This window comes from Pseudomonas shiyinii (assembly GCF_056725765.1).
This window is the reverse complement of record NZ_CM161522.1, coordinates 3,977,794-4,033,419: the sequence shown is the minus strand read 5'-3', so window position 1 is coordinate 4,033,419 and position 55,626 is coordinate 3,977,794. Positions and strand designations below refer to the sequence as shown.

The 55,626-nt window shown below is 64.1% G+C and carries 51 protein-coding genes and 1 tRNA gene (2 of these 52 cut by a window edge); 29 read left to right on the top strand and 23 right to left on the bottom strand.

Annotation, left to right across the window (positions count from 1 at the left end; all coding sequences use genetic code 11):
• The 4 genes from ypfJ to ACXHGZ_RS18220 all read right to left on the bottom strand — a co-directional run.
• A protein-coding gene (ypfJ, locus tag ACXHGZ_RS18235) for a KPN_02809 family neutral zinc metallopeptidase (protein ID WP_480460826.1) crosses the window boundary here: on the bottom strand, positions 1-733 show its 5' portion. It extends 158 nt beyond the left edge of the window; 733 of the gene's 891 nt are visible here — the first part of the coding sequence; the start codon lies at positions 731-733; its stop codon lies beyond the left edge, outside the window.
• Between the two features lie 125 nt (positions 734-858).
• Positions 859-1,944: a tRNA (uridine(54)-C5)-methyltransferase TrmA gene (gene trmA / locus ACXHGZ_RS18230; protein ID WP_480460824.1), complete on the bottom strand. Its 1,086-nt coding sequence runs from the start codon at positions 1,942-1,944 to the stop codon at positions 859-861.
• A complete protein-coding gene (locus ACXHGZ_RS18225) occupies positions 1,941-3,236 on the bottom strand; it encodes an NCS2 family permease (protein WP_196143789.1) in 1,296 nt (431 codons plus the stop codon). Before ACXHGZ_RS18225 ends, trmA begins: the two co-directional genes overlap by 4 nt.
• 268 nt (positions 3,237-3,504) lie before the next feature.
• Positions 3,505-4,725: an MFS transporter gene (locus ACXHGZ_RS18220; RefSeq protein ID WP_480460821.1), complete on the bottom strand. Its 1,221-nt coding sequence runs from the start codon at positions 4,723-4,725 to the stop codon at positions 3,505-3,507.
• 342 nt (positions 4,726-5,067) lie between these two features.
• Here ACXHGZ_RS18220 and ACXHGZ_RS18215 point away from each other — a divergent pair, with 342 nt between their 5' ends.
• From ACXHGZ_RS18215 to ACXHGZ_RS18205, 3 genes are read left to right on the top strand one after another with little or no spacing between them, the layout of a single operon-like run.
• Complete coding sequence (locus ACXHGZ_RS18215) at positions 5,068-6,504, top strand: cytochrome ubiquinol oxidase subunit I (protein WP_480460819.1); 1,437 nt, start codon at positions 5,068-5,070, stop codon at positions 6,502-6,504.
• A 3-nt stretch (positions 6,505-6,507) separates the two neighbouring features.
• Positions 6,508-7,515 carry a cytochrome d ubiquinol oxidase subunit II gene (gene cydB, locus ACXHGZ_RS18210; protein ID WP_480460816.1) on the top strand — a complete coding sequence of 336 codons (1,008 nt, stop codon included), beginning with the start codon at positions 6,508-6,510 and terminating at the stop codon, positions 7,513-7,515.
• A gap of 12 nt (positions 7,516-7,527) precedes the next feature.
• Positions 7,528-7,668, top strand: coding sequence for a DUF2474 domain-containing protein (locus ACXHGZ_RS18205; RefSeq protein WP_480460814.1), 141 nt, complete (start codon positions 7,528-7,530; stop codon positions 7,666-7,668).
• A gap of 117 nt (positions 7,669-7,785) precedes the next feature.
• Here ACXHGZ_RS18205 and ACXHGZ_RS18200 read toward each other — a convergent pair whose 3' ends face one another.
• Positions 7,786-8,910 carry a methyltransferase gene (locus ACXHGZ_RS18200; protein WP_480464092.1) on the bottom strand — a complete coding sequence of 375 codons (1,125 nt, stop codon included), beginning with the start codon at positions 8,908-8,910 and terminating at the stop codon, positions 7,786-7,788.
• A gap of 167 nt (positions 8,911-9,077) precedes the next feature.
• Between ACXHGZ_RS18200 and ACXHGZ_RS18195 the strand changes: the two genes are divergently transcribed.
• Positions 9,078-9,854 (top strand): ferredoxin--NADP reductase, encoded by a 777-nt coding sequence (locus ACXHGZ_RS18195; protein ID WP_084858454.1) that lies wholly within the window; start codon positions 9,078-9,080, stop codon positions 9,852-9,854.
• Between the two features lie 95 nt (positions 9,855-9,949).
• Here ACXHGZ_RS18195 and mscL read toward each other — a convergent pair whose 3' ends face one another.
• Entirely contained in the window at positions 9,950-10,360 is a 411-nt protein-coding gene (gene mscL / locus ACXHGZ_RS18190) for a large-conductance mechanosensitive channel protein MscL (protein WP_084858453.1), read from the bottom strand.
• A gap of 174 nt (positions 10,361-10,534) precedes the next feature.
• Between mscL and radA the strand changes: the two genes are divergently transcribed.
• Positions 10,535-11,902 carry a DNA repair protein RadA gene (gene radA, locus ACXHGZ_RS18185; protein ID WP_224456958.1) on the top strand — a complete coding sequence of 456 codons (1,368 nt, stop codon included), beginning with the start codon at positions 10,535-10,537 and terminating at the stop codon, positions 11,900-11,902.
• Positions 11,903-12,084: 182 nt separating this feature from the next.
• Here the strand turns inward: radA and ACXHGZ_RS18180 are convergent, their stop codons facing one another.
• Entirely contained in the window at positions 12,085-13,602 is a 1,518-nt protein-coding gene (locus tag ACXHGZ_RS18180; RefSeq protein ID WP_084858451.1) for a nucleobase:cation symporter-2 family protein, read from the bottom strand.
• Between the two features lie 261 nt (positions 13,603-13,863).
• A complete protein-coding gene (locus tag ACXHGZ_RS18175; RefSeq protein WP_084858450.1) occupies positions 13,864-14,229 on the bottom strand; it encodes a PilZ domain-containing protein in 366 nt (121 codons plus the stop codon).
• A 168-nt stretch (positions 14,230-14,397) separates the two neighbouring features.
• Here ACXHGZ_RS18175 and ACXHGZ_RS18170 point away from each other — a divergent pair, with 168 nt between their 5' ends.
• From ACXHGZ_RS18170 to yjiA, 3 genes are all read left to right on the top strand, one after another.
• Positions 14,398-16,464 carry a carbon starvation CstA family protein gene (locus ACXHGZ_RS18170; protein WP_084858449.1) on the top strand — a complete coding sequence of 689 codons (2,067 nt, stop codon included), beginning with the start codon at positions 14,398-14,400 and terminating at the stop codon, positions 16,462-16,464.
• 18 nt (positions 16,465-16,482) lie between these two features.
• Entirely contained in the window at positions 16,483-16,680 is a 198-nt protein-coding gene (locus ACXHGZ_RS18165) for a YbdD/YjiX family protein (protein ID WP_027918412.1), read from the top strand.
• A 133-nt stretch (positions 16,681-16,813) separates the two neighbouring features.
• Positions 16,814-17,779: a GTPase gene (gene yjiA / locus ACXHGZ_RS18160; protein ID WP_480460809.1), complete on the top strand. Its 966-nt coding sequence runs from the start codon at positions 16,814-16,816 to the stop codon at positions 17,777-17,779.
• A 43-nt stretch (positions 17,780-17,822) separates the two neighbouring features.
• On the opposite strand, the gene glyA is transcribed toward yjiA, so the two are convergent.
• The 3 genes from glyA to ACXHGZ_RS18145 form a co-directional block, all read right to left on the bottom strand.
• Positions 17,823-19,076 (bottom strand): serine hydroxymethyltransferase, encoded by a 1,254-nt coding sequence (gene glyA / locus ACXHGZ_RS18155; protein ID WP_084858448.1) that lies wholly within the window; start codon positions 19,074-19,076, stop codon positions 17,823-17,825.
• Positions 19,077-19,268: 192 nt separating this feature from the next.
• Positions 19,269-20,240, bottom strand: a complete 972-nt coding sequence (locus ACXHGZ_RS18150; RefSeq protein WP_480460242.1) for an IS110 family RNA-guided transposase — start codon at positions 20,238-20,240, stop codon at positions 19,269-19,271.
• A gap of 369 nt (positions 20,241-20,609) precedes the next feature.
• Entirely contained in the window at positions 20,610-24,437 is a 3,828-nt protein-coding gene (locus ACXHGZ_RS18145; RefSeq protein WP_480460806.1) for a sensor domain-containing protein, read from the bottom strand.
• 248 nt (positions 24,438-24,685) lie between these two features.
• On the opposite strand from ACXHGZ_RS18145, the gene ACXHGZ_RS18140 reads away from it, so the two are divergent.
• The 3 genes from ACXHGZ_RS18140 to gdhA all read left to right on the top strand — a co-directional run bounded on the left by ACXHGZ_RS18140 (position 24,686) and on the right by gdhA (position 28,658).
• Positions 24,686-25,075 (top strand): hypothetical protein, encoded by a 390-nt coding sequence (locus ACXHGZ_RS18140; RefSeq protein WP_224456953.1) that lies wholly within the window; start codon positions 24,686-24,688, stop codon positions 25,073-25,075.
• Positions 25,076-25,310: 235 nt separating this feature from the next.
• Complete coding sequence (gene ettA / locus ACXHGZ_RS18135) at positions 25,311-26,978, top strand: energy-dependent translational throttle protein EttA (RefSeq protein WP_084858638.1); 1,668 nt, start codon at positions 25,311-25,313, stop codon at positions 26,976-26,978.
• Between the two features lie 339 nt (positions 26,979-27,317).
• The gene (gene gdhA / locus ACXHGZ_RS18130; protein ID WP_480460803.1) at positions 27,318-28,658 is read left to right on the top strand and encodes an NADP-specific glutamate dehydrogenase; all 1,341 of its coding nucleotides are present in this window, start codon (positions 27,318-27,320) and stop codon (positions 28,656-28,658) included.
• 122 nt (positions 28,659-28,780) lie between these two features.
• Here gdhA and ACXHGZ_RS18125 read toward each other — a convergent pair whose 3' ends face one another.
• The 4 genes from ACXHGZ_RS18125 to ACXHGZ_RS18110 form a co-directional block, all read right to left on the bottom strand.
• The gene (locus ACXHGZ_RS18125) at positions 28,781-29,278 is read right to left on the bottom strand and encodes a GreA/GreB family elongation factor (protein ID WP_084858632.1); all 498 of its coding nucleotides are present in this window, start codon (positions 29,276-29,278) and stop codon (positions 28,781-28,783) included.
• Positions 29,279-29,345: 67 nt separating this feature from the next.
• Positions 29,346-29,702 carry a hypothetical protein gene (locus ACXHGZ_RS18120; protein WP_084858631.1) on the bottom strand — a complete coding sequence of 119 codons (357 nt, stop codon included), beginning with the start codon at positions 29,700-29,702 and terminating at the stop codon, positions 29,346-29,348.
• 125 nt (positions 29,703-29,827) lie between these two features.
• Positions 29,828-31,681, bottom strand: coding sequence for an Lnb N-terminal periplasmic domain-containing protein (locus ACXHGZ_RS18115; protein WP_480460800.1), 1,854 nt, complete (start codon positions 31,679-31,681; stop codon positions 29,828-29,830).
• A gap of 79 nt (positions 31,682-31,760) precedes the next feature.
• Positions 31,761-32,249, bottom strand: coding sequence for a DUF3015 domain-containing protein (locus ACXHGZ_RS18110; protein ID WP_084858629.1), 489 nt, complete (start codon positions 32,247-32,249; stop codon positions 31,761-31,763).
• Between the two features lie 254 nt (positions 32,250-32,503).
• Here ACXHGZ_RS18110 and ACXHGZ_RS18105 point away from each other — a divergent pair, with 254 nt between their 5' ends.
• The 5 genes from ACXHGZ_RS18105 to bamJ all read left to right on the top strand — a co-directional run bounded on the left by ACXHGZ_RS18105 (position 32,504) and on the right by bamJ (position 37,342).
• Complete coding sequence (locus tag ACXHGZ_RS18105) at positions 32,504-34,942, top strand: Lon protease family protein (RefSeq protein ID WP_084858628.1); 2,439 nt, start codon at positions 32,504-32,506, stop codon at positions 34,940-34,942.
• A 162-nt stretch (positions 34,943-35,104) separates the two neighbouring features.
• The gene (locus ACXHGZ_RS18100) at positions 35,105-35,443 is read left to right on the top strand and encodes a PA4575 family protein (protein ID WP_084858627.1); all 339 of its coding nucleotides are present in this window, start codon (positions 35,105-35,107) and stop codon (positions 35,441-35,443) included.
• 259 nt (positions 35,444-35,702) lie between these two features.
• Entirely contained in the window at positions 35,703-36,191 is a 489-nt protein-coding gene (locus ACXHGZ_RS18095; protein ID WP_084858626.1) for a TIGR00645 family protein, read from the top strand.
• 135 nt (positions 36,192-36,326) lie between these two features.
• Positions 36,327-36,632, top strand: a complete 306-nt coding sequence (locus ACXHGZ_RS18090; protein WP_480460798.1) for a DUF6482 family protein — start codon at positions 36,327-36,329, stop codon at positions 36,630-36,632.
• 92 nt (positions 36,633-36,724) lie between these two features.
• Entirely contained in the window at positions 36,725-37,342 is a 618-nt protein-coding gene (bamJ, locus tag ACXHGZ_RS18085; RefSeq protein WP_084858624.1) for a BamJ family beta-barrel-assembly machinery protein, read from the top strand.
• Between the two features lie 101 nt (positions 37,343-37,443).
• Here bamJ and ACXHGZ_RS18080 read toward each other — a convergent pair whose 3' ends face one another.
• The 3 genes from ACXHGZ_RS18080 to ACXHGZ_RS18070 form a co-directional block, all read right to left on the bottom strand.
• Positions 37,444-37,689 (bottom strand): PA4570 family protein, encoded by a 246-nt coding sequence (locus ACXHGZ_RS18080; protein WP_084858623.1) that lies wholly within the window; start codon positions 37,687-37,689, stop codon positions 37,444-37,446.
• Between the two features lie 151 nt (positions 37,690-37,840).
• Positions 37,841-38,182, bottom strand: a complete 342-nt coding sequence (locus tag ACXHGZ_RS18075) for a zinc ribbon domain-containing protein YjdM (protein WP_196143766.1) — start codon at positions 38,180-38,182, stop codon at positions 37,841-37,843.
• A gap of 164 nt (positions 38,183-38,346) precedes the next feature.
• A complete protein-coding gene (locus ACXHGZ_RS18070) occupies positions 38,347-39,315 on the bottom strand; it encodes a polyprenyl synthetase family protein (protein WP_480460795.1) in 969 nt (322 codons plus the stop codon).
• A gap of 244 nt (positions 39,316-39,559) precedes the next feature.
• Here ACXHGZ_RS18070 and rplU point away from each other — a divergent pair, with 244 nt between their 5' ends.
• The 5 genes from rplU (at position 39,560) to ACXHGZ_RS18045 (ending at position 43,384) form a co-directional block, all read left to right on the top strand.
• The gene (gene rplU / locus ACXHGZ_RS18065; RefSeq protein ID WP_011532169.1) at positions 39,560-39,874 is read left to right on the top strand and encodes a 50S ribosomal protein L21; all 315 of its coding nucleotides are present in this window, start codon (positions 39,560-39,562) and stop codon (positions 39,872-39,874) included.
• A gap of 38 nt (positions 39,875-39,912) precedes the next feature.
• Complete coding sequence (gene rpmA, locus ACXHGZ_RS18060) at positions 39,913-40,170, top strand: 50S ribosomal protein L27 (RefSeq protein ID WP_070092741.1); 258 nt, start codon at positions 39,913-39,915, stop codon at positions 40,168-40,170.
• A gap of 188 nt (positions 40,171-40,358) precedes the next feature.
• Positions 40,359-41,582 carry an Obg family GTPase CgtA gene (gene cgtA / locus ACXHGZ_RS18055; protein WP_084858620.1) on the top strand — a complete coding sequence of 408 codons (1,224 nt, stop codon included), beginning with the start codon at positions 40,359-40,361 and terminating at the stop codon, positions 41,580-41,582.
• Between the two features lie 217 nt (positions 41,583-41,799).
• Positions 41,800-42,918, top strand: a complete 1,119-nt coding sequence (gene proB / locus ACXHGZ_RS18050) for a glutamate 5-kinase (protein ID WP_480460793.1) — start codon at positions 41,800-41,802, stop codon at positions 42,916-42,918.
• A 22-nt stretch (positions 42,919-42,940) separates the two neighbouring features.
• Positions 42,941-43,384: a CreA family protein gene (locus ACXHGZ_RS18045; RefSeq protein ID WP_172403060.1), complete on the top strand. Its 444-nt coding sequence runs from the start codon at positions 42,941-42,943 to the stop codon at positions 43,382-43,384.
• 125 nt (positions 43,385-43,509) lie between these two features.
• Here the strand turns inward: ACXHGZ_RS18045 and mksF are convergent, their stop codons facing one another.
• The 3 genes from mksF to mksB are packed head-to-tail and all read right to left on the bottom strand — an operon-like array spanning position 43,510 to position 48,324.
• Positions 43,510-46,341: an Mks condensin complex protein MksF gene (mksF, locus tag ACXHGZ_RS18040; protein WP_480460791.1), complete on the bottom strand. Its 2,832-nt coding sequence runs from the start codon at positions 46,339-46,341 to the stop codon at positions 43,510-43,512.
• Positions 46,338-47,045, bottom strand: a complete 708-nt coding sequence (gene mksE / locus ACXHGZ_RS18035; RefSeq protein WP_480460790.1) for an Mks condensin complex protein MksE — start codon at positions 47,043-47,045, stop codon at positions 46,338-46,340. The genes mksF and mksE overlap by 4 nt, the downstream gene beginning before the upstream one ends.
• The gene (mksB, locus tag ACXHGZ_RS18030; protein ID WP_084858615.1) at positions 47,035-48,324 is read right to left on the bottom strand and encodes an Mks condensin complex protein MksB; all 1,290 of its coding nucleotides are present in this window, start codon (positions 48,322-48,324) and stop codon (positions 47,035-47,037) included. The genes mksE and mksB overlap by 11 nt, the downstream gene beginning before the upstream one ends.
• A 224-nt stretch (positions 48,325-48,548) precedes the next feature.
• Between mksB and ACXHGZ_RS18025 the strand changes: the two genes are divergently transcribed.
• The 4 genes from ACXHGZ_RS18025 (at position 48,549) to ACXHGZ_RS18010 (ending at position 51,282) form a co-directional block, all read left to right on the top strand.
• Positions 48,549-49,337, top strand: a complete 789-nt coding sequence (locus tag ACXHGZ_RS18025) for an energy transducer TonB (RefSeq protein ID WP_480460788.1) — start codon at positions 48,549-48,551, stop codon at positions 49,335-49,337.
• Positions 49,334-49,789: a ribosomal protein S18-alanine N-acetyltransferase gene (gene rimI, locus ACXHGZ_RS18020; RefSeq protein WP_084858613.1), complete on the top strand. Its 456-nt coding sequence runs from the start codon at positions 49,334-49,336 to the stop codon at positions 49,787-49,789. The genes ACXHGZ_RS18025 and rimI overlap by 4 nt, the downstream gene beginning before the upstream one ends.
• 52 nt (positions 49,790-49,841) lie before the next feature.
• Entirely contained in the window at positions 49,842-50,480 is a 639-nt protein-coding gene (can, locus tag ACXHGZ_RS18015) for a carbonate dehydratase (protein ID WP_084858612.1), read from the top strand.
• A gap of 229 nt (positions 50,481-50,709) precedes the next feature.
• A complete protein-coding gene (locus ACXHGZ_RS18010) occupies positions 50,710-51,282 on the top strand; it encodes a D-Ala-D-Ala carboxypeptidase family metallohydrolase (RefSeq protein WP_084858636.1) in 573 nt (190 codons plus the stop codon).
• Here ACXHGZ_RS18010 and ACXHGZ_RS18005 read toward each other — a convergent pair.
• Complete coding sequence (locus ACXHGZ_RS18005; protein WP_480460786.1) at positions 51,222-52,139, bottom strand: LysR substrate-binding domain-containing protein; 918 nt, start codon at positions 52,137-52,139, stop codon at positions 51,222-51,224. The genes ACXHGZ_RS18010 and ACXHGZ_RS18005 overlap by 61 nt on opposite strands.
• A gap of 240 nt (positions 52,140-52,379) precedes the next feature.
• Between ACXHGZ_RS18005 and ACXHGZ_RS18000 the strand changes: the two genes are divergently transcribed.
• Positions 52,380-52,997, top strand: coding sequence for a LysE family translocator (locus ACXHGZ_RS18000; protein ID WP_084858610.1), 618 nt, complete (start codon positions 52,380-52,382; stop codon positions 52,995-52,997).
• Between the two features lie 56 nt (positions 52,998-53,053).
• Here the strand turns inward: ACXHGZ_RS18000 and ACXHGZ_RS17995 are convergent.
• Positions 53,054-53,130, bottom strand: a tRNA-Met gene (locus tag ACXHGZ_RS17995).
• A 238-nt stretch (positions 53,131-53,368) separates the two neighbouring features.
• Between ACXHGZ_RS17995 and ACXHGZ_RS17990 the strand changes: the two genes are divergently transcribed.
• From ACXHGZ_RS17990 to ACXHGZ_RS17980, 3 genes are all read left to right on the top strand, one after another.
• Positions 53,369-54,583 carry an MFS transporter gene (locus ACXHGZ_RS17990; RefSeq protein ID WP_084858609.1) on the top strand — a complete coding sequence of 405 codons (1,215 nt, stop codon included), beginning with the start codon at positions 53,369-53,371 and terminating at the stop codon, positions 54,581-54,583.
• Between the two features lie 116 nt (positions 54,584-54,699).
• Positions 54,700-54,843, top strand: a complete 144-nt coding sequence (locus ACXHGZ_RS17985) for a hypothetical protein (RefSeq protein ID WP_172403057.1) — start codon at positions 54,700-54,702, stop codon at positions 54,841-54,843.
• A 123-nt stretch (positions 54,844-54,966) separates the two neighbouring features.
• Positions 54,967-55,626, top strand: partial view of an MFS transporter gene (locus tag ACXHGZ_RS17980; RefSeq protein ID WP_480460784.1) — the 5' portion only. The gene runs 498 nt beyond the window's last position; 660 of the gene's 1,158 nt are visible here — the first part of the coding sequence; it begins with the start codon at positions 54,967-54,969; the stop codon falls past the right edge of the window.

The following is a 55,626-nucleotide window of genomic DNA, read 5'->3' as shown; positions in this document are numbered from 1 at the left end:
CGTTGGCGGCGTTGAGGGCTTCTTCCACGTCGCCCGGCTCCAGCCAGTTCAGGCGCTTCTGCGCCTGGTAGGCCCATACGCCCGCCAGGCAGTCGGCCTGCAGCTCCTGGCGCACCAGCAGGCCGTTGTCGCCTTCCATGCGCTGGCCGCTGCGCCGTGCGGCGTCGACCTTGGCCGAGACGCCGAGCAGGGTTTGCACGTGGTGGCCGATCTCGTGAGCGATCACATAGGCCTGGGCGAAGTCGCCGGCGGCGGCGAAGCGGGTTTCCATTTCGCGGAAGAAGGTCATGTCCAGGTATACCCGTTGGTCGGCCGGGCAGTAGAAGGGGCCGACCGCCGAGGAGGCGAAGCCGCAGGCGGAGTTCACCTGGCCGCTGAACAGCACCAGCTTGGGGTCGCGGTACTGCTTGCCGCCCTGGGCGAACAAGGCCTTCCAGGTGTCCTCGGTATCGCCGAGGATCGAGGCGACGAATTCGGCCTGTTCGTCGTTGGCGGGCGGGGCCTTGCTGCCCGCGCTGGTTGGCGCCTGTTGCTGTTGTTGCTCCATCTGCCCGGTGAGCTGGCCGAGGATCTGCAACGGGTCTTGCCCGGTGATCCAGCCGATGCCGACGATCAGCAGGATGGCGCCGAGCCCCAGGCCCTTGCCACCACCGAAGCGCATGCCGCCAGGGCCACCACCGCCGCCTCGGGCATCGACCACATTGTCGCTACGTCGGCCTTTTCGCCATTCCATGTACTGTTCTCCGAGGGCTTGTAACGTGAGGAGCAAGAGTAGCCAGTGACGCGGCAACTGTCAGGCGGCTTGGGGCCGCTTTGCGGCCCTTTCGCGGCACGAGGCCGCTCCAACAGGGGCCAAGTTCAACGCCGAACCAGCAGCACGCCGCTTTCCATGTGGTGGGTATACGGGAACTGGTCGAACAACGCGCACCGCTCGATGCGATGGGTGTCGTGCAACTGGGCGATGTTCGCCGCCAGCGTCTCGGGGTTGCAGGAAATGTACAGGATCCGCTCGAACCTGCGGGTCAGCTCGCAAGTGTCCGGGTCCATCCCGGCACGTGGCGGGTCGACGAACACCGTGCCGAAGTCGTAGCTTTTCAGGTCGATCCCTTCCAGGCGGCGGAACGGGCGCACTTCGTTCAGCGCCTGGGTCAGCTCTTCGGCCGACAGGCGCACCAGGCGCACGTTGCTCACGTCGTTCTCGTCGAGGTTGCTCAGCGCGGCATTGACCGAGGTCTTGCTGATTTCGGTCGCCAGCACTTGGCGTACCCGGGTGGCCAGGGGCAGGGTGAAATTGCCGTTGCCGCAGTACAGCTCCAGCAGGTCATCGTCGCGCTGGCCGATGGCATCGAAAGCCCAGGTCAGCATCTTCTGGTTCACCGCACCGTTGGGCTGGGTGAACGCGCCCTCGGGTTGGCGGTAGCTGAACACGCGGCCTGCGACGTCGAGCTTCTCCACTGCATAGTCACGGCCGATCACCAGGCGCTTGCCCTTGGAGCGGCCGATCAGGCTCACGCCCAGGTCGGCGGCCAGCTGGCGTGCGGCCGCTTCCCAGGCGTCGTCCAGCGGGCGGTGGTAGCACAGGGTGACCATGGCATCGCCGGCCAGGGTGGTGAGGAACTCTACCTGGAAGAGGCGGTTGCTCAGTGCTTCGCTGGCCTGCCAGGCGGCCTTCAGGCGGGGCATCAGCGCGTTGATGCGCTGGCTGGCAATGGGGAAGTCGTCGATCAGGATCGCCTTGTGCTTCTCGCCCGGGGCGAACATCGCGTAGTGGCGCTGCCCATCCTCACGCCACAGGCGGAATTCGGCGCGCAGGCGATAGTGCTCGCGGGGCGAGTCGAACACCGCCGGCTCTGGCGCGCCGAAGGGCGCCAGCAATTCGCGCAGGCGCTCGACCTTGGCTTCGAGCTGCGGGGTGTAGGCGGAAAGGTCGAAGACAGCACTCATGCGTTGAACCAGCCCAGCTTGATGACGAACAGGATGGAAAGGATCACCAGCGCCGGGTTCAGGTCGCCGCGGCGGCCGGAAATCAGCTTGATGGCGGTCCAGGTGATGAAGCCGAAGGCGATACCGTTGGCGATCGAATAGGTCAGCGGCATGGCCAGCGCGGTGACGACCACCGGCGCGGCCTCGGTGACGTCGTCCCAGTTTATTTCCGCCAGGCCCGAGGCCATCAGCACCGCGACGAACAGCAGCGCCGGGGCGGTGGCGAAGGCCGGCACGCTACCGGCCAATGGGGCGAAGAACAGCGCCAGCAGGAACAGGATCGCCACCACGATGGCGGTCAGGCCTGTGCGGCCGCCGGCGCTTACGCCTGCGGCGGATTCGATGTAGCTGGTGGTGGTGGACGTGCCCAGCAGCGAACCGGCCATGGCTGCGGTGCTGTCGGCGATCAGGGCACGGCCCATCTTCGGCATGTGGCCGTCCTTGCCCATCAGGCCGGCGCGCTTGGCTACGCCGATCAGGGTGCCGGAATTGTCGAACAGGTCGACGAACAGGAAGGCGAAGATCACGCTGATCAGGCCTACGTCCAGGGCGCCGGCGATGTCCAGTTGCAGGAAGGTCGGGGCCAGCGAAGGTGGCATCGACACCACCCCGGCGAACGGCGTGACGCCCATCAGGATCGACGCCAGGGTCACGGCGAGGATACCGATCAGCACGGCGCCACGAACCTTCATCGCTTCCAGGGCCACGATCAGGAAGAAGCCCAGGGTGGCGAGGATCGGTGCCGGTTGCTTGAGGTCGCCCAGGCCCACCAGGGTGGCCGGGTTGTCGACGACGATGCCGGCGTTATGCAGGGCGATCAGTGCCAGGAACAGGCCGATACCCGCAGCGATGGCCGAGCGCAGCGGCAGGGGGATGCTGTTCACGATCCATTCGCGGATACGGAAGATCGACAACAGGAAGAACAGCACTGCCGAAAGGAAGACCGCGCCCAGGGCCACCTGCCAGGTGTGGCCCATGTGCAGCACCACGGTGTAGGTGAAGAAGGCGTTCAGGCCCATGCCCGGCGCCAGGGCGATCGGGTAGTTGGCGATCACGCCCATGGTCACCGAGCCGATGGCCGCGGCCAGGCAGGTGGCGACGAAGATCGCGCCTTTGTCCATGCCAGTCTCGCCGAGGATGCTCGGGTTGACGAACAGGATGTAGGCCATGGCCAGGAAGGTGGTGACGCCCGCGAGAATCTCGGTGCGCACGTTGGTGTTGTGTGCTCTTAGTTGAAACAGCCTGTCCAGCATGCCCGCTCCCCAAGGCGCCCCCGGCGCCGTGAATGTATCGACCCCAATCAGCAAAGCACAGACCGTACCGGTTGCCGTGGTTTTCTGCGGGGCGGAAAAAAGCCGCGCATCATACCAGCATGGATGGCGAGGGCCTATGGCTACGGGACAGGGCGGGATATGCGGTTGTCTGTGCGGGCCCAATCGCGGGACAAGCCCACACAGGTACAACGCCGTCTTCAAGACAGCGGTAGACCTGTGGGCTTGCCCCGCGATTGCGTCGGTATGGTCAGCCGCCGTGCAGCCGGTCGCGCTGGGCCAGGGTCGGGAACAACCTCATCCACGCCCCGGTCACCACCAGCGTACCCACGCCCCCCAGCACCACCGCCGGCACCGTGCCGAACCAGTGCGCCGTCAACCCCGATTCGAACTCGCCCAACTGGTTGGAGGCGCCGATGAACAAGCCGTTCACCGCGCTGACCCGACCACGCATCTCGTCCGGCGTCTCCAGCTGCACGAAGGCACCGCGGATGACCATGCTGATCATGTCCGCCGCACCTAGCACCACCAGCACCGCCAACGAGAACCAGAACGAAGTGGACAGGCCGAAGGCGATGGTCGCCATGCCGAACACGCCGACGGCGGTGAACATGGTCAGGCCAACCTTGCGTTCCACCGGGAAACGCGCCAGCCATAGCGACATCAGCAGCGCGCCCACCGCCGGTGCCGAGCGCAACAGCCCCAGGCCCCAGGCGCCGGTGAGCAGGATGTCCTTGGCGAATACCGGTAGCAACGCAGTGGCACCGCCCAGCAGTACAGCGAACAAGTCCAGGGATATCGCTCCGAAGATGTCCGGGCGGCTGCGGATGAAGCGGATCCCGGCCAGCAACGACTCCAGGCTGGCGCGCCCGCGCTGGGCCACCTGCTGGCGGGCATCGAGGCTCAGGGTGAGCAGACACGCGATCACGTACAGCGCCACGGTCGGGCCATACACCCAGATACTGCCGAAGGCATAGAGCAAGCCGCCCACCGCCGGAGCGACGATGGTCGCCGCCTGGGTAGCCGAGGCCGAGGCCGCCACTGCCCGCGGGAACAACCCGGTCGGCACCACGTTGGGCAGCAGCGCCTGGGTGGCCGGCATTTCGAAGGACCGTGTGGCACCGAGCAGGAAGGCGAGGGCGAAGATCAGCTCGCGGCTGACGTTATCGGTGGCGCTGCCCACTGCCAGGGCCAGGGCGATCAGCGCTTGCAGGCTCTGGCACAAGGCGGCGACGCGGCGCCGGTCATAGCGGTCGGCGACATGGCCGGTGTGCAACATGAACAGCACGCGCGGGGCGAATTCCACGAGCCCCACCAGGCCCAGGTCCAGCACGTTGCCGGTCAGCTGGTAGAGGTGCCAGCCGATGGCTACCGTGAGCATCTGGAAGCCACTGGCGGTGAACACCCGGGCCAGCCAGAAGGCCAGGAAAGGGCGGTGGTGACGCAGCAGCTGCACAGCGGAATCGGACATCGGTAAGCCTTGACTTCGGCGCGGTAGAGGGGTTGCAGGGTATCACCTGTTTGTAACAAATGGTTGCTGTTTGCCGGGTTCGACACTTTTCACCGCGCCCTGCAAGGCGGTGGGACAACTGGTCACGCGGCAATCAACCACACGGCTCGCCTGGCCATTCGGGTCTATGCTTCCCAACATTCGTTGACCTGGGTCAATCGTTCCAGATGCAACGATCCGGCCGTTGGCCGCAATCCCTGCGATCGAACAGAACAATTCCATAACGCCGCACTCGATAACCGTGGGGGCAGTGGGCGTCAGGGCCACGAGCCCGGACGCTGGATTACCTGAAGAGGAAGCACTATGTTCGGTTTAGAGGCCTTGGAGCTCGCCCGAATCCAGTTTGCGTTTACCGTGTCCTTTCACATCCTGTTCCCGGCCATCACCATTGGCCTGGCGAGCTACCTGGCAGTCCTCGAAGGCCTCTGGCTGAGGACGCACAACAACGTCTACCGTGACCTCTACCACTTCTGGTCGAAGATCTTCGCCGTCAACTTCGGCATGGGCGTGGTCTCGGGCCTGGTCATGGCCTACCAGTTCGGCACCAACTGGAGCCGCTTTTCCGACTTCGCCGGCGCGATCACCGGCCCCTTGCTGACGTATGAAGTCCTCACCGCCTTCTTCCTCGAAGCCGGTTTCCTGGGCGTGATGCTGTTCGGCTGGAACCGCGTGGGCCGAGGGCTGCATTTCTTCGCCACGGTCATGGTGGCGCTCGGCACCCTGGTCTCGACCTTCTGGATCCTGGCGTCGAACAGCTGGATGCAGACCCCCCAGGGCCACGAGATCATCGATGGCCGGGTGGTACCGGTGGACTGGCTGGCGGTGATCTTCAACCCGTCCTTCCCCTTCCGCCTGATGCACATGGCCACCGCCGCGTTCGTGTCCACGGCCTTCTTCGTCGGTGCTTCTGCGGCCTGGCACCTGCTGCGCGGACGTGATAACCCGGCGGTGCGCAAGATGCTGTCCATGGCGATGTGGATGGCCCTGATCGTGGCGCCGATCCAGGCGGTGATCGGCGACTTCCATGGCCTGAACACCCTCAAGCACCAGCCGGTGAAGATCGCGGCCATCGAAGGGCACTGGGAGAACAAGCCCGGTGAAGCGACCCCGTTGATCCTGTTCGGCCTCCCCGACATGGAAGCCGAGACCACCCGCTTCAAGATCGAAATCCCGGCGCTGGGCAGCCTGATCCTCACCCACAGCCTGGACAAGCAGGTACCGGCGATGAAGGAGTTCCCGCCAGAGGATCGCCCCAACTCGACCATCGTGTTCTGGTCGTTCCGGGTCATGGTCGGCCTGGGCCTGCTGATGATCGCCGCCGGTTTCTGGAGCCTGTGGCTGCGCAAGCGCGGCACCTTGTACAGTTCGCGGCCGTTCTTGCACTTCGTGCTATGGATGGGCCCTTCGGGCTTGATCGCCCTGCTGGCCGGCTGGTTCACCACCGAGATCGGGCGCCAGCCGTGGGTGGTCTATGGCCTGATGCGCACCGCCGATGGTGTGTCCAACCACAGCTACGGCCAGCTCGGCCTGACCTTGGTGATTTTCGTGGTGGTCTACTTCGCCCTGTTCGGTACGGGCCTTGGCTACATGATGCGCCTGGTGCGCAAGGGGCCGAAGACCGGCGAGGGCGACGAGCACAACCCTGGTGGCCCTGGCCAGAAACGTACGCCGGCGCGGCCGTTGTCCGCCGCCGATGAAGGCCATGAGGCCGACTCTGCCAGCTTGAGCAAGGGGAACTGAGCCATGGGTATCGACCTTCCGTTGATCTGGGCCGTGATCATCATCTTCGGCGTCATGATGTACGTGGTGATGGACGGCTTCGACTTGGGCATCGGCATGCTCTTCCCCTTCGTCAAGGGCGAGCGTGACCGTGATGTGATGATGAACACTGTCGCCCCCGTGTGGGACGGCAACGAGACCTGGCTGGTGCTGGGCGGGGCCGGGCTGTTCGGCGCCTTCCCGATGGCCTATTCGGTGGTCCTCGAGGCGTTGTACCTGCCGTTGATCCTGATGCTGGTGGGGCTGATCTTCCGCGGCGTGGCCTTCGAGTTCCGCTTCAAGGCCACGGCCGAGAAGCGCCATATCTGGGACAAGGCGTTCATCTGGGGCTCGCTGGTGGCGACCTTCTTCCAGGGCGTGGCCCTGGGTGCCTTCATCGAGGGCTTCAAGGTGGTGGACCGGCACTATGCCGGCGGCACCCTGGACTGGCTGACGCCCTTCAGCCTGTTCTCCGGCGTGGGCCTGATCGTCGCCTACACCCTGCTGGGCTGCACCTGGCTGATCATGAAGACCGAAGGGCCGTTGCAACAGCAGATGCACGACCTGGGCAAGCCCCTGGCGCTGGTGCTGTTGGCGGTCATCGGCATTGTCAGCCTGTGGACGCCGCTGGCCTACCCGCAGATCGCCGACCGTTGGTTCAGCATGCCGAACCTGATCTGGTTCATGCCGGTGCCGATCCTGGTGTTGGTGACCTTCTACGGGTTGCTGCGGGCGGTGGCACGCAATGCACACTACACGCCGTTCCTGCTGACGCTGGTATTGATCTTCCTGGGCTACAGCGGCCTCGGGATCAGCCTGTGGCCGAACATCATCCCGCCATCGATCTCCATCTGGGACGCTGCGGCACCACCGCAGAGCCAGGGCTTCATGCTGGTGGGGACGTTGTTCATCCTGCCGTTCATCCTCGGGTACACCTTCTGGAGCTACTACGTGTTCCGTGGCAAGGTCACCCATGAGCACGGCTATCACTAGGGAGGCCCGGTGATGATGGTTGAAGAGAAGAAGCCGTTCTGGCAGCGCCTGGGCTGGCTGGTGCTGATCTGGGCGGGGAGTGTGGCAGCACTGGGCATCGTGGCCTGGCTGATGCGGATGTTCATGAGTGCGGCGGGGTTGAGTACCCACTGAAGTCATCGCTGGCCCAATCGCCGGCAAGCCGGCTCCTACAGGTCTGGCGGTGTCTCTGAGAACAGCGCAGGACAGGTGGGAGCCGGCTTGCCGGCGATTGGCCTTTGCGGGCTCAGGCTATTTGCGGGCCTTGAGGATCACGAACTTCGGTGTCGCCGCCACCTGCTCCACCCCCCGGAACAACCGCCCCAGCTTGCTGTGATAGCCCAGGTGGCGGTTGCCTACGATATAAAGCGCCCCACCTACCACCAGTGCTTCGCGGGCCTGCTGGAACATGCGCCAGGCAAGGAAATCCCCGACCACCTGCTGCTGGTGGAACGGCGGGTTGCAGAGCACCACGTCCAGCGACTGTTTTTCCTGCCCGGCCAGACCATCGGCAGGGTGGATCTCCACGTCTCGATCCCCGAGCGCGGCGCGCCAGTTCTCCTGGGCCGACTGCACCGCCATGTACGACTCGTCCACCAGGGTGTAGTGCGCATCGGGGTTGGCCAGGGCGCTGGCGATCGCCAGCACGCCATTGCCGCAGCCAAGGTCGGCCACACGTGCCTGGCCCAGGTCGCGGGGCAGGTGGGGCAGGAAGGCACGGGTGCCGATGTCCAGCCCTTCGCGGCAGAACACGTTGGCATGGTTGACCAGTTCCAGGGGCGGCGTGTCCAGGCGATAGCGGCTGGGGTAGGGCGAGCGCGCGGCAGGACGTTCGGCGACGGTCGCGGTGAGCAGGCGCGCCTTCTTCTGCGCCAGCGAAGCCTGCACCGGGCCGATGTACTTCTCCATCAGATCGCCTGCGGCGCGGGGCAGGTGCTTGATCATGGCGCCGGCGATCACTTGGGCGCCTGGGGCCAGGTGGCCTTGCAGACGGATCAGTTGCTCCTCGAGCAGGGCCAAGGTCTTTGGCACGCGTACCAGCACACGGTCGAACGCCCCCTGCCAGGCCTCGCTGGCCGGCACGAAGGGTACGGCGTCGAACGGCTTGCCGTTGCGTACGAGGTTCTTTTGCAGCGCCAGGTGGCCCAGGTGCGAGTCGCCGCTGCTGGTCACCGCTACGTGGCCGACCAGGCTGGCGGCCAGGGCACCGAAGCTGTCGTTGAGCACCAGCACCCGGCAATCGGCGGCAGGCGCCTGGCTGGCCAGGTGCGCCAGCAGGTACTCGTCGGCTGCGTCGAAGGCTTGCAGGGGATCGTTGGCCTGGTCCGGCTGGCGGATCAGGTCAAGTTCGGCGAAGGGGCTGGTCAGCAGGGGCATGGCGTAGGGCTCGGTGCGGATCTGCTCGGCGCGGACCACGACGAGCTTCAGGGGCGCGATTCTACAGGGCTTTACCGCCGACTTGTACGACGAGGCCCTACAAACCGTCGGTGTTCATCCCTGACGCTTTGCGCGACACTGGGCGCACCTGCACGATGGAGTCCGTCATGACCGCCAGCGCCGACAAGTTCACCCGCCAGACCCTGCTCGACGTCCAGCCGTTGACCCCCAGCCTGTTCACCTTGCGTGTCACCCGCGACGCAGGGTTTCGCTTTCGCGCCGGGCAGTTTGCCCGGCTGGGCGTGACCAAGGCCGATGGCAGCGTGGTATGGCGGGCCTATTCGATGGTCAGTGCCCCCCATGACGAGTTCCTCGACTTCTTCTCCATCGTCGTGCCGGGCGGTGAGTTCACCAGCGAGCTGAGCCGCCTGGGCGAGGGCGACAGCCTGCTGATCGACCGCCAGGCCTTCGGTTACCTGACCCTTGACCGCTTCGTCGGTGGCCGCGACCTGTGGCTGCTGGCCACCGGTACCGGCATCGCGCCGTTCATGTCGATCCTGCAAGACTTCGAGGCCTGGGAGCGGTTCGACAACATCAAGCTGGTGTACTCGGTGCGCGAAGCGAAGGAGCTGGCCTACCTGGACCTGATCGCAGGGCTCGAGCAGCGCGACTACCTGGCGGAGTTCGCGGGCAAGCTGCAGTTCATCCCGGTGGTCACTCGCGAGCAGCACCCGGGGGCATTGAACGCGCGGATCACCACGTTGATCGAAAACGGCGAGCTGGAAAGGGCGGCGGGGCTGGCGCTGTCGCCGGAGCATTCGCGGATCATGCTGTGCGGCAACCCGGACATGATCGACGACACACGCAAGGTGCTGAAGGCGCGCGACCTGCAATTGAGCCTGAGCAAGCGGCCGGGGCAGGTGGCGGTGGAGAACTACTGGTAACGCGGTGCTGAATTCATCGCGGGACACGCCCGCTCCCACATGAGGCACATAGGGGCTTCTGTGGGAGCGGGCTTGTCCCGCGATGAAGGTATCGCTTACTGCCGGTTCTGCGCCTTGAGCAGGTCGCGAATCTCGGTCAGCAGGGTTTCCTCGGCGCTCGGTACGGGCGGGGCGCTCGGGGCCACGGCTTCCTCGCGTTTGAGGCGGTTGATCGCCTTCACACCCATGAAGATGGCGAATGCCACGATCAAGAAGTCGATCACGGTCTGGATGAACTTGCCATAGGCCAGCACCACCGCTGGCACATCACCCTCGGCTGCCTTGAGCGTGATCGCCAGGTCGCTGAAGTCCACACCACCGATCAACAAGCCCAGCGGAGGCATGATCACGTCGCCCACGAAGGACGATACGATCTTGCCGAAGGCCGCGCCGATGATGATACCGACTGCCATGTCGACGACATTTCCCTTGACCGCGAAGGCCTTGAATTCACTGAGCATTCCCATGGTTTATTCCTTGTAACAAATGGAGAGGTATTCGCAGTTTAAGCCAGCAATTCGCTTCATGCGTTGCGGTGCGGCTACAGACTACGTTTAGTGCGAATAGTTTTGTCGTCTCAAGACGCGTTCGAGACACGTCCGGCTCGGCTATCATGGCGATTTTTCCAGGAGACTGAGCCCATGGCCAAGGCCAAGCGCTTGTATGGCTGCACCGAGTGCGGCGCGACCTTCCCCAAATGGGCCGGCCAATGTGGCGAATGCGGGGCCTGGAACACCCTGGTCGAGACCATGATCGAAAGCGGCGGTGCCGCGGCTCCTGCCGGGCGCACCGGTTGGGCCGGGCAGCAGGCACAGATCAAGACCTTGGCCGAGGTCAGTGTCGAGGAGATCCCGCGCTTCACCACCAGCAGCGCTGAGCTGGACCGTGTGCTCGGCGGCGGGCTGGTGGACGGATCGGTGGTGCTGATCGGTGGTGACCCGGGTATCGGCAAGTCGACCATCTTGCTGCAGACGCTGTGCAACATCGCCACGCGGATGCCGGCTCTCTATGTCACCGGTGAGGAGTCCCAGCAGCAGGTGGCCATGCGCTCACGCCGCCTGGGCCTGCCCCAGGACCAGCTCAAGGTCATGACCGAGACCTGCATCGAGTCGATCATCGCCACCGCACGCCAGGAAAAACCGCGGGTCATGGTCATCGACTCGATCCAGACCATCTTCACCGAACAACTGCAGTCGGCCCCCGGCGGCGTGGCCCAGGTGCGCGAGAGCACGGCCTTGCTGGTGCGCTATGCCAAGCAGAGCGGCACGGCGATCTTCCTGGTCGGCCATGTGACCAAGGAAGGTTCGCTGGCCGGCCCGCGCGTGCTCGAGCACATGGTCGATACGGTGCTGTACTTCGAAGGGGAATCGGATGGGCGCCTGCGCTTGTTGCGTGCGGTGAAGAACCGCTTTGGCGCGGTCAACGAGCTGGGCGTGTTCGGCATGACCGACCGAGGCTTGAAGGAGGTATCCAACCCGTCGGCGATCTTCCTCAACCGCACCCAGGAAGAAGTCCCCGGTAGCGTGGTCATGGCCACCTGGGAGGGCACCCGGCCGATGCTGGTGGAAGTGCAGGCGCTGGTGGACGACAGCCACCTGGCCAACCCCCGGCGCGTGACCCTGGGCCTGGACCAGAACCGCCTGGCCATGTTGCTGGCGGTCCTGCACCGTCATGGTGGTATTCCCACCCATGACCAGGACGTGTTCCTCAACGTGGTGGGTGGGGTGAAGGTGCTGGAGACCGCTTCGGACCTGGCCTTGCTGGCCGCAGTGATGTCCAGCCTGCGCAATCGCCCGCTGGCCCATGGGCTGCTGGTGTTCGGTGAGATCGGCCTGTCGGGCGAGGTGCGCCCGGTACCCAGTGGCCAGGAGCGCCTGAAGGAAGCCGCCAAGCATGGCTTCAAACGGGCCATCGTGCCCAAGGGCAACGCACCTAAGGAGGCGCCGGCGGGGTTGCAGGTCATTGCCGTGACGCGTCTGGAGCAGGCGTTGGATGCATTGTTCGAATAGGACGCGCCGTTGCTGGGGCTGCCTTGCAGCCCTTTCGCGGCACAAGGCCGCTCCTGCAGGTGATCGCGATTGCCTGTAGGAGCGGCCTTGTGCCGCGAAAGGGGCGCAAAGCGCCCCCATTTATAAAGAAAAAGGGGAGCCGACGATGCGCATCGGCTCCCCTCGATCACCCCTGCGGGCGATCAGTGCTCGGCTAGCGCCTTGCGCCGGGGCGCTTCGTTGCCGTGCTCGTCGAGTTCCATCACCGGTACCTCGTTGCCATCGGCATCGAACAGCTTGCCATCCTTGAAGTAGTCACCATCGCGCAGGCACGAGATGTCCGAATACTGGATGGTGCGCTCGTAGCCGGCGGCGAACACCGATTGCTGGTCCGAGTTGCCGGTCTTGAAGTGGTTGAAGATCAAGTTCAGCAGGATCGCCATGATCGCCGCGGAGCTGATGCCCGAGTGGAAGATGGTTTCGAACCAGCTCGGGAAGTGGTGGTAGAAGGTCGGTGCGGCGATCGGGATCATGCCGAAGCCCAGGGAGGCGGCGACGATGATCAGGTTGACGTTGTTCTTGTAGTTGACCGTCGCCAGGGTGCGGATGCCACTGGCCGCCACGGTGCCGAACAATACGATGCCCGCACCACCCAGTACCGGGGTCGGTACCGCGGCAATCACCCGGCCCATGATCGGCAGCAGGCCCAGCACCACCAGGATCACGCCGCCTGTGGCCACCACGTAGCGGCTTTTCACGCCGGTCACGGCCACCAGCCCCACGTTCTGGGCGAAGGCGCTTTGGGTGAAGGAGCCGAAGATCGGTGCCAGGATGCTCGAAGCCATATCGGCGCGCAGGCCGTTGCCCAGGCGCTTGGAGTCGACCTTGGTGTCGATGATCTCACCTACGGCGAGGATGTCCGCCGAGGTTTCCACCAGGGTCACCATGATCACGATGCACATCGACAGGATTGCGGCGATGTGGAAGGTCGGCATGCCGAAGTGGAAGGGGGTGGGGAAGGCGAAGACCGGGCCTTCGGTGACCTTGCTGAAGTCGGTCATGCCCAGGGCCCAGGCGATCAGGGTCCCGATCACCATGGCCAGGAGGATCGACAGGCGCGAGATGGTCGCACTGCCCAATTTGCTCAGCAGCAGCACGATGGCGAAGGTCAGCGCCGCCAGGCCGATGTTGGCCACGCTGCCGAACTCCGGCGATGCGCTGTTGCCGCCCATGACCCAGCGCGCGGCGACCGGCATGAGCGTCAGGCCGATGGTGGTGATGACGATACCGGTCACCAGCGGCGGGAAGAACTTGGTGATGCGCGAGAACACCGGAGTGATCAGGAAGCCGATGAGCGAGGCCGCCATGACCGCACCGAGTACGCCTGGCAGGCCACCGCCATCCTGGCTGCTGAGGATCGCGCCCATGGTCGCCACGCCTGCGAACGAAACCCCTTGAACCAGCGGCAGCTGGCAACCGAAGAACGGCAGGCCCAGAGTCTGCAGCAAGGTTGCCAGGCCACCGGCGAACAACGAGGCGGCGATCAGAATGCCGATTTCGGCCGGGGCCAGGCCGGCAGCCTGACCCAGGATCAGGGGTACGGCGACGATGCCCCCATACATGGTCAATACATGTTGCAGACCATAAGCCAAGTTGGCACCAAGCCCGAGATTTTCATCTTCGGGACGCTTGGTGGGAGACGTGCTAGGGGACGTAGTCATGGAGCAGGCTCACTTGTTTATTGTTGTGCCGCTACTGTAGACAATTCCTACAAACAAATACTACAGGAATTGTATACAAGATTTTGATCGGAGCACCAACCGGGGTAACCGCCGGGCGCGGTTCAAGTGAATGCAGAATGCGTTCCAAGGTGGCAAAGGCGGTACTAGAGGGGTGTGTACAACCCACTATACCCAGCGCAGAAAGCTGTCTGGGTAGACAGGAAACACTTGGGGGTTAGAACGTTAGCAAGCTAAGAGATATCAATATTCGATGAGTTCGCGCAGTTCACGCATCATTTCAGTGCTGTCGGCCACGTTCAGCTCAACAAGACGGTGCAAATGGCTCATCGAATCGATATCGATGTAGAGGCAGACGAAGCCCAGCCGCGTAGGTTCTTCGTGGCGCAGCTCCACTTGCATGCGCACTTGGGTGTCCGTGTCGAGGTGGACGATGGCATCGAAATCCTGGGTGAGGTCGGCGTCCCATGGGGAGGGGCGCTCGATCAGCAGGCCCTTGAGCGACAGGTCCAGGAGCTTGACCGGCCATCGCTTGAGGCCTTGGCGCAGCTCGGTGGGCGCATCGAAGTCGATGCGCAGGAAACGGCGGCGTTCATCATGTTCGCTCATGGGGCGGCCCTCCTGAGGGTACTTCCTGACTATAGTTGATGGTGTGTGTCGTTCAGGTACCGCAATCAGGCCGCGAAGGCTCTAGACCAAAGCAAGTATGGCAATGCGCGATGAGTGGCCCTAGACTCGATGGGCGGTCTTTTCCAATCCACCAGCTGGAAGCAAACCATGAACAACAATAATAGCCTGCTACGCCACATTCCGTGGCTGGCGCTGGCAGTCATAGGCGCCTGTGCGCTGGGCGTGGTCGCCCTGCGTCGCGGCGAGGCGATCAACGCCTTGTGGATCGTGGTCGCGGCAGTGGCCCTCTACCTGGTCGCCTATCGCTACTACAGCCTGTTCATCGCCACCAAGGTGATGCAGCTCGATCCTCGTCGGGCCACCCCGGCGGTACTCAACAACGATGGCCTGGACTACGTCCCGACCAACAAACACATTCTGTTCGGCCATCACTTCGCCGCCATTGCCGGCGCCGGCCCCCTGGTGGGCCCGGTGCTCGCGGCGCAGATGGGCTACCTGCCCGGCACGCTCTGGCTCATCGCCGGCGTGGTCCTGGCCGGTGCGGTGCAGGACTTCATGGTCCTGTTCCTCTCCACCCGTCGCAACGGCCGGTCCCTGGGGGACATGGTCCGCGAGGAGATGGGCCGTATCCCGGGCACCATCGCCCTGTTCGGCTGCTTCCTGATCATGATCATCATCCTCGCGGTGCTGGCGCTGATCGTGGTCAAGGCACTGGCCGAGAGCCCATGGGGCATGTTCACGGTGATGGCAACCATCCCGATCGCGATGTTCATGGGCGTCTACATGCGCTACATCCGCCCGGGCCGCATCGGCGAGATCTCGGTCATCGGCGTGGTCCTGCTGCTGCTGTCGATCTGGCTGGGGGGCCAGGTGGCGGCAGATCCGACCTGGGGCCCGGCGTTCACCTTCACCGGCGTGCAGATCACCTGGATGCTGGTGGGCTATGGTTTCGTCGCCGCTGTCCTGCCGGTATGGCTGGTACTGGCGCCGCGTGACTACCTGTCGACCTTCCTCAAGATCGGCACCATCGTGGGCTTGGCCATCGGTATCCTGATCATCGCACCTGAGCTGAAGATGCCGGCCCTGACCCAGTTCACCGACGGTACCGGCCCGGTGTGGAAGGGCACCCTGTTCCCGTTCCTGTTCATCACCATCGCCTGTGGCGCGGTGTCCGGCTTCCACGCGCTGATCTCCTCGGGGACCACGCCCAAGCTGCTGGACAACGAGGTCAACGCCCGCTACATCGGCTACGGCGGCATGCTGATGGAGTCGTTCGTCGCCATCATGGCCATGGTCGCTGCCTCGGTCATCGAGCCGGGCGTGTACTTCGCCATGAACAGCCCGGCCGCGGTGGTCGGCGCCGATGTTGCGTCGGTGGCCCAGACCGTCAGCAGTTGGGGCTTCATGATCACCCCCGAACAGCTCGAGGCGACCGCCCGCGACATCGGCGAGCACACTGTGCTGGCCCGTGCCGGTGGCGCACCGACCCTGGCGGTGGGGATCGCACAGATCCTTCACCAGGTGCTGCCGGGTGAGAACACCATGGCGTTCTGGTACCACTTCGCGATCCTGTTCGAAGCGCTGTTCATCCTCACCGCGGTGGACGCCGGTACCCGTGCCGGTCGCTTCATGCTGCAGGATCTGCTGGGCAGCTTCGTCCCGGCGCTCAAGCGTACCGACTCGTGGGGCGCCAACCTGATCGGCACCGCCGGTTGCGTGGCGCTGTGGGGCTACCTGCTGTACCAAGGTGTGATCGACCCACTGGGCGGCATCAATACCCTGTGGCCGCTGTTCGGTATCTCCAACCAGATGCTGGCCGGTATCGCCCTGATGCTCGGCACCGTGGTGCTGATCAAGATGAAGCGCCAGCAGTACGTCTGGGTCACCTTGCTGCCGGCTGTCTGGCTGCTGATCTGCACCACCGCCGCGGGCCTGATCAAGCTGTTCGACCCGAACCCGGCCGTGGGCTTCCTGGCCCTGGCCAACAAGTACAGCGTGGCCCTGGACGCAGGCCAGGTGCTGGCACCGGCCAAGAACATCGACCAGATGCAACACGTGATCTACAACGCGTACACCAACGCGGGCCTGACCGTGCTGTTCCTGTTGGTGGTGTTCAGCGTGCTGTTCTTCGCCATCAAGGTCGGCATCGCCGCCCTGGGGCGCAAGGAGCGCAGCGACAAGGAAACCCCGTTCCAGGCGCTGCCTGACGCGTGACACAAGAGGAAAGCCGTAATGTTCAACGACCTGGGGCGACTGGGTAAGTACTTGGGGCAGGCCGCCCGGCTGATGGTCGGCATGCCCGACTACGACAACTATGTCGAGCACATGCAGGCCAAGCATCCGGACAAGCCGGTGATGAGCTACGAGGCGTTCTTCCGGGAACGCCAGGAAGCGCGTTACGGTGGCAAGTCCGGGCCCAAGTGTTGTTGAACTCGAAGCACTGAGCTGTCCCGGCCTCATCGCCGGCAAGCCGGCTCCCACAGGAATGCTATATGCGGCGCCTGTGGGAGCCGGCTTGCCGGCGATGGGGCCATTGTTTTTTTCCGCACAGGAGATGTACCGCGTGCAGACGCCTATTCCCGTAACCGTACTCACAGGCTTTCTCGGTGCCGGCAAGACCACATTGCTCAAGCACATGCTCAAGGCCGAGCACGGCCTGAAGATTGCCGTGATCGAAAACGAGTTCAGCGAAGCCGGTATCGACAGTCAGCTGCTGGGTGACGAGCCGGTGCAGGTCATGACCCTTGCCAACGGCTGCGTGTGCTGCACCATCCACACCGACCTGACCAAGGCCCTGTACCTGCTGCTCGAGCGCCTGGATGCCGGCGAGATCGCCTTCGACCGCCTAGTGATCGAATGCACGGGCCTGGCCGACCCTGCGCCTGTGGCGCAAACCTTCTTCATCGACGAAGACCTGCGTGAACGCTACCTCCTCGACGGCATCATCACCCTGGTGGACGCCGCCCATGCCGACGTGCACCTCGCCCAGGCCATCGCCCAGGCCCAGGTGGGTTTCGCCGACCGCCTGCTGCTGAGCAAGACCGACCTGGTCGAGCCCGCAACGGTCGAGGCCTTGCAGGCGCGTTTGGCGCGTATCAATGGCCGCGCTGCTATCCGCGTGGTCGAGCATGGCCGCATCGAGCTGGCCGAATTGCTCGATGTGCGTGGCTTCAACCTCAACACCGACCTGGGCGCCAACCTCAAGCCGGCCCTGCGCCCACTGCTCAAGCACACGGACCGCATCTCGACGTTGGTGCTGCGCACCGATACCCCACTGGACATCGACCGGCTCAGCGACTTCATGAACGAGTTGCTGGAAAATCATGGCAAACAGTTGCTGCGCTACAAAGGCGTGCTGAACATCGCCGGTGAGGATCGCCGCCTGGTGTTCCAGGGCGTGCTCAAGTTGTATGGCTTCGACTGGGATGCCGAGTGGGGGGAAGGGGAAGCGCGCGAGAGCGTGATGGTGTTCATTGCCGACGAATTGCCGGAAGAGAAGATCCGGGCGGGGTTCGAGGCGCTGGGTTAAGGTTTGAAAACGATTGGGGCCGCAAAGCGGCCCCAATGGTCAATCAGTTGCCGTACACCGGCAGCTTCTTGCAGATCGCCTTGACCTTCTCGCGAACGGCATCGATCACCGCTTCGTTGTTCAGGTCAGCCAGGATGTCGCAGATCCAGCCAGCCAGTTCACGGCACTCGGCTTCCTTGAAGCCACGGGTGGTCACGGCCGGGGTGCCGAAACGCAGGCCCGAGGTGACGAACGGGGAGCGTGGGTCGTTCGGTACCGAGTTCTTGTTGACGGTGATGAACGCTTTGCCCAGGGCGGCGTCGGCGTCTTTGCCGGAGATGTCCTGCTTGATCAGCGACAGCAGGAACAGGTGGTTCTGGGTGCCGCCGGATACGACGTCGAAGCCACGCTCGATGAACACGCTGGCCATGGCCTGGGCGTTCTTCACCACTTGCTGCTGGTAGGCCTTGAACTCAGGCTGCAGGGCTTCCTTGAAGCAGATGGCCTTGGCAGCGATGACGTGCTCCAGCGGGCCGCCCTGGGCGCCCGGGAAGACGGCTGCGTTGAGCTTCTTCTCGATCTCTTCGTTCTTGCGAGCGAGGATCAGGCCGCCACGTGGGCCGCGCAGGGTCTTGTGGGTGGTGGTGGTGACCACGTCGGCGAACGGCACCGGGTTCGGGTAGACGCCAGCGGCGACCAGGCCGGCCACGTGGGCCATGTCGACGAACAGGTAGGCACCGACCTTGTCGGCGATGGCGCGGAAGCGGGCGAAGTCCAGTACCTGGGAGTAGGCCGAGAAGCCGGCGACGATCATCTTCGGCTTGTGCTCGACCGCCAGGCGCTCGACTTCGTCGTAGTCGATCAGGCCGTTGGCATCGATGCCGTACTGGATGGCGTTGTACAGCTTGCCCGAGGAGCTGACGCTGGCGCCGTGGGTCAGGTGGCCGCCATGGGCCAGGCTCATGCCCAGGATGGTATCGCCAGCCGACAGCAGGGCCAGGTAGACCGCAGCGTTGGCCTGGGAGCCGGCGTGCGGCTGGACGTTGGCGTAGTCGGCGCCGAACAGTTGCTTGGCGCGGTCGATGGCCAGTTGCTCGACGACATCGACGTACTCGCAACCACCGTAGTAGCGCTTGCCTGGGTAGCCTTCGGCGTACTTGTTGGTCAGTACCGAGCCCTGGGCTTCCATGACCGCGGGGCTGGTGTAGTTTTCAGAAGCGATCAGCTCGATGTGCTCTTCCTGGCGCAGAGCTTCTTGCTGCATGGCTTCGAAGAGCTCGGCGTCGTACTTGGCAATGGTCAAATCACGGCTGAACATGGCGGTCCTCAAGGATCGGGCTGAATTGGGGGGGCATTCTAACCGATTGATCGGCGCCTGGCATATGAAGTGGCATCAAGTTGCGGACCGATGGGGCTCATGTTACAGGCCGCGTGGCGACTGGGCTTCAGTTGACTTTCAGGTCCGGTTTTTTGCCTGCTGCGCTGGGCCCTGTAGATACCGTCTTGACCCTCACCCCGCAAGGGCGATTTGAGGGTCAAACGGTTTACCGGACTTCACCACGCCATACACCAGGTGCAAAAGCTTGCGCATAGCAGCGCAAACTATCTGCTTATAGGCTTTACGCCGGCTGTTCAAACGCTCTGCCAGTGCCTTCACGACCGGGTTGTGTCTGATCGAGACCGTGCCTGACATCCACAAGCCGGCGCGCAGCCTCGGCGCTCCTGTGCGAGAAATGGTCGATTGGCCAATCTTCTCCCCCGATTGATGGATCATCGGGTTCAGACCTGCAAACGCAACAATGGCTGACGGGCTTTCGTATTTCAGCGGATCACCCAGTTCTGCGAGGATCAGTGCGGCTGTGGTATCACCCAGACCATCAATCGATGTAATCAGTTTTCGCCGTTGGCGCAGATCCGGATCGTCATCGATCGTCTGCTCAATCGCCTTGCGGGTTTTCTCTATTTCTTCGGTGATATGCCCAATTACAGCTCTGATTGACTCCTGCACAGCTGTCTGCGCCACATCCAGACGGTTCTGCTCCATCTGCTGCATTTCTTTCAGGTCGTCCAGACGCCGTACTAAGGCCCGCAAACGCCGCTGAGCTGGCGGCTCAGGCTCCCACTGACGGAGCTCATCCTGTTTTTGCTGGCCATAAGCAGCAATAACCTTGGCATCAGCCTTATCGGTTTTGACGCGTCGAAGGTCGGCCTCGGCAAACTTGGCAATTACGGCGGGATTCAGAATGCACACCCGGTAACCCTTGGCATGAAGGCAATCGGCAAGCGCCTCGTGATAAGTGCCAGTGGCCTCCATGACAACCCAGGCACGCGGTTCGGCATGTTTCTCAAGCCAGGTTGCGAACTGCTCAAAACCACTCGGATCATTGGACAGCTTGGCCTTGGTGCGAACCTTCCCATTGGGAAGTGGAGTCGCAATATCGAAGGATCGCTTGGCTACATCGACGCCAACAACAACAGACATGATCTTCTCCTTCAGACAACGAAAGTTCGATCACCCAGCACTCGGTTCAACCTTGTGAATGCGTGCTCACGCCGGGGGCGGGCACTAGATACCGTTCGAACTGTTCGAGTGGGGTTGGAGGGTCTGAGCGTTATCTACAATACGGGCTCGATGCCCTTGGAGCGGCTCCGCTTCATGACCCTCCCTCGATGATCAGTCGAGAACTTTCGCCTCTTGGAAGGCGAAAGTCGAGATACAAGGAGCGGCCTTGTGCCGCGAAAGGGCTGCAAGGCAGCCCCGGCAATCTCTGTCAGGACGCAGATCCTGGGGGCGCTTCGCACCCCTTTCGCGGCACAAGGCCGCTCCTACAGGGGCCGTATGGCACCACGGTCACTGGAACATGAACAGGGTCTCGTTGCTGAACTGCGCCTCGAACTGGCCGGCCGGCATCGGCCGCCCGAACAGGTAGCCCTGCACCTCGTCGCAGCCGTGTTCGCGCAGGAACTCCAGCTGTTCATGGGTTTCCACACCCTCGGCGATCACCGCCAGGTTCAGGCTGTGGGCCATGGCGATGATCGCACGGGCGATCTGCGCATCCTGCTCGCCCTCGGGCAGGCCGTCGACGAAGGTGCGGTCGATCTTCAGCACGTCGATGGGGAATTGCTTGAGGTAGTTCAGCGACGAATAGCCGGTGCCGAAGTCGTCGACCGCGATGCTCAGGCCCAGGACCTTCAAACCGTCGAGGATCTGCATGGCCTCGTCAACGTCGCGCATCAGGATGCTCTCGGTCAGTTCCAGCTCGAGGCAGGCCGGCGGCAGGCCGGTTTCCTCGAGGATGGTGGCGATGCGCGTGCCCAGCTGGCCGTCTGAGAACTGCCGTGCCGAGATGTTCACCGAAACCTTGGGCACCCGCACCTTGGCCTTGTGCCAGGCCTTGAGCTGGCGGCTGGCTTCGCGCAGCACCCAGTCGCCGACGTCCACCACCAGGCCCAGCTCCTCGATCACCGGGATGAAGTCGCCCGGCGGTACCAGCCCCCGGCGCGGGTGGCGCCAGCGCAACAGGGCCTCGGCCCCGGTCAGCCGCTTGCCATCGCCGCTGAACTGCGGCTGGTAGTAGAGGATGAATTCGTTCTGCTCCAGTGCATGGCGCAGGTCGCTCTCCAGCTCCAGGCGCTCCAGGGCGCTGGCGTTCATGTCCGCCTGGTAGAACTGGAAGTTGTTCTTGCCGCGTTCCTTGGCGTGGTACATGGCGGTGTCGGCGTTCTTCATCAACTGGCTCAGTTCGCTGCCGTCCTGCGGGCTCAGGGCGATGCCGATGCTGGCGGTGACGAAGAACTCGCGGTTTTCCAGCACGAACGGCCGCACCAGGCTGCCGAGAATGTTCTCAGCCACATGGATGGCGCGGTTCAGGGCCATCTCGCGGCTGGCCCGGGGCTGCAGCAGCAGGGTGAATTCATCGCCGCCCATGCGCGCCACGGTGTCATCGTCATCGACGCAGGCCAGCAGGCGCTGGGCCATGTCCTTGAGCATGCGGTCGCCCGCGGCATGGCCGAGGGAGTCGTTGATCGGCTTGAAGCGGTCCAGGTCCAGGAACATCAGCACCACCCACGCCTTGTGCCGCTCGGCCTGTTGCAGCGCCGTATACAGGCGGTCCTGGAACAGGGTGCGGTTGGGCAGGTGGGTCAGGGCATCGTAGTAGGCCAGGCGATGGATGCGCTGCTCGCTGGCCTTGCGCTCGCTGATGTCGGTGAAGAAGCACACGTAGCTGGCCAGGTCGCCCTCGTCGTCGAGCACCGCGGTGATGCCGACCCAGGCCGGGTAGTGTTCACCGTCACGACGCTTGAGCCAGACCTCGCCTTCCCAGCTGCCATGCTGGTGCAGTTGCTTGACCACGTAGCGCAGGTGCGCCTCTTGCTGCTCGTCGACGGTGAGCAGGCTCGGCAGTTGATCGAGCACTTCGCTGACGTCGTAGCCGCTGACCCGGCTGAACGCTTCGTTGGCCTGCACGATGTAGCCGGCCGGGTCGGTGATGAGGATGGCCGAGGTGGAATGCTCGAAGACGGTCGCGGCCATGCGCAGGTCTTTTTCTGCGCGGCGTTGCTGGCTGATGTCGCGGCCCACGCCGAGCACGCCCTCGAAGTGCTCGTGGTCGTCCCACACCAGCACCAGGCGCAGTTCGATGGGGATCTTGCGGCCGTCGGCGCGCAGGCAGTCGAACAGAAAGATCTGGGTGGGCAGCTGGCTACGCAGCTGGGCCAGTTGCTCGGTGTCGCCCAGGGCCTTGCTGACCCGCTCCAGCAGGCTGTAGATGCCAGTGAGCTGGGCCGGGTTGGCGATGATCGACTGCCAGCCGTGCTCGAAGATCCAATCGGCTGGGTAGCCCAGCACGGCCTGTACCGAGGGGCTGACGTAATTGAGCTGCAGCTGGCTATCGGTGGAAAAGATCACGTCGCTGATGCTCTCGGCCAACATGCGATAGCGCTGCTCGCTGTCGCGCAGCGACTCGCTGGCTTCGATCTGCACCGTCACGTCCTTGCCCACACCGATGATACGGGTGACCAGGCCATCGGTGTCACGGGTCAGCACCTGTTCGCGGATCTCGTACCAGCGCCAACCCCCATCGCGGTGACGGAAACGCAACTGGCAGTGCAGCGACTGATCATGGCTGGTGTCGCGCTGTTGCCGGCGCAGTTGACGATAATGGTCGGCATCCTCGGGGTGCAGCAGCAGCTCCCAGAAACGGTCGCCCATCTGCGCCAGCTCCACCCGGTCGTAGCCCAGCGTCTGGCCCAGGTGGCGGTTGCTGAAGATGATCCGCTGGCTGTGCACATCCTGGACGTAGAGCTGGTCGGGAACAGTGCGGACCACATCCGACCAGAAGCTTTCCCGCTCGAGCAGCGACAGTTCCACCTGCTTGCGGCTGGTGATATCGCTGATGCTCAAGATAACGGCCTGGTAGTCGCGCCGTTGCAATGGCAGGCGCGCCATCAGCCACAGGTGCAGTTCGCCGCCCAGGGGGGCGGGCAGGCGTACTTCGAGTTCCAGCAGGCTGCGCTGTTCGATCAGTGCGTCGATCAATTGCATGCCGACGCTTTCACGGCTGTCGCCACTGCCGTCGATCAGGCGCTGCCAGGCGCCTTCATGGCAATGCACGTTGAGCAACTGGCGGGCGACCTGGTTGATTTCGGTGATCTTCAGTTCCTGCAACAGCGTGCGGCGCAGGCTGGCGTCCAGGGCCAGGCTGTGCCGGAGTGCGGCGCGGTTGCGCAGGTGGTAGCGGTCGAGTTGGCCGGGCAGGCTGGAGAGGTCGAGCACGCACAGGGCTACGCCCGTGCCTTCGAAGATCTCGTGGTAGCGCCGGCGGTCTTCCTGCAAGGCCCGCTGCCGGCGACGCATGTTGATCAGGGCCAATACCGGCAACAGGGCACAGAACAAAACCAGTAGGCATTTGCCGATCAAGGCCGGAAGCAGCTCGGCCCGGGCTTGCCCGGCATCGAACAGGCCGCGCAACTGCCAGGTACTGTTGTCGATGAAGGCCAGCATCACGCTTTGCAGGTTGTCCGTGTCGCGGTCAGGCGCGCCTTGCCCCTGGAGCACCTGGCCGCTGCGGCTGTTTTCCAGCAGCCAGAGGCGGCCCTTGCCGGTGAGGTGTTCGGTGAGCTGCTGGTAATAATCGCTGGACAGGCGCAGCAGCCAGTAACCGCGATCCGGGTCGGCCGGCTGGCGCAGCAGCAGGTAGATGAAGCGGTTGTCGGCCGAGTTGCCGAAGAAATAGGCGCCCCCCTGGTTGAGCCGCACCAGCTCGTCAAGCAATTGGCGGTCGGGGCTGCCGGAGAGGCTGTCGCCCAGGACTCGTCCGGCGCTGTCCAGCCAAGCCAGGTGGCGCAGCCCGGGCAGGCGTGCGCGCAGGGTACCGAGCACAGGCGGCAGCGCTTTTGCTGGCAGTGCGTCGGTATAAGGCTGGACCAGGTTCGCCGCCTGCTGGGCCTTGAGCGCCATGTTGAGGTTCAGGTGGTCGGCCAGCTCCGCGCTCGCCTTCAGGCTCTGCTGGTACAGGTCGGCCTGGGTATGGCGGTATTGGGCGAACAACTGCCACAACAACAGCCCCAGCAGGACCAGGGCCAGCAAAGCCAGCGCCCCCTTGAGCGAGCCACGCAAGGCACTGCCCGGAGCGGCTGGAGCAGGGCACAGCGACGGTGGTTGGGTGAGATTGGTCAAGCGTTGGACCTGCGATTTGGCTGGCGATGGCAGGGCGGACTATGCATGGGCCGTGCCCGGGCACAGGGCCGGGCGCACTATATAAGGTGACGCATGAAGCCGACTAGCATGCGCGCAATTATGGCAAAGTGCCACTCGTCTGTCCGCTGCCGATGGTCGTGGCGGGCGACGGCCATTCGGCAAGACCCTGCAAGCTGTGCGAGAATGCCGGCCGCTTCATAGTCAACGCTTTTTGGAGATGTACGGTTTTGGTTACCCACTATTCCACCAATGGCCTCGATTCCGCCTGCGGGCGCAGCAGTCAGACCCTGGTCAGCACTGTCGTGGCCGATGACGTATCCTGCAAGTCCTGCCAGCGCTCCCTGGCCAAGCCGGACGCCGCCGCTGCCGTGCGCAAGAGCCCGTCGCTGGCTGAGCTGCGCAAGTCGGCCAAGGCCGTCGCCGAGCCGGCTGCTGCAACGGTCGCACCGGCGGCCGTAGCGGCGAAACCTGCTGCCAAGCCTGCCGCCAAGCCGGTAGCGAACACGCCGGCCCGTTCCGGCGGCTTCAGCGTCAAGGCCGCCTGGGCTGCACGCCTGGCCGAGCAGAACGACCGTTGCCGCCTGCCGCGCGGCAAGGCGAAGCAGTCGCACGTCTGAGCGCTGCGCCGGCAGTAACGACCCAATCGCGGGACAAGCCCGCTCCCACAGGCCCTGTGCTGTCTTTGTAGGAGCGGGCTTGTCCCGCGATTGGGCTGCAAAGCGGCCCTGCCACCTGTGAATCGCCATCAGTTGGCGTAGAATGGCCCACTTTGTTCAACGTCCCCGTAAACACATGCGTCCCCTGGCCATTGCCGGGGTCGATGTCTTTACCTATCTGATAGAGGGCTTGGTTTTGGCTCAATACGTCTACACCATGCATCGGCTGAGCAAGGTCGTGCCGCCGAAGCGGGAAATTCTCAAGAACATTTCCCTGTCGTTCTTCCCGGGCGCCAAGATCGGCGTGCTCGGCCTGAACGGCGCGGGTAAATCGACCCTGCTGCGGATCATGGCCGGCGTCGACAAGGAGTTCGACGGCGAAGCCCGTCCGATGCCCGACATCAATGTCGGCTATCTGCCCCAGGAGCCGCAGCTGGACCCGAGCAAGACCGTTCGCGAAGTGGTCGAGGAAGCGGTCAGCGTGATCAAGGATGCCCAGGCGCGTCTGGACGAGGTCTACGCCGCCTACGCCGAGCCTGATGCCGACTTCGACAAGTTGGCGGCCGAACAGGCCAAGCTCGAAGCCATCCTGCAGGCCGCCGACGGCCATAACCTGGAGCGCCAGCTGGACGTCGCCGCCGACGCCCTGCGCCTGCCGCCATGGGAGGCGAAGATCGAGCACCTCTCCGGTGGTGAAAAGCGTCGCGTGGCCCTGTGCCGCCTGCTGCTGTCGGCGCCCGACATGCTGCTGCTGGACGAGCCGACCAACCACCTGGACGCCGACTCGGTGGCCTGGCTCGAGCGTTTCCTGCACGACTTCCCCGGCACCGTGGTGGCGATTACCCACGACCGTTACTTCCTGGACAACGTCGCCGGCTGGATCCTGGAACTGGACCGCGGCGCCGGCATCCCGTACGAAGGCAACTACTCGGGCTGGCTGGAGGCCAAGTCGGCGCGTCTGGAGCAGGAATCCAAGCAGCAGAGCGCCCATGAGAAGGCCATGAAAGAGGAACTGGAGTGGGTGCGCAAAGGCGCCAAGGCTCGCCAGTCCAAGTCCAAGGCCCGTCTGGCGCGCTTCGAGGAAATGCAGTCGCAGGAATTCCAGAAGCGCAGCGAGACCAACGAGATCTACATCCCGGCAGGCCCGCGCCTGGGCGACAAGGTCATCGAGTTCAAGAACGTCACCAAGGGCTATGGCGATCGCGTGCTGATCGACAACCTGTCGTTCTCCATGCCCAAGGGCGCCATCGTCGGCGTGATCGGCGGCAACGGTGCCGGTAAGTCGACCCTGTTCCGCATGCTGATGGGCAAGGAACAGCCGGACTCGGGCAGCATCGAAATCGGTGAAACCGTGCAGCTGGCCTGCGTCGACCAGAGCCGCGAGGACCTGGACGGTGCCAAGACCGTGTTCCAGCAGATCTCCGACGGTTCGGACATGATCCGCATCGGCAACTACGAGATCCCGTCGCGCACCTACGTCGGCCGCTTCAACTTCAAGGGTGGCGACCAGCAGAAGTTCGTCAAGGACCTCTCCGGTGGTGAGCGTGGCCGCCTGCACCTGGCCCTGACCCTGAAGGAGGGCGGTAACGTCCTGCTGCTCGACGAACCGTCCAACGACCTGGACGTCGAAACCCTGCGTTCGCTGGAAGAAGCCCTGCTGGACTTCCCGGGCGCCGCGATCGTGATTTCCCACGACCGTTGGTTCCTGGACCGCGTGGCCACTCACATCCTGGCCTACGAGGACGACTCGAACGTGGTGTTCTTCGAGGGCAACTACACCGAGTACGAAGCCGACCGCAAGAAGCGCCTGGGCGATGCCGCTGCCCAGCCACACCGGGTACGGCACAAGAAGCTGGCCCAGTAAGCCGGCACGCGTCGCACAACAATGGGGCCCTTCGTGGCCCCATTTTCGTGCGCGCTGTGTCCGCCCCCATGTAGGAGCGGCCTTGTGCCGCGATCGGGCGCGCAGCGGCCTTAAACGCTGCAACCGCGGGCTATCAGGTACAACTGGGATGCCTGGTTTTACGGCCGCTGCGCGCCCGATCGCGGCACAAGGCCGCTGCTACAGGATTTGTATACAGTTATAGAAAATGCACTAAAAATTTTCAGAAAAACGACATGTCGCCCTGTTCCGGTGCGATTGGTTCTTGGTAAAGTCCGGAAAAAACCAACAAGTCCCAATCCTCTTGGTGAGATGTCTACCATGATCGAATCCGTCGACGATTTCCTGGCCCGCCTCAAGCAGCGCGATCCGGCCCAGCCTGAGTTCCACCAGGCCGTGGAAGAAGTGCTGCGCAGCCTCTGGCCCTTCCTTGAAGCCAACCCCCGTTACCTGAAGGCCGGCATTCTCGAACGCATGGTCGAGCCGGAGCGCGCCGTACTGTTCCGCGTGTCATGGGTCGACGACCAAGGCAAGGTGCAGGTCAATCGCGGCTACCGTATCCAGATGAGCAGCGCCATCGGCCCGTACAAGGGCGGCTTGCGCTTCCACCCGTCGGTGAATCTGGGTGTGCTGAAGTTCCTGGCCTTCGAGCAGGTGTTCAAGAACTCGCTGACCTCGCTGCCCATGGGCGGCGGCAAGGGTGGTTCGGACTTCGATCCGAAGGGCAAGAGCGACGCTGAGGTCATGCGCTTCTGCCAGGCCTTCATGAGCGAGCTGTATCGCCACATCGGCGCCGACCTGGACGTGCCGGCCGGTGATATTGGTGTCGGGGCCCGCGAGATCGGCTACATGTTCGGCCAATACAAGCGCCTGGCCAACCAGTTCACCTCGGTGCTGACCGGCAAGGGCATGACTTATGGCGGCAGCCTGATCCGTCCGGAAGCCACCGGCTACGGCTGCGTGTACTTCGCCGAAGAGATGCTCAAGCGCCGCGACCTGCGCATCGATGGCCGCCGCGTGGCGATTTCCGGCTCCGGCAACGTGGCCCAGTACGCCGCACGCAAGGTCATGGACCTGGGCGGCAAGGTGATCTCGCTGTCCGACTCCGAAGGCACCCTGTTCTGTGAAGCCGGCCTGACCGACGAGCAGTGGGATGCACTGATGGAGCTCAAGAACGTCAAGCGTGGCCGTATCAGCGAGCTGGCCGGCCTGTACGGCCTGGAGTTCCGCAAAGGCCAGACCCCATGGAGCCTGCCGTGCGACATCGCCTTGCCATGCGCCACCCAGAACGAGCTGAACGCCGAAGACGCCCGCGCCCTGCTGGCCAACGGCTGCATCTGCGTGGCCGAAGGGGCCAACATGCCGACCACCCTCGAGGCTGTGGATATCTTCCTGGAAGCCGGGATCCTGTATGCCCCGGGCAAGGCATCCAACGCCGGTGGCGTAGCCGTCTCGGGCCTGGAGATGTCGCAGAACGCCATGCGCCTGCTGTGGACGGCCGGTGAAGTGGACAGCAAGTTGCACAACATCATGCAATCGATCCACCATGCGTGCGTGCACTACGGCGAAGAGGCCGACGGCACCATCAACTACGTCAAGGGCGCCAACATCGCGGGCTTCGTGAAGGTCGCCGATGCGATGCTGGCCCAGGGCGTGGTCTGATTCGAGAACCGGGGGCCGCTTTGCGGCCCTTTCGCGGCACAAGGCCGCTCCTACAGAAGATTCCGTCCCCCTGTAGGAGCGGCCTTGTGCCGCGAAAGGGCTGCAACGCAGCTCCAGCCATCTTAATCTTCAGCCAAAATGGCCACCACCTCGATCATCTGATCTCCTGCCGGCCTTCGCCACAGCACCTCGTCCCCAGGCCCAGCCCCCAGCAGCGCTCGCCCCAGGGGCGATCCCCAATTGACCAACCCACGCAGTGCATCGGCCTGGTCCTCACCCACCAGCTGCACCTGCTGCTCCTGGCCCTCGTCATCGACGAAGCGCACCCGGCTGCCGATCTGTACCTTTTCCGTGGATGTGGCCGGTGGCACCACCTGGGCACTCTGTACCCGGGCCGTGAAATAACGCAGGTCCCGCTCGGTGTCGGCCAGGCGCTGCTTGTCGGTACGTTCGCCCTGGCCCAGCAGCTCGCTGCGCAGCGCATTGAGCTCGGCCACTCGTTGCTGCAACTGGGCAAGGCCGGTGGCGGTGACATAATTGGGCTGGTCGCTGACCCGCCGCTCCACCGGCTGGCTGGCCTGGGCGGCGGCCTGGTCTTCGTTGACGAATGCTCGGCTCATGAAAGGCCTCCTTGTGCAGGAGACCATGGTGGCAGGGAGTGGGTTTCAACGGTTGTCCGTTTGCGACTCATTGGCGGCGATAGGCGCGTGCGGCGCCGCGATCCTTCTCCTGCTGCCAGTCCCGGTCACGTTCGTCCCAGTAGCGTTCGCGGTACTGGCGCAGGTCTTCGTTGCTCTGCATGGCGTGGCATTGGCGGAAGCCGTCGTCCCAGCCGCTGGCGTACTGGCGCTCGTGCAGGTAGCGCGGCACGTTCTTGCGAAAATCCCCGACCATAAGCCCTGCAGCTTGGCGGCCGCTGCTGCAACCGTCGCCGAAGCCATCGGCATAGGCCGGTGGGTAGCCTTGGTCGATCATCTGTTCATGGGCCGACTGGCAACCCACCAAGAGCAACGTTATCCACAAACCGAACCCGTACCGCCACATATCCACAACCTCCGACCGACAGGTGAAAGTCTAGGTGGCGATTTGTCGGGGGGCTGTCAAAACGGTGTCAAAGGCTCGATGCGGTGATTGCCCCGCGATTGGGCCGCAAAGCGGCCCTGTTCGCGTCAGTAGTGGTACCACTTCAATTCGAGCATCACCTCGTTCTGTGCGGTAGCCAAGTGGCTGAACTCGCGACTGGCGCTCAGGCGCAGCCCCAGGTTCTGGCTGATCTCCCATTGCTGATTGAGGCTCAGGCTGCGACGCACCTCGCCATTGGCGAAGTAGTCCCCCTTGGCCTCCAAGGTCAGGTTGCCCAGCCCGTTGCGCCACAGCAGGCCTCCATTGAAGCCGGCAGCTGGGGCGACGAACTGGGCGAAGTCGTTGTGATGCTCGACCCGCAGCGTGCCCAGGGCAAAGCCCAGCAGGCCGTCGGCCAACTGCCAGGTGGCGCCGGCCCCGCCATTGACATGGCTGACCAGCACCTCGTCGTCATGCTTGCCCGGCACTCGTTCCAGCCCGCCTGCCACCTGCCAAGACCAGGGCTGCAACAACGCGTTGCGCGGGGTCAGGGAGCGGATCGTCGCCAAGTCCAGGCGCTGCACTTGCCAGTCGTTGCCTTCGTACTGGCGCAGCTTGAGCTGGAGAATCTCGATCTGCGCACCCAGAGGGAAGCCATAGGCGTTGTCGTTGAGGTCGTGGTAGGCCATGCGCAGGCCATATTCGGCGTAGGCGCGGTCTTCTCGGGTGCCGACCCCCAGCTGCCAGGTGCGCGACTGGTGGCCATCCTCGGGCAGGCCCGGGCGTTCGATCTGCAGGGGCGGCGGCGGGTTGCGGTTGATCGCCCGCAACAGCTCGAAGCTGCGCCTGGCCTGGGCTGGGTCGCGTTGCTGGCCGTTGGCGCGGTAGCGTTCCAGCCGGTAGGCCGCGTCCTGCACCAGGGCCTGGCGTTCACGGGGCAGGGCGGTGAAGGCTGGCGACTGCAACAGGTCGGTGTCGGCGCTGACGGCCAGCACCTGTTGTTTTTCCTCATGGTCCAGCGGCTCGGCGCGGGCCAGCAGCTCGCGTTCGCGGGAAGGCCGGTAGTGAACGCTGGCCACCAGGCCCGATTGCTTGACCGCCTTGACCGTGTCGGTGGGGATGGCGGTCAGCGGGAACTGCGAAGTCAGGTCCAGGCTCGGGCGCGCCACCTGCAGCAGTTCCAGCAGGCGATAGGAGCAGTTTTCGTCGAAGAAGAAGTAGTCGAACTGGATCTGCTTGAGTTCCCACACGTGCTCGACCATACGCCCGGTTTCCGCCGGGGTGAGGTCCAGCTGGTACTCCCACAGGTCGCGGTTTTCCAGGCTGCGGTATTCGGAGAGCTTCTCCTGGTAGGGCATCAGTGCGAACAGGCCGGGGTAGCCGCCCATCAGGCCTTTCCAGGCATAGAGGATGCTGTTGTCACTGCCTTCGATATAGGCGCCGAAATTGATCGCGTAGCTCAGCAGCGCCGTGTCGTCGCTACGGGTTTTCGACTGGTCGATGCGCAGCAGGGTATGGCCGAACATCGACGAAGGGCTGTTCAGGTAGGCGGCCGGGAACACCAGCACGGCACTGTGCGGGTCGATGGACTGGTACCAGGTCGCGAACTCCTGGCAATCGGGTCGCGGCAAGTCGGTGAGCTGCAGCTGCTCACGCAGCCAGCGGGTGCGCGCCGGGAACACGCACTGGGCATGCTTGTCACCCAGGCTGGCCGGGGCATACAGCGCTTGCACCGTAGCCTGAAGCTCCTGCTCGGGGTGGTGGGCGCCGTCTTCGGCGAGGAAGAAGGCATCGTCGTCCACATAGCTGCGCCAGCCACCGAGCTTGGCCGTCTCGTAATGACCGAGGGCGATCCAGTAGGGCGTCGAGGCCAGTTGTCGTACACGGGCCGGGTCGAGCTGTGGCGCGGCATGAAGCGGGGCACTGGCGACCAGCGCCAGGCAAGCGAGGCGTTTGAGCATATCGGGCAACTACGTCTGGATGATGCCGAAGGTGAAATTGACCGAACCCGCCCCGAAGCCGGGGCGGGAAGGGCAGGACTCAGGCCTCGGTGGCGTATTTGGCCAGGCGTGGGTCGCTCTTGAGCACAGCCAGGGTGTTGCTGTGGACGGTTTCGGCAGTGACGTCGGCGCTGCTGAAGATCTCGCTGAAGTGCTGGTGGGTGACGGCGGCGAAGTGCGCGCGGTCTTCAGGTGCCACGCCGAGGACCACGGCGTAGGTGGTCAGGGCTTCGCCCTGGCCCTGGGCCATGTCTTCGGAGAGTTCGTTCATCATGCCGTTCATGGCGAACCAGGACTTGCCGCCATAGGTCAGGGAGGCCTTGGTCGAGCAGCCGTTGGTGCCCGAGGTCATGCCGAACGTCGCGTTGCCGGAGGTGCCGTTGGTGGTGGAGGCCAGGAAGTGGGCCGGTGTGCCGCGCTGGCCCTCGAAGAGCATGTTGCCCCAGCCGCAGTTCGGGCCACCTGGCGCTTCGGCCATGGCGTTGATCGAGACAGCGGCGAACAGAGTACCCAGAAGAATCCGTTTCATAGCTTTGTTCTCTTTCGTAGACGTACCAATGGTCAGGGTTCTGGCAACGCGGTTGCCAGGTCGGGAAAGCAAATACGCCCACCCGCGCAGGTTGGAGTTTAGGCATGATCCAAAGGTTGCGTTATTTATTGCGAAAAATTGCATGTGTGGGCGTACCTGTGCCCCTGCGACATAAAGTCCCGGCAAGCCTTGCAAGCTGCGCGCAGGCAGCGCCAGAATGCCTGTCATCCGCCCCGCCGAAGTAAGGAAACCCAATGCCCGATCCTGTCGCCTCGCGCCTGCGTCTCGCGCCCGAAGCCCTGACCCGGCGTTTCTCCGCTGAACAGTTTGCCTTTGCCACCACCGACGATCTGGAGCCGTTTCGAGGCGTCCTGGGCCAGGAGCGTGCCGTCGAGGCCCTGCAATTCGGCGTGGCCATGCCGCGCCCCGGCTACAACGTATATGTAATGGGCGAGCCCGGCACCGGGCGCTTCTCGTTCGTCAAGCGCTACCTCAAGGCCGAGGGCAAGCGCCAGCAGACCCCCGCCGACTGGGTCTACGTCAACAACTTCGACGAAACCCGCGAACCCCGGGCCCTGGAGCTGCCGGCCGGCAGCGCCAGCGAATTCATCGCCGACATGAACGGCCTGATCGACAACCTGCTGTCGACCTTCCCGGCGGTGTTCGAACACCCGTCCTACCAGCAGAAGAAGGGCGCCATCGACCGCGCCTTCAACCAGCGCTACGACCGTGCCTTGGACGTGATCGAGCGGGCGTCGCTGGAAAAGGACGTGGCCCTGTACCGCGACGCCAGCAACGTCGCCTTCACCCCCATGAGCGAGGGCAAGGCCCTGGACGAAGCCGAGTTCGCCCAGTTGCCCGAGGAGGTGCGCGAGCGCTTCCACGAGGACATCGCCGAACTCGAGGAGCGCCTCAACGAGGAGCTGGCCAGCCTGCCGCAATGGAAGCGTGAGTCGAACAACCAGCTGCGCCAGCTCAACGAGGAAACCATCACCCTGGCGTTGCAGCCGTTGCTGGCGCCCTTGTCGGAGAAATACGCCGAGAATGCCGCGGTCTGCGCCTACCTGCAGTCCATGCAGCTGAACCTGCTGCGCACCGTGGTCGAGCAACTGGTCGACGACAGCAAGCCCGACGCCGTGGCGCGCAAGATGCTCGAGGAGCAGTATGCGCCGAGCCTGGTGGTCGGCCACCACGCCAGCGGCGGTGCGCCGATGGTGTTCGAACCTCACCCGACCTACGACAACCTGTTCGGGCGCATCGAGTACAGCACCGACCAAGGCGCGCTCTACACCTCCTATCGCCAACTGCGCCCGGGCGCGCTGCACCGCGCCAACGGAGGCTTCCTGATCCTGGAAGCGGAGAAGATGCTCGGCGAGCCGTTCGTCTGGGACGCCCTCAAGCGGGCCTTGCAATCGCGCAAGCTGAAGATGGAGTCCCCCCTGGGCGAGCTGGGCCGGGTCGCAACGGTAACCCTTACGCCGCAGATGATCCCGCTCAACGTCAAGCTGGTGATCATCGGTTCGCGCCAGCTCTACTACGCCCTGCAGGATCACGACCCGGACTTCCAGGAGATGTTCCGGGTGCTGGTGGACTTCGACGAGGACATGCCGCTGGTCGATGAGAACCTCGAGCAGTTCGCCCAGTTGCTGCGTACGCGGACCAACGAGGAAGGCATGGCGCCGTTGACGGGGGATGCGGTGGCGCGCCTGGCCACCTATAGCGCCCGCCTGGCGGAAAACCAGTCGCGCCTGTCGGCACGTATCGGTGACCTGTTCCAGTTGGTCAGCGAGGCGGACTTCATCCGTCAGTTGGCCAACGAGGAGATGACCGACGCCGGGCACATCGAGCGGGCCCTCAAGGCCAAGGCCACCCGCACCGGGCGCGTTTCCCAGCGGGTGCTCGACGACATGCTCGCCGGGATCATCCTGATCGACACCGAAGGCGCGGCCATCGGCAAGTGCAACGGCCTGACCGTGCTCGAGGTGGGCGATTCGGCATTCGGTATGCCGGCACGTATCTCCGCTACCGTCTACCCGGGCGGCAGCGGCATCGTCGACATCGAGCGCGAGGTCAACCTGGGCCAGCCGATCCACTCCAAGGGCGTGATGATTCTCACCGGCTACCTGGGTAGCCGCTATGCCCAGGAGTTCCCCCTGGCGATCTCGGCGAGCATCGCCCTGGAGCAGTCCTATGGCTACGTCGATGGCGACAGTGCCTCGCTCGGCGAGGTCTGCACCCTGATCTCGGCGCTGTCGCGCACCCCGCTCAAGCAGTGCTTCGCCATCACCGGGTCGATCAATCAGTTCGGCGAGGTGCAGGCGGTCGGTGGGGTCAACGAGAAGATCGAGGGCTTCTTCCGGCTCTGCGAAGCGCGCGGCCTGACCGGCGAGCAGGGGGTGATCATCCCCCGTGCCAACGTCGCTACGCTGATGCTCGATGAGCGTGTGTTGCAGGCCGTCGAGGCCGGGCGCTTCCATGTCTACGCCGTCAGCCAGGCCGATGAGGCCTTGAGCCTGCTGGTGGGCGAGGAAGCCGGTGCGCCGGACGAGAAGGGCCAGTTCCCCGAGGGCAGCGTCAATGCCCGGGTGGTGGAGCGCCTACGAGTGATCGCCGAGATGATCAGCGAAGAAGACGTCAAGGAAGCCGAGAAGGAGCGCCTGGAGGAGGTGGTGGCCCAGGCCAGCCCAGCCTGAGTCAATTAACCGGCGCTGGCGGCCAGTGGCTACCGTTTAGCGCCGGTTTTCCATCTTTTTCCGCGGGTCTTCTATGCTGGAACTTAAGGACGGCAGCAGCGTTCAGGATGGAAACAGCCCTGGGTTCCGGGCTGAACAAGGCTTCACGGAGGGGACGCCGCCATGCGCAACCTCAGCCTCACCCGCCAGTGCCTGGGCCTGGTGACCCGCATCGAATGCAGCATACGCCCGCTGGCCGGCGACACCGGCATGTGGACCCTGCTGTTCGCCGCCGGCATGGCGGGGGAGCAGCCTTCGGCCATCAAGGCCCAAGGGCCTTTCCACGGGCCGATGGTGGCCGAGTCGGTGCTCAATGCCATTGTCGACAGCCTGACGTTGCACGGCTATCAGGTCGCCGATGACCCTCAGATCTGGTGCCTGCACCTGCAGGCACAGTTGCGCAGGATCAACGGCGAGCGTTGCCGCAACCTTGGGGATTTCCAGTTCCATCCCGAAACCTGAAGCCGAGGGGCGTTGGTACGGTCTCTGTTCTGAAAACAGCACAGGACAGGTGTGAGCAACTGTCTTGAATTTTTTGCCCTGGCCAATCGCCGGCAAGCCGGCTCCCACCTGTCCTGCACTGTTTCCAGAGCCTGTGGGAGCCGGCTTGCCGGCGATTGGGCCGTAAATCGACCTCGACACTGCCAGGCTTTTGCTGTCGGGACGTGGATGGCTATACTCGCGCCTCGCTTTTTCGTCATCTCACGAGTCTCTACCTCCCATGGAACGTTTCCTCGAAAACGCGATGTATGCCTCGCGCTGGCTGCTCGCCCCGATCTACTTCGGCCTGTCCCTGGGCCTGCTGGCCCTGGCACTGAAATTCTTCCAGGAAGTCGTCCACGTCCTGCCCAACGTCTTCTCCTTGAGCGAAGCCGACCTGATCCTGGTGATCCTCTCGCTGATCGACATGTCGCTGGTCGGCGGCCTGCTGGTCATGGTGATGATTTCTGGCTACGAGAACTTCGTCTCGCAGCTGGACATCGACGACAGCAAGGAAAAGCTCAACTGGCTGGGCAAGATGGACTCTTCCTCGCTGAAGATGAAGGTTGCGGCGTCGATCGTGGCGATTTCCTCCATCCACCTGCTGCGGGTGTTCATGGATGCCCAGAACATCTCCACCGACTACCTGATGTGGTACGTGATCATCCACATGACGTTCGTCATCTCGGCCTTCGTCATGGGCTATCTGGATAAAGTCACCAAGCACTGACAGCACTGCTGTCGGCAGTACCCGCCGCCCGTCCGTTGCAAAAACGGACGGGCGGTCGCGTTCATGGCTTGTGGTTTTGCCTGGGCTGTACAAAAAATGAGCAGTCATGCGTGGTTCTCGTTGCGAGGTGCTCTCATGAACCTGCATCAGCTCAACGTCGAGGCCAGGGCCGGCCATGTCGATGAACTCAACCTGATCGCCATCGAAGGCGGCGACTACTTGCTCGAGGCCCGGGTCAAGGGGCATGCCCATCCGCTGGCCGATGTCCGTGGCGAACGGCTGCGGGTGCATTCGGTGGAAGATGCGCGCAACCTGCTCAGTGCCGTGCCGCTGTTGTCCATGAACTTGGTGCACTGGTCCGTCCAGGACGAGATGTGCGGAATGGGCACGCACCCTGAAGAAGACCTGAAGGTGCCGATTTCCCAGCGTTCGGCCTGGTAGTTCTGATAGCTGATCACTGCGCCGCTGTGTGCTAGGCTTCACGCCCTTTTTCATGCAGGGCGGATTACCTTCGCCCTCAAGCGGAGAGTGAAATGTCCGAACTCAACCTGACCACCGACGAATCGCGCGTCAGCTACGGCATCGGCCGTCAGCTGGGCGGCCAGCTGCGCGACAACCCACCGCCAGGCGTGAGCCTGGAAGCCATCCTGGCCGGCCTGACCGACGCCTTCAACGGCGCCGACAGCCGCGTCAGCGAGGCCGACCTGTCGGCCAGCTTCAAGGTCATCCGTGAAGTGATGCAGGCCGAAGCTGCTGCCAAGGCCGAAGCCGCTGCTGCTGCCGGCAAGGCCTTCCTGGTCGAGAACGCCAAGCGTGAAGGCATCATCACCCTGGCCTCGGGTCTGCAGTACGAAGTCCTGACCGCAGGCGAAGGCGCCAAGCCGAGCCGTGAAGACAACGTGCGTACCCATTACCACGGCACGCTGATCGACGGCACCGTGTTCGACAGCTCCTACGAGCGCGGCCAGCCGGCTGAATTCCCGGTCGGTGGCGTGATCGCTGGCTGGACCGAAGCCCTGCAGCTGATGAACGCCGGCAGCAAGTGGCGCCTGTACGTACCGAGCGAACTGGCCTACGGTGCCCAGGGCGTTGGTAGCATCCCACCGCACAGCGTGCTGGTGTTCGACGTCGAGCTGCTCGACGTTCTGTAATGCCCTTGGGGCCGCGTTGCGGCCCTTTCGCGGCACAAGGCCGCTCCTACAGAGGCCTGCGCGGTGGCTGTAGGACGCGCCCCCTCTCTTTCGACCCAGCCTCAATTCCAGTCCGTTCCCCCAGGGCGCAACGCCCGCGCATAGCAGAACAGGAACAGATTGCGTACCAGCTCCTTGAGCACCCCAGGCTCGCTTGAATTCAAGCCATTGATGTCCAGGTCGCCCTGGTCGCGCAGTTCATCGAGCGCGTCTTCCTCGAGCACAGCGCACACTTCGCCGGTGTCCCGGTGGAGGATTCTCAGGTAGGGGTGGGGCCGGTCGAGCCAGGCATCGATCAGATAGGTCATGGCTGTTCTCCTTGGAAAGCGGGTTCCAATGAGAATAATTCTTATTATCAGAATAGCAAGGCCCTATTGGCTATTTTCTTCCAGGCGGGGCAGGGACCTTGTTTCAGGGGCTGTCGGGGCTGCCTGGGCGGCAACCCCGAGCGGCAGGCCGTCAGACCTTGCGGACGAACTCCGACTTCAGCTTCATGGCGCCGATGCCGTCGATCTTGCAGTCGATGTCATGGTCGCCGTCGCACAGGCGGATGTTCTTGACCTTGGTGCCGACCTTCACCACCAGGGATGAGCCCTTGACCTTGAGGTCCTTGATCACGGTAACGGTGTCGCCATCCTGCAGGACGTTGCCGACCGAATCCTTCTTCACCACGTCGTCGCTGGCGGCCTCGGCTTCGGCGTTGGGCGACCACTCATGGGCGCATTCGGGGCAAATCAGTTGGGTGCCATCCTCATAGGTGTATTCGGAGTTGCATTTTGGGCAAGGTGGCAAAGTGCTCACGGAGGTTCCTCAAGACAGGAGAAATAAAGCCCACATTGTATAAGGTTTTGGCGGGTAGATGTGGCTTGCTGTGCAAATGCAATCGCGGGACAAGCCCGCTCCCACCAGGTTCTGTGGGTAACGGACCTGTGGGAGCGGGCTTGTCCCGCGATGGGGGGGCGAAATCAGTGGGTACGGGCGACCGAAAACTCGCTCAGCTCGACCAGTGCATCACGGTATTCGCTGGCGGGCAGCACTTCCAGGCACTCGATGGCGCGCTTGACGTAGTCGCGGGCCAACCGGGCGGTGTAGTCCAGGGCGCCGGAGGCTTCCACGGCGACGCGGATCTGCTCCAGGTCCTCCAGGCCACCCTTCTGGATCGCCTGGCGCACCAGGGCAGCCTGTTCGGCGGTGCCTTCGCGCATGGTGTAGATCAGCGGCAGGGTCGGTTTACCTTCGGCCAGGTCGTCGCCGACGTTCTTGCCCAGCGTCTGCGAGTCGCCCTTGTAGTCCAGCAGGTCGTCGACCAGCTGGAAGGCCACGCCCAGGTGGTCGCCGAAGGTGCGCAGGGCCTCGCGCTGTTCGTCGCTGGCACCGGCCAGTGCGGCGGCGCTGTGGGTCGAGGCCTCGAACAGCATCGCGGTCTTGCCGCGGATCACGTCCATGTACACCTCTTCGGTGGTGCTGGCGTCGCGTACCCGCGACAGCTGCAGCACTTCGCCCTCGGCGATCACCCGGGTGGCCTTGGAGAGGATCTGCATGACTGGCATCGAGCCGAGCTCGACCATCATTTCGAACGAGCGCGAATACAGGAAGTCGCCCACCAGCACGCTCGGCGCATTGCCCCACAGGGCGTTGGCGGTGGAGCGGCCACGGCGCATGCCGGACATGTCGACCACGTCGTCGTGCAGCAGGGTGGCGGTGTGCAGGAACTCGATGGTCGCCGCCAGCAGGCGCAGGTCGTCGCCTTCGCGCCCCAGGGCCTTGCCGCACAGCAGCACCAGCAGCGGGCGCAGGCGCTTGCCGCCAGCGGACGTGATATAGTCGCCGATCTTCGATACCAGCGGCACGCGCGAGGTCAGCTGCTTCTTGATGATCTCGTCGACGGCGCTGAAATCGTCAGCTACCGCGCGGTAGAAGGATTGGGGTTGCATCGGCTGCTCCATTGAGGTTGCGCGGCATGCTAGGTCGCGGGTCCCGGTGTGTCAAGGCGCGCTGCCCGTGGCCCGGGGCCGCCACTTGCAAGCATTTATCGGGTTGCGTACAATCGCGCACCCTAACTTCCTGGGCAGCACCTGCCTTACGCAATTGCACCGGGCCGTTCCAGCCCAGTGCAGCCATGCCAGCCAATACTCATCATATAAAGCGCTGGGTGAGCAGGATTATCGGAGAAATACCATGTCTTACGCAGTAATCGTTACCGGCGGCAAGCAGTACAAAGTCGCTGAAGGTGAATTCCTCAAGATCGAGAAACTGGAAGTCGCCACTGGCGAATCCGTGACTTTCGATCGCGTTCTGCTGGTCGCCAACGGCGACGACGTCACCATCGGCGCGCCAGTCGTCGCAGGTGCCAAGGTTGTGGCTGAAGTCGTTTCGCAAGGTCGTCACGACAAGGTTCGCATCATCAAGTTCCGTCGTCGTAAGCACCACATGAAGCGCATGGGCCACCGCCAGTGGTTCACCGAGATCAAAATCACCGGTATCCAGGCTTAATCGCCTAGGTCCCCTGAATTTATTTGGAGAATTGAACCATGGCTCACAAAAAGGCTGGTGGTAGTACTCGTAACGGTCGCGACTCAGAATCGAAACGCCTTGGCGTGAAGATGTATGGCGGCCAGGTTATCAAGCCGGGCAACATCATCGTCCGTCAGCGCGGCACCGAATTCCACGCTGGCTACGGTGTTGGCATGGGCAAGGACCACACCTTGTTCGCCAAGATCGAAGGCGTGATCAAGTTCGAGAAGAAAGGCGAGTTCAACCGCCGTTACGTGAGCATCGTCGCAGCCTAATCGCGACGTCGCTCCAGAAGCCCCGTCATGCGACGGGGCTTTTTCGTTTGTGGTGAGCCTCTTGCAAAGCTGTTTGTATGGGCTGCCGGCGTGGGTTTCTACGGTCGTACGGGGCCGCCGCGCTCATTTTTGCAAGAGCCTCAGGTGTTCAAGCTATTCAGCTCGTCGGAAGGCGAGAGGCGGTTTTTATGAAGTTTGTTGACGAAGTATCGATCCGGGTCAAAGCCGGTGATGGCGGCAATGGTTGCATGAGCTTCCGCCGCGAGAAGTTCATCGAGAACGGTGGCCCCAACGGTGGCGACGGTGGTGACGGTGGCTCGGTGTACATGGTGGCCGACGAGAACCTCAATACCCTGGTCGACTACCGCTACACCCGCCACCACGAAGCCCAGCGTGGCCAGAACGGCGGCAGCACCGACTGCACCGGCAAGAAGGGTGAAGACCTGTTCCTGCGCGTGCCGGTCGGCACCACCGTGATCGACGCCTCGACCCAGGAAGTGATCGGTGACCTGGTCACCCCGGGCCAGAAGCTGATGGTCGCCCAGGGCGGCTGGCACGGCCTGGGCAACACCCGCTTCAAGTCCAGCACCAACCGCGCGCCGCGCCAGACCACGCCAGGCAAGCCGGGTGAGCAGCGCGACCTGAAGATGGAGCTGAAAGTGCTGGCCGACGTCGGCCTGCTGGGCTTGCCGAATGCCGGCAAGAGCACCTTCATCCGCTCGGTTTCGGCTGCCAAGCCGAAGGTCGCCGACTACCCGTTCACCACCCTGGTGCCGAACCTGGGTGTGGTCAGCGTCGACCGCTGGAAGAGCTTCGTCATCGCCGACATCCCCGGCCTGATCGAAGGCGCTTCCGAAGGGGCGGGCCTGGGTATCCGCTTCCTCAAGCACCTGGCGCGTACCCGCGTACTGCTGCACCTGGTCGACCTGGCGCCGCTGGACGGCAGCAGCCCGGCCGATGCCGCCGAGGTCATCATCAACGAGCTGGCGCAGTTCAGCCCGGCACTGGTCGACCGCGAGCGCTGGCTGGTGCTGAACAAGGCCGACATGATCATGGACGAGGAGCGCGACGAGCGCGTCAAGGAAGTGGTCGAACGCCTGAACTGGGACGGCCCGGTGTACGTGATCTCGGCCATCGCCAAGCAGGGTACCGAGCAGCTCAGCCACGACCTGATGCGCTACCTCGAAGACCGTGCCGATCGCCTGGCCAATGACCCGGCCTACGCCGCCGAGCTGGCCGAACTCGATCAGCGCATCGAAGACGAGGCCCGTGCCCAGCTGCAGGCGCTGGACGATGCCCGTACCCTGCGTCGCACGGGCGTCAAGAGCGTGCATGACATTGGCGACGATGACGACTGGGATGATTTCGAGGACGACGAAGACGGCCCGGAAATCATTTACGTGCGCGACTGATCGGTTGCAGTACACTAAACGCCGCTCTGCGAGCAGTGTGCCGTTGATCAGGCTTGGGCGTTGAACCCATCGCGGGGCAAGCCCGCTCCCACAGGTCCATGCGATCCTTGTGGGAGCGGGCTTGTCCCGCGATTGAGGGCACCACCATTTTCACGGCACGCCGCTCCAATGAGCGGCGTTTTGGTATCTACAGATTCGACATAGGTTGGAAGAGAAGATGCGAAGCAAGGTGACGGGCGCCAAGCGCTGGGTCGTGAAGATCGGCAGTGCCCTGCTGACGGCGGATGGCAAAGGCCTGGATCGCGGCGCCATGGCCGTCTGGGTCGAGCAGATGGTCGCGCTGCGGGAAGCGGGCGTGGAGTTGGTGCTGGTCTCCTCCGGGGCCGTGGCCGCGGGCATGAGCCAACTGGGCTGGGCTTCGCGACCGAGCGCGATGAACGAGCTGCAGGCCGCCGCCGCCCTTGGCCAGATGCGCCTGGTGCAGGCCTGGGAGTCGAGCTTCGGCGAGCATGGCAAGCACACCGCGCAGATCCTCCTGACCCATGACGACCTCTCCGACCGCAAGCGTTACCTCAACGCCCGCAGCACGCTGCGTACCTTGGTCGACCTGGGCGTGGTGCCGGTGATCAACGAGAACGACACCGTGGTCACCGACGAGATCCGCTTCGGCGACAACGACACCCTGGCAGCCCTGGTGGCCAACCTGGTGGAAGCCGACCTGCTGGTGATCCTCACCGACCGCGACGGCATGTTCGATGCTGACCCGCGCAACAACCCCGAAGCGCAGCTGATCTACGAAGCCCGCGCCGACGACCCGGCCCTGGATGCGGTGGCCGGCGGCACGGGGGGCGCCCTGGGCCGCGGCGGCATGCAGACCAAGCTGCGCGCCGCACGCCTGGCGGCCCGATCTGGTGCCCACACCATCATCATCGGTGGCCGCATCGAACGCGTGCTCGATCGTCTCAAGGCCGGTGAACGCCTGGGTACGCTGCTGTCGCCGGAGCGCGGCATGCTCGCCGCCCGCAAGCAGTGGCTGGCCGGCCACCTGCAGACCCGCGGCACCCTGGTGCTCGATGCAGGTGCCGTGCAGGCCCTGCGTCAGGCCAACAAGAGCCTGTTGCCGGTGGGCGTGAAGACCGTGCAGGGCAGCTTCCGTCGCGGCGAGATGGTGGTGTGCGTCGGCCCTGACGGCCTTGAAGTAGCCCGTGGCCTGGCCAACTACAGTGCCCTGGAAGCACAGAAGATCATCGGTCAGCCGTCCGATGCCATCGAGAGCCTGCTGGGCTACAGCGCCGAACCGGAACTGGTGCACCGCGACAACCTGGTGCTGGTCTGAGGGCGTGAACGTGCTGAAAAGGATGATTGCCGTGGCGGCGCTGGCGCTGCCGATGCTGGCCGGGGCTGAGGAAATCGGCCAGGTCTCTACCGTGTTCAAGTTCCTCGGGCCGAACGACCGCATCGTGGTCGAGGCATTCGACGACCCCAAGGTCGAGGGTGTGACCTGCTACCTGTCGCGAGCCAAGACTGGCGGTGTGAAGGGTGGGTTGGGCTTGGCCGAGGACCGTGCCGAGGCGTCGATCGCCTGCCGCCAGGTGGGGCCGATCCACTTCAAGGGTGAATTGAAGGACGGCGAGGAGGTGTTCAAGGAGCGCACCTCGCTGGTGTTCAAGACCATGCAGGTGGTGCGCTTCCTCGACAAGAAGCGCAATACGCTGGTGTACCTGGTGTATAGCGACCGGCTGATCGAAGGCAGCCCGCAGAACGCGGTGACGGCGATTCCGATCCTGCCGTGGGCTAAATAACACCCGAGCGGGAGGCCTTTGGCCTCCTTTCGCGGCACGAGGCCGCTCCTACAGGGGGTACGCCTATTCCTGTAGGAGCGGCCTTGTGCCGCGAAAGGGCCGCAAAGCGGCCCCTGTTCACCGAATCAGGCCAGCTCCTCGGCCTGATCCTCGCGCACGATCGCCTTCACCTCATCGAGCCGGCTGATGTACTTCCAGTCCGCCTCGTCGATGTAGATACCGTTCGGCCCGCTGCCGCCTTCCAGGTCGATCGCCACCCGCGCCGACACCTGCGGCTTCACGCTCGCCAGGATCGGCACGAAGCCCAGCTGCTGGCTGGTCTCCAGCAGCGCTGCCTGGTTGCGTTCGTCGATGTCCGCCGCCTCGTCGAGGTAGTAGGGCAGGCGAATGCGCCCAGCCAGGTCGCGGTCCATCAGGTGCAGCAACAGGTACATGTTGGTCAGCGCCTTGATGGTCATGGTGGTGCCGTTGGACGCGGCGCCGTCGATGTCGGCATGGATCACCGGCTGGCCATTGATCTTGGTGATCTCGAACGCCAGCTCGAACAGGTCCTTCAGGCCCAACTGGTTGTGGTTGGCTGCCACCAGCCGTGCCAGGTACTCCTTGGCCTCTTCGTTCTTGTGGTCCTGCTCGGCGCTCTGGGTCAGGTCGAACACAGACAGGGTTTCACCTTCCTCGTACTGGCCGGCGCTGTGGATGATCTGGTCGATGTGCTTGAGCGCTTCCTTGTTCGGTGCCAGGACCACGCGGAAGCTTTCCAGGTTGGACACCTGGCGCTTGTTGATCTCGCGGTTGAACAGGGCCAGCTGGTGCTCGAGGCTGTCGTAGTCGCTGCGGATGTTGCGCAAGGTCCGGGCGATGTCGGTGACCGCCGCGCGGCGTGCCTTGGCCAGGGTCAGGGCTTCCTCGGTGCGGTGCGAGTAGGCGTTGATCAGCAGTTGCAGGCGGCGCTCCATGTCGTCTTCGCTGTCGAACTTGGCCACGCCCTTGAGGCGCACCTGGGCGTACAGCGCCTCGATCTGGTTGTCCACGCGCTGCAAGGCCTGCCAGCTGTCCTGGTAGTCGTTGAGCAGCGGCAGCAGGTTGTCCATGGAATCGTCGATCGCTTCCATGAACGGGGTGCCGAACGGCAGGTCGGCCGGCAGCAGCTGGCGACGGCGCAGGGCGTCTTCCAGGGTGCGCTGCTTGGCTTCCAGGTCGGCGATCTGCCGGCCCACCAGCTGCAATTTGGCCGACAGCTGCTGGACGCGTTCGGTGAAGGCGTCGCTTGAGCGCTTGAGTTCGTCCTGGGCGGCTTCGAGTTGGGCGAGCTGTTCCAGCTTTTCCGGCTCCTCGGCACTCAGGGTCTCGGTACGGCGATAGTCTTCCAGGGCCTTCTGGGCATCGAGCACCTGCTGGTACAGGGCTTCGGTCTGCGCCTTGGACGCACTGCGGTCGGCGGCGACGGCCTGTTGGGTCTTGAGCTGCTTGAGTTCTTTTTCCAGGCGCGCCGATTGGTCGCGCAGGGCGGCACGGTCAGCCAGGGCCTGGAGCGCCGGCGGGTCGATGTGGGAAAGGTCGATGGACACGCCCGGAGCTTCGAAGCGCTCGCCCTTGAAGCCGTCGAGCACCGCTTCGAGGGTTTTCACCCAGACATCGCTGTCGTCCAGCTCGATGCCCCGGTCGCCCAGCGGCAGGCTGAACAGCGCGCCGTTGAACAGGCGCATCAGGCGATCGACGTCCTGTTGCGAGAACTCCTCGCGCAGGCGGGCGTAGCTGTTGTTGTCGGCGTGGTCGAGTTGCTGCTTGACCTGCTTGAGGCGTTTTTCCAGGTCGCGAACGCGTTCGTCCAGGTCCTCGGCGGAGAACTGCCGTGACTGGGCCAGGGCGCCGGCCAGTTCGTCGTGGGCATCCTTGGCGGCCAGCAGTTGCTGCTCCAGGGTCTTCACGTCGGTGACCAGGGCAAAGCGGTGCTTGAGTACCGACAGCTCGCCCAACCAGCGCTGGATGCCGGTGATCTCGCGCTCCAGGCGCATCAGCTCCTGGGTACCGCCGCGCTGGTCGTTCTGCAGGCGGTCCTGCTCGCTGCGGTAGTGCTCGGACTGGATGACCAGCTCTTCCTTGCGGGCCATGGCGTATTCCTGCCAGGTGCCCAGCAGGTTGTCGAGCAATGGCGAGATACGGTGCAGCTTGCCGCGCAGGATGTCACGCTGGGCCACGCCGCCGGCCAGGGCCTCGACCAGGGGGCCGGCGGCGACCAGGGCGTTGTAGTCCTGTTCCATGCGGCGTACGTCGCGGAAGGCTTCCTCACAGGCGGCGATGTAGTCGACGCTGCCCGAGCGCAGGCTGTGCTCGAAGGCATCGAGGAACAGTTGCTTGAGCTTGGCCGCGGTGATCTCGCGCATGTGCAGCAGGTTGATGAACAGGGCACGGAAGGTCTTCAGGCTCTGCTCGCTGGTCGAACGCAGCGGGATCAGGGTCAGGTCCAGCGGCACCGAGGTGTGGCCGCCGACCAGCAGCCGACGCAGCTCGTCGGGCTTGAGCTCGTAGGCCTTCAGGCCGTGCTGTTCGAGGTTGGTGAACAGCTCCTTCTGGCGCAGGCAGGTGTCGTTCTTCTGGTAGTGCGCCAGGTCCAGCTGGCCTTGGTAGGCGAAGAACTGGTGGCCGAAGCCGCCGCCCGGGCCACGCCCGACCACGCCGATCACGTGCGGGCCGTGGGGTAGGTTCAGTTCGCAGAGGATGTAGCTGGTGTCGCTGGCGAAGTAGAACCGGCGCGACTGCTCCAGGCTGTACTTGCCGAAGCTCATGTCGGACATGCGCGCCAGGATCGGGAACTGCAGGGCATTGATCGAGGCGGACTTGCCCAGGTTGTTGGCGCCGTAGACCGACAGCGGGTGCTCCAGGGGGAACAGGCCCAGGCTGTAGCCGGCGGTGTTGAGCAGTGCGAAGCGGCGAATACCGTAGCGTTCCTGGCTCATGCATCAATCTCCTGTTGCTCTTCGCGAATGGCCCGGGCCAGGGCTTCTTCCTCGCTCTCCTCGCTGTCGAACGGGGTGAGGTCAAGCGGGTCGTCGGTGCGGTTGAGTTCTTCCGGGCTCTCTTCTTCGACCAATACCGGCGTAGGCAGCGGCAGGTCGCTGTGCAGGGTGGCGGCCAGGTCCCGGTCCTGCTGGACCGACAGGCACACGTCGAGGAAACGGTGCATCGGCGGCAGGAAGCGGTAGATGCCGCCTTCCTCGAGGGCGAAGCCCAGCTGGGTCATGCGGCGCAGGATTTTTTCTTCGAGCTCGTCGACGGTCTGCACTTCGGCCTGGATGAACAGGTCGCGGTACTTTTCCAGCAAGGACGGCAGCTCGTCGCGGCCGACGCTGCCGCCATCGAGCACGGCCATCGGGTCGCGACCCTGGTCGGCCAGGTGCTCGACCAGGATGAAGGTGAACAGCGACAGGCGCTGTGCGGTCTTGTTGACCTGGGCGGCGGCCTGCTCGGGCACGAAGTAGTAGAAACCGCGGGTGTCGCACACCAGCTCGAAGCCCAGGGCCTTGAACAAGGTGCGGTACTGGTCCTGGAAGTTCGACAGCTGGGCATACAGTTCAGGGTCGCGGCGGCTGATGTGGAAGCCCTTGAACAGCTCGCGGAAGATCGGCGCGAGCTGGGACAGTTCGGAAAGATCAAGATGCATTGGCTGGGCTCGCGTTGGAGTCGGACGTGGTCGTTGGCGTGGCTTGGCGGCTGGACGTCAGGGCGAAGGAGCGCAGGCTGACCAGGTGCTCGCGGGTGGTGTATTCCTGGCGTTCGAGGCGCTCGCGGCTGAAGCGCTTCTCCCGCGACAGGCGCGAGAACCAGTACAGCAATTCGTCGGTGGCGCCTTCGGGCTCCTGCTCCAGCAGCCAGACCATCAGGTCCGGCAGGGGCAGGGCGTCTTCGCAGCGCTCGAGCATTTCCTTGACCGTGCGTGGGGCGCGGGGCAGCGGGCCCTTCTGCGACTTGTGTGCCTTGGGGAAGCGCGCCGGCTTGGGCTCGAAGCGGGCCAGGGCATAAACGTACGCTTCGACCTGGCTGGCACTGCCGAGGAAGGTGCTCTGCGGGCGGGTGAACATCGGCATGGCCGCTTGCGGCACGGCATCGATGCCTTTCTTGCGGATTACCGACAGGGCCAGGGCGGCGCCGCGGGTCACGGCGTTGTGCCGGCGTGCTTCCTCGCGCAGGGGCAGCAGCAGTTCACGGGCGTGGCGCAGGGTGAGCTGAGCACTGGTCTGCATCTCGAGGATACGGGCGTGGGTGCGCAGCAGCATGTCGTCGTCGACCAGGTGGCCCAGGCGCGCCTGCTCGCCCAGCAGGCGCAGCAGCACGGTCTCGACCTTGCGAACGCCTTGCTCGAAGGCGCCGTCGGCATTGACCAGCTGGATCATCGGCTCGACGTACTCGTCCCAGGTCGCCAGGACCTCGGCGTAGCGCTGGCGCAGGGGGATTTGGCGGTTGCTGGTCTTGGCCCGTTCGGCCACGGCCACCAGCGCCTGCTCGTCGTTGTCGAGCTTCTTGAGCACGTCGCGCACGCGCATGTCGAGCAGGCGCAGCTGGCGCGCCAGGTCGTCGCTGTCGCGGTTGTCGAAGGCGTCCTGGATATGCCCGGCCAGACGCTCCAGGTGGCGCAGGTAGGCTTCGATCTCCAGGCACAGGCCCAGGCGGTGCTCGCGGCGCAGGTAGGCGAGGAAATCGTGGATCTGGGCGTTGAGCTCGAAGCGGTTCGGGCTCTTGGCCACCGGCACCAGAATGTCCAGGCGGATCCACACGTCGAGCAACTGGGTGATGTCCTGCGGCGTGCTTTCCACCTGCTGCCGGGCCAGTTGCTGGCGCAGCTCGACCAGGCTCAGGGTGCCTTGGTCGAAGCGCTCGCACAGCGGCTCGATCAAGGCCCAGTGTTCGGCTAGGGCGCGCAGGACGCGCTTGGGTTCGATCATTGGCGGGTCGACTCGTTGCCAAATAAAAGGGGCGATTGTACTGCATCCGGGGGGGAGGATTTCACCCCTTGGTCTGTAATGAGGGGTGGCGAGGGGGATGTCTTGAGTGATCGGGTGTTGGTAAGACGGAGCGCCGACCACGCGGCGCTCGGTCTCACAAACCCTGCAAAACCCAAGGCGTACACGTTAGAATACCCCCCAAATCCCACCCCGGACCCCGTGCCTTGCTGACCGAGCCCCGCCGCCGCGCCTACCTTTCCGCCATGCAAGTGGTGCACTGGCTGCCGCGCGCCGAACTGCCGTTCGCTGCACCGTCGCGCCCGGAACTGCTGCTGCCGTTGGCGCTGGTCGAAGACGCCGCCATCGAGGTACGGCCAAGCGCACCTGCGCCTGACGCACCAGCTGTCGCCCCACAGGCCCGCTCCGTCGAGCGCCCCAAGATCGAGATCCCCCGGCCGGGCAGCACGCCCAAGCCCGCCAGCACGCCGGTCGAAGCCCAGGAGCAGGTGCCAGCGCCCCGTCCGGCGCCGTTGCCGCCACCGCGTTTTGCCCTGCAATTGCTGCGCGCTGGCCGCTGCCTGGTGCTGGTCGAACTGGCCACCGGCCAGCCCTTCCAGAGCCGTGACCCGTCGTACCTGCTGCTCAAGGACATGCTGCGCGCCGCCGGCCTGCCCGATGCGCCGCAGATCATCGGCGAGCCGGTGCGCTGGCCGTTGCTGGTACGCGGCAACATGGACCAAGGGCCGGAGGCGGCGCGTGACTTCGTCCAGGGCTTCATCGCCGCGCGCCTGGAAGAGGCGCCTTGCACCTGCCTGTGGCTGGTCGGCCTGCCGGCCGTGCGTTTTGCCGGCCAGGCCGACGGCGAGGCCTACTACCAAGAACTGAAGGTCGAAGGCCTGGGCGACGCCTGGGCCCTGCCGGGCCTTGAACTGTTGATGGACGAGCCGCAGCGCAAGGCGGACGTCTGGCAAGCGATGCGCCGGCTGATGGCGCGCTGGAAGAGCGTTGAATGAGTGACTCGATCAGTTTCCGCCCGATGACCGAGGCGGATCTGGATGCCGTGCTTAAAATCGAATATGCCGCGTTCAGCCATCCGTGGACGCGCGGAATCTTCCAGGATGCGCTCAAGTCCTATGAGGTCTGGCTGATGTTCGACGGCCAGCAGCAAGTCGGCCATGGCGTGATCAACGTGATCATCGACGAGGCCCACCTGCTCAACATCACCGTCAAGCCGGAGAACCAAGGCCGTGGCCTGGGCTTGCGCCTGCTGCAGCATCTGATGGCCCGGGCCTACCAGCTCAATGGCCGGGAATGCTTCCTGGAAGTACGCGCCAGCAACCAGGCGGCCTACCGCCTGTACGAGCGCTACGGATTCAACGAAATCGGCCGTCGGCGCGACTACTATCCCGTTGCCGGCGGACGCGAAGACGCCCTGGTGATGGCCTGCACCCTGTTCGAGGAGTGACCTTGCAGGCGCTGGCCGTGTCACACAGGCATACCCTGATGAGGCAACGACCATGCATGACCTGCAGGAACTGATCGACAACAACGAACGCTGGGCCGATGCGATCAAGCAGCGCGACCCGGACTTCTTCGCCAAGCTGGCCCGCCAGCAGACCCCCGAATTCCTCTGGATCGGTTGCTCCGACGCTCGCGTGCCGGCCAACGAGATCGTCGGCATGCTGCCGGGCGACCTGTTCGTGCACCGCAACGTGGCCAACGTGGTGCTGCACACTGACCTGAACTGCCTGTCGGTGATCCAGTACGCCGTGGAGGTGCTCAAAGTCAAGCACATCCTGGTCACCGGTCACTATGGCTGCGGCGGTGTGCGCGCAGCGATGCAGGACCGTCAGTTGGGCCTGATCGACGGCTGGCTGCGTTCGATCCGCGACCTGTACTACGAAAAGCGCGGCGAGCTGGCCAAGCTCGATACCGAGGAAGCCAAGGTCGACCGCCTGTGCGAGCTGAACGTGATCCAGCAGGTGGCCAACGTGGCCCACACCAGCATCGTGCAGAACGCCTGGCACCGGGGGCAGGAGCTGTCGATCCATGGTTGCATCTATGGCATCAAGGATGGCCGCTGGAAGAGCCTGGACACCACCATCAGCGGGTTTGCCCAGTTGCCGCCGCAGTATCGCCTGCGGCCTTTGGAATAAACTGCTCAAGGGCTGGGAGATTACCCAGCCCTTCGGGCTGCGCTGTCGCGCAGAGAGCAAGCGGCCAATGCTGCCCTTGTGGGAGCGGGCTTGTCCCGCGATCAAGGGCGAAGCCCTTGCCAGGCGACGGTGATATCGGGCCCGGCCTAATCGCGGGACAAGCCCGCTCCCACGGGGCTCCGTGCTTTACTCGCTGTAATGGCGAACACAGGAGTGAAGAATGAAAGGCATGAAGCTGCTGGCCTGCGTGGCAGGGCTGCTGGCAGGCATCGCCCACGCCGATGAGCGGGATGTCTGGATGTTCGCCCAGTGGGCAGGCGACCACCCGACCCGTGCCTTCCGCCAGATGTTGGTGGATGCTCGCCTCTATGGCGTGGTACCGATCCATCAACTGCTACGTTCGGCCTCCGACTGGCGCCTGTGCAGGGCCTCACCCTTCGCCGTGCCGCCGGCCACCCAGTGGCCCCAGGTGCGCGCTACCCTGATGCTGCTCAAGACCCTCGACGAACAAGGCATCCTGCGCCAGTTCGAGGTGGTGTCGGCCTACCGTGACCCGCGCCTGAATGCCTGTGCCGGTGGCGCGGTGGGCAGCGCCCATACCCGGGCTTTCGCGGTCGACGTGCTGCTGCCTGCCTGGGCCGACCCCAACCCGCTGTGCCGGTTCTGGCAGCAGCATGGCCAGGCCTGGAACATGGGCCTGGGGCGCTACCCTTCCGGGCGAATCCACCTCGATACGGCCGGCTATCGCACCTGGGGCGGCGACGGCCGCTCGGGGTCGTCGTTCTGCACCAGGCCCAGGTGAGCCAGGCACGCCTGGCATTCGCCCACCACCCACTCGGCGAAGCGCTGGCGCTTGCTGCCGTCATCCAGGGGCAAGGGGCTGAGCAGGTGGTAGGCCGAGCCGTCTCGCAGGAAGCCGAAGGGCGCTACCAGTTGCCCGCTGTCCAGTTCGTCACGGACCATCAGCGCTGACGCGATGGCCAGCCCCAGCCCGGCGCTGGCGGCCTGGATCGACAGGTAGAAATGCTCGAAGTCGCTGCGCTCGGTGTGGTGCGCCTTCTTCCCGGCCAGGCGCTGCCAGGTGCTCCAGGCGTCAGGGCGGGTGGCGCTGTGGAGCAGGCGTTGGTTGTCGAAACCGGCGTCCTGGCCTTGCCGGCAGACCGGGCCGATCCACTCCTCGCAGATCTTCAGGCTGTGCAGTTTCCGTTCCCAATGAAAGTCGTCGCGCCGCAGCGCCAGGTCCACGCCGGCACGGCTGAAGTCCAGCGGCCCGCCTGCGGCGACCAAGTGCAGCTGCAGGTCGGGATGGGCAGCATGGAAGCGAGGCAGGCGAGGGATGAGCCAGCGCATGGCGATGGTCGGCTCACAGGACACCACCAGCACATTGTCTTGCGTCTGCGCCTGTAGGCGCTGCACCGCGCCTTCGAGCTGCTCGAAGATCGACTGGGTGGTGCCATGCAGGCTGCGGCCGGCCGATGTCAGGAACAGGGCCCGGTTACGCCGCTCGAACAGCTCGATGCCCAGGCTTTCCTCCAGCAGGCGTACCTGGCGGCTGACGGCGCCGTGGGTCACGTGCAGGTGCTCGGCGGCGCGCACGAAGCTTTCGGTCTGGGCGGCGATATCGAAATAGCGCAGGGCGGTGAGCGGGGGCAGTTTCATGGTCGTGTGTCGTCTGTGGCGGCCCAATCGCGGGGCAAGCCCGCTCCCACAAAGGCTCTCTGGGCTCTGGGCTCTGCCCTGTGGGAGTGGGCTTGTCCTGCGATTGGGCCAGCAAGGCTTACGCCTGTCTGTGAAAAAAACTAGCAGGTCTGCCGCACTATAAATCGATTTTTCGCCATGAATAAGCCTTCGATAATCAATGCCCTGTGCATTTTCATCGCCAATCGAGGAGCGTTTTCCGTGAATGAACTGATCGCCGTCGCCCTGTTCACCGTGCTGGCCGTCATCAGCCCAGGGGCCGACTTCGCCATGGTCACCCGCAGCAGTTATGCCCAAGGGCGCACGGCTGGCCTGGCCGCAGCCTTGGGGATCGCCCTGGGCGTGCAGGTGCATGTGTTGTACACCGTGCTTGGCATCGCCGTGATCATCAGCCAGAGCCCGGCGCTGTTCCTGGCCATGAAAGTGGTGGGTGCCGGTTACCTGGTCTACCTGGGCTACAAATCGTTGACCAACACCTCACGGATCTCACTCGATGGCATCGGCCAGAGCCCTCGGGCCGGCGTGCTCCAAGGCCTGCGCACAGGTTTTTTGACCAATGCGCTGAATCCCAAGACGATGCTGTTCGTCGTCAGTGCCTACACCCAGGTGGTGCGGCCGGGCAGCCCGCTGGCGCTGGATTTCGCCTATGGGGCGTTCATGTCGTTCGCCCATTGGGCATGGTTCAGCCTGGTGGCGGTGTTCTTCTCGAGCGACGGATTGCGCCAGGCGATGATCGAGCGACAAGGGGTGGTCGACCGGGTGATCGGCGTAGCCCTGATCGGGTTGGGCCTGGCCGTGGTAGTGGCGGGCGTGCGTTGACGGTTTTTCAGCGCAATAAAAAAGGGCTTATCTTTCGATAAGCCCTTTTTTGAAGGTGGTGGCTACACAGGGACTTGAACCCCGGACCCCAGCATTATGAATGCTATGCTCTAACCAACTGAGCTATGTAGCCGACTTGGCGCGCATTATTAGCTCGAATCGTGACTCTGTCAACACTCGTTGTAAAAAAAATTTCCAGCCTTTCAAACGCTTAGCTGGGCGGACCGCTCGGTGTGCCCGCCAACCTGCAAAGAATGCGCTGCGCAGACCGGGTGAGTCGCGGCGTGGGGCGGCCGATTGCATAAAAAGGTAGCTAAGTATCTAGTTCTTTCCTGATAATCGGATCCCAAATCCGCGGAAAGGACATAGCCATGGCCATCAGCAGCGCCCAGACCTCCACCGGCACCAGCACCGCCGCACAGGCCACCCCACTGGTGATGCGCATCATCGGCTTCTGTGCCCTGGCACACCTGATCAATGATCTGATCCAGGCAGTGCTGCCGGCCATCTACCCGATGCTCAAGGCCAACTACAACCTGAGTTTCGCCCAGATCGGCCTGATCACCTTGACGTTCCAGATCACGGCCTCGCTGCTGCAGCCGTGGGTTGGCTTCTTCACCGACCGGCGGCCGGCGCCGAACCTGCTGCCGTTGGGCACGTTGTGCACCCTGGTGGGGATCGTGATGCTGGCATTCGTCGGCAGCTTCCCGATGATCTTGCTGGCATCGGCGTTGGTGGGCATCGGCTCCTCGACCTTCCACCCCGAGACCTCGCGCATCGCCCGCCTGGCATCGGGAGGGCGCTTTGGCCTGGCCCAGTCGACTTTCCAGGTCGGCGGTAACGCCGGCTCTGCCCTCGGCCCGCTGCTGGCGGCGGCCATCGTCATTCCTTTCGGTCAGAGCCATGTGGCCTGGTTCGGCCTGGCCGGGCTGTTCTTCTTCGCTGTGACTTTGTTGCTGCGGGGTTGGTACAAGGGCCACCTCAACCAGTTCAAGGCCCGCAAGGCCGTACAGGCCAGCCATGGGATTTCGCGCCAGCGTGTGATCCTGGCGTTGGTGGTGCTGGGCCTGCTGGTGTTCTCCAAGTACTTCTACATGGCCAGCTTCACCAGCTATTTCACCTTCTACCTGATCGAGAAGTTCGGTGTGTCGGTGGCAAGCTCCCAGCTGCACCTGTTCCTGTTCCTGGGCGCGGTGGCGGCCGGTACCTTCTTCGGCGGGCCGATCGGTGACCGGATCGGGCGCAAGGCGGTGATCTGGTTCTCGATCCTGGGCGTGGCGCCGTTCACCCTGGCCCTGCCGTATGCCGACCTGTTCTGGACCAGTGTGCTCAGCGTGGTGATCGGCTTCATCCTGGCCTCGGCGTTCTCGGCCATTGTGGTCTATGCCCAGGAACTGGTGCCGGGCAGCGTCGGCATGATCGCCGGGATCTTCTTCGGCCTGATGTTCGGTTTCGGTGGCATCGGCGCGGCGCTGCTGGGCTACCTGGCTGATTTGCGAGGTATCGAGTACGTCTATGGGCTGTGCTCGTTCCTGCCGCTGTTTGGCGTGCTGGCAGTGTTCCTGCCTTCCACCGGTAAACGCTGATCCGGGTCTCAAACCCAATGGGCTGGGTGATTTCCCCACAAGGGGCCTTGGCGATTGACGCGCCAAGCCCCCTTGGCCTAGAGTGCCGCCTCCTTTCAATTCACGTAGTCGATGCAATGCGCCGTTCCCAGAGCCTTCGCCTTGTCCGCCAGCCTGTCATCCAGGCGGTGCGTCGTGCGTGGCCGAGCGACACGGTGCTCAAGCGTCGGCGCAGCGTGCTGTTCGCCTTCACCTTCTCGCCACACCTTGCCCTGAACTGATCCTGCGCCCCTGCGTGTCCGCCTGCCGGCGTGGCTGCGGGTGGCTGCGTTCGCACATCTTTCCAGTGGTTTTTCCAGCCGTCCCGGCCCAGGGTGCACGTGGGCGGCGAGCAAGGAGTGGTAATGAACATGCGTTTGCTGGCGGGCCTGTTGTTCGCCGTGTCGGTGGTGGGGTTCAGCCTGGGGGCGAGCCTGCCGCTGGTGTCGTTGCGTCTGCACGAGGCGGGGGCAGGCACCCTGGAGATCGGTATCATTTCGGCCATCCCCGCGGCGGGCATGATGCTCTCGGCGTTCATGGTCGATGCCTGCTGCCGGCACCTGACCCGGCGCACCATCTATTTGCTGTGCTTCAGCCTGTGCACCCTGAGCATCGCGTTGCTCGAAGGCGCCTTCACCTCGATCTGGTACCTGGCGCTATTGCGCCTGGCGCTGGGTATCGGCATGGGCATCGCCATCATCCTTGGCGAGTCCTGGGTCAACGAGCTGTGCCCGGAGCACAACCGCGGCAAGATCATGGCGCTCTACGCCACCAGCTTCACCGGTTTCCAGGTGCTGGGGCCGGCCATGCTGGCGCTGCTTGGGGCCAACAGCCCGTGGGTCACGGGCGTGGTCACCGCCTGCTACGGCCTGGCATTGCTGTGCATCCTGCTGACGGTTCCCAACGACCATGTGCAGCACGAGGAAGGCGAAAAGAGCTTTGGCCTGGCCGGGTTCTTCCGGGTCGCGCCGGCGTTGTGCGTGGCGGTGCTGTTCTTCTCCTTCTTCGATGCCGTGGTGCTGTCG

Bases quoted from the DNA above. Each gene is read 5' to 3' on its own strand.
- trmA (WP_480460824.1), bottom strand. From the start codon at position 1,944: ATGAGTGCTGTCTTCGACCTTTCCGCCTACACCCCGCAGCTCGAAGCC.
- ACXHGZ_RS18225 (WP_196143789.1), bottom strand. From the start codon at position 3,236: ATGCTGGACAGGCTGTTTCAACTAAGAGCACACAACACCAACGTGCGC.
- ACXHGZ_RS18220 (WP_480460821.1), bottom strand. From the start codon at position 4,725: ATGTCCGATTCCGCTGTGCAGCTGCTGCGTCACCACCGCCCTTTCCTG.
- ACXHGZ_RS18215 (WP_480460819.1), top strand. From the start codon at position 5,068: ATGTTCGGTTTAGAGGCCTTGGAGCTCGCCCGAATCCAGTTTGCGTTT.
- cydB (WP_480460816.1), top strand. From the start codon at position 6,508: ATGGGTATCGACCTTCCGTTGATCTGGGCCGTGATCATCATCTTCGGC.
- ACXHGZ_RS18205 (WP_480460814.1), top strand. From the start codon at position 7,528: ATGATGGTTGAAGAGAAGAAGCCGTTCTGGCAGCGCCTGGGCTGGCTG.
- ACXHGZ_RS18200 (WP_480464092.1), bottom strand. From the start codon at position 8,910: ATGCCCCTGCTGACCAGCCCCTTCGCCGAACTTGACCTGATCCGCCAG.
- ACXHGZ_RS18195 (WP_084858454.1), top strand. From the start codon at position 9,078: ATGACCGCCAGCGCCGACAAGTTCACCCGCCAGACCCTGCTCGACGTC.
- mscL (WP_084858453.1), bottom strand. From the start codon at position 10,360: ATGGGAATGCTCAGTGAATTCAAGGCCTTCGCGGTCAAGGGAAATGTC.
- radA (WP_224456958.1), top strand. From the start codon at position 10,535: ATGGCCAAGGCCAAGCGCTTGTATGGCTGCACCGAGTGCGGCGCGACC.
- ACXHGZ_RS18180 (WP_084858451.1), bottom strand. From the start codon at position 13,602: ATGACTACGTCCCCTAGCACGTCTCCCACCAAGCGTCCCGAAGATGAA.
- ACXHGZ_RS18175 (WP_084858450.1), bottom strand. From the start codon at position 14,229: ATGAGCGAACATGATGAACGCCGCCGTTTCCTGCGCATCGACTTCGAT.
- ACXHGZ_RS18170 (WP_084858449.1), top strand. From the start codon at position 14,398: ATGAACAACAATAATAGCCTGCTACGCCACATTCCGTGGCTGGCGCTG.
- ACXHGZ_RS18165 (WP_027918412.1), top strand. From the start codon at position 16,483: ATGTTCAACGACCTGGGGCGACTGGGTAAGTACTTGGGGCAGGCCGCC.
- glyA (WP_084858448.1), bottom strand. From the start codon at position 19,076: ATGTTCAGCCGTGATTTGACCATTGCCAAGTACGACGCCGAGCTCTTC.
- ACXHGZ_RS18150 (WP_480460242.1), bottom strand. From the start codon at position 20,240: ATGTCTGTTGTTGTTGGCGTCGATGTAGCCAAGCGATCCTTCGATATT.
- gdhA (WP_480460803.1), top strand. From the start codon at position 27,318: ATGATCGAATCCGTCGACGATTTCCTGGCCCGCCTCAAGCAGCGCGAT.
- ACXHGZ_RS18125 (WP_084858632.1), bottom strand. From the start codon at position 29,278: ATGAGCCGAGCATTCGTCAACGAAGACCAGGCCGCCGCCCAGGCCAGC.
- ACXHGZ_RS18120 (WP_084858631.1), bottom strand. From the start codon at position 29,702: ATGTGGCGGTACGGGTTCGGTTTGTGGATAACGTTGCTCTTGGTGGGT.
- ACXHGZ_RS18115 (WP_480460800.1), bottom strand. From the start codon at position 31,681: ATGCTCAAACGCCTCGCTTGCCTGGCGCTGGTCGCCAGTGCCCCGCTT.
- ACXHGZ_RS18110 (WP_084858629.1), bottom strand. From the start codon at position 32,249: ATGAAACGGATTCTTCTGGGTACTCTGTTCGCCGCTGTCTCGATCAAC.
- ACXHGZ_RS18105 (WP_084858628.1), top strand. From the start codon at position 32,504: ATGCCCGATCCTGTCGCCTCGCGCCTGCGTCTCGCGCCCGAAGCCCTG.
- ACXHGZ_RS18100 (WP_084858627.1), top strand. From the start codon at position 35,105: ATGCGCAACCTCAGCCTCACCCGCCAGTGCCTGGGCCTGGTGACCCGC.
- ACXHGZ_RS18095 (WP_084858626.1), top strand. From the start codon at position 35,703: ATGGAACGTTTCCTCGAAAACGCGATGTATGCCTCGCGCTGGCTGCTC.
- ACXHGZ_RS18090 (WP_480460798.1), top strand. From the start codon at position 36,327: ATGAACCTGCATCAGCTCAACGTCGAGGCCAGGGCCGGCCATGTCGAT.
- bamJ (WP_084858624.1), top strand. From the start codon at position 36,725: ATGTCCGAACTCAACCTGACCACCGACGAATCGCGCGTCAGCTACGGC.
- ACXHGZ_RS18080 (WP_084858623.1), bottom strand. From the start codon at position 37,689: ATGACCTATCTGATCGATGCCTGGCTCGACCGGCCCCACCCCTACCTG.
- ACXHGZ_RS18070 (WP_480460795.1), bottom strand. From the start codon at position 39,315: ATGCAACCCCAATCCTTCTACCGCGCGGTAGCTGACGATTTCAGCGCC.
- rplU (WP_011532169.1), top strand. From the start codon at position 39,560: ATGTCTTACGCAGTAATCGTTACCGGCGGCAAGCAGTACAAAGTCGCT.
- rpmA (WP_070092741.1), top strand. From the start codon at position 39,913: ATGGCTCACAAAAAGGCTGGTGGTAGTACTCGTAACGGTCGCGACTCA.
- cgtA (WP_084858620.1), top strand. From the start codon at position 40,359: ATGAAGTTTGTTGACGAAGTATCGATCCGGGTCAAAGCCGGTGATGGC.
- proB (WP_480460793.1), top strand. From the start codon at position 41,800: ATGCGAAGCAAGGTGACGGGCGCCAAGCGCTGGGTCGTGAAGATCGGC.
- ACXHGZ_RS18045 (WP_172403060.1), top strand. From the start codon at position 42,941: ATGATTGCCGTGGCGGCGCTGGCGCTGCCGATGCTGGCCGGGGCTGAG.
- mksF (WP_480460791.1), bottom strand. From the start codon at position 46,341: ATGAGCCAGGAACGCTACGGTATTCGCCGCTTCGCACTGCTCAACACC.
- mksE (WP_480460790.1), bottom strand. From the start codon at position 47,045: ATGCATCTTGATCTTTCCGAACTGTCCCAGCTCGCGCCGATCTTCCGC.
- mksB (WP_084858615.1), bottom strand. From the start codon at position 48,324: ATGATCGAACCCAAGCGCGTCCTGCGCGCCCTAGCCGAACACTGGGCC.
- rimI (WP_084858613.1), top strand. From the start codon at position 49,334: ATGAGTGACTCGATCAGTTTCCGCCCGATGACCGAGGCGGATCTGGAT.
- can (WP_084858612.1), top strand. From the start codon at position 49,842: ATGCATGACCTGCAGGAACTGATCGACAACAACGAACGCTGGGCCGAT.
- ACXHGZ_RS18010 (WP_084858636.1), top strand. From the start codon at position 50,710: ATGAAGCTGCTGGCCTGCGTGGCAGGGCTGCTGGCAGGCATCGCCCAC.
- ACXHGZ_RS18005 (WP_480460786.1), bottom strand. From the start codon at position 52,139: ATGAAACTGCCCCCGCTCACCGCCCTGCGCTATTTCGATATCGCCGCC.
- ACXHGZ_RS17990 (WP_084858609.1), top strand. From the start codon at position 53,369: ATGGCCATCAGCAGCGCCCAGACCTCCACCGGCACCAGCACCGCCGCA.
- ACXHGZ_RS17985 (WP_172403057.1), top strand. From the start codon at position 54,700: ATGCGCCGTTCCCAGAGCCTTCGCCTTGTCCGCCAGCCTGTCATCCAG.